Source organism: Nocardioides alcanivorans (assembly GCF_021555175.1).
GTDB classification, from domain to species: domain Bacteria; phylum Actinomycetota; class Actinomycetes; order Propionibacteriales; family Nocardioidaceae; genus Nocardioides; species Nocardioides alcanivorans.
Genome location: NZ_JAKGRW010000013.1, coordinates 56346 through 110386 on the forward strand (window position 1 = coordinate 56346; position 54041 = coordinate 110386).

The 54041-nt window shown below is 68.3% G+C and carries 56 protein-coding genes, 1 tRNA gene and 10 pseudogenes (1 of these 67 only partly in view); 18 read left to right on the top strand and 49 right to left on the bottom strand.

The window, feature by feature from the left end:
- Together nucS and L1066_RS07935 are read left to right on the top strand one after the other, a co-directional pair.
- On the top strand, positions 1-547 hold the 3' portion of the coding sequence (gene nucS / locus L1066_RS07930; protein WP_235735837.1) for an endonuclease NucS. The gene continues 143 nt to the left of window position 1, outside the view; 547 of the gene's 690 nt are visible here — the last part of the coding sequence; the start codon falls outside the window, past its left edge; it ends in the stop codon at positions 545-547.
- Positions 547-1122, top strand: a complete 576-nt coding sequence (locus L1066_RS07935; RefSeq protein ID WP_235735838.1) for a DUF952 domain-containing protein — start codon at positions 547-549, stop codon at positions 1120-1122. Before nucS ends, L1066_RS07935 begins: the two co-directional genes overlap by 1 nt.
- Here the strand turns inward: L1066_RS07935 and L1066_RS07940 are convergent.
- The 7 genes and pseudogenes from L1066_RS07940 to L1066_RS07970 all read right to left on the bottom strand — a co-directional run bounded on the left by L1066_RS07940 (position 1106) and on the right by L1066_RS07970 (position 5555).
- On the bottom strand, positions 1106-2008 hold the full coding sequence (locus tag L1066_RS07940) for an FAD-dependent oxidoreductase (RefSeq protein WP_235735839.1): 903 nt from the start codon (positions 2006-2008) through the stop codon (positions 1106-1108). The two genes, L1066_RS07935 and L1066_RS07940, sit on opposite strands and share 17 nt — an antisense overlap.
- Positions 2009-2021: 13 nt before the next feature.
- On the bottom strand, positions 2022-2552 hold the full coding sequence (locus L1066_RS07945) for a ferritin (protein ID WP_235735840.1): 531 nt from the start codon (positions 2550-2552) through the stop codon (positions 2022-2024).
- Between the two features lie 38 nt (positions 2553-2590).
- On the bottom strand, positions 2591-2818 hold the full coding sequence (locus L1066_RS07950; protein ID WP_235735841.1) for a hypothetical protein: 228 nt from the start codon (positions 2816-2818) through the stop codon (positions 2591-2593).
- 52 nt (positions 2819-2870) lie between these two features.
- Positions 2871-3182 (bottom strand): hypothetical protein, encoded by a 312-nt coding sequence (locus L1066_RS07955; protein WP_235735842.1) that lies wholly within the window; start codon positions 3180-3182, stop codon positions 2871-2873.
- On the bottom strand, positions 3182-3703 hold the full coding sequence (locus L1066_RS07960; protein WP_376707661.1) for a cobalamin B12-binding domain-containing protein: 522 nt from the start codon (positions 3701-3703) through the stop codon (positions 3182-3184). The genes L1066_RS07955 and L1066_RS07960 overlap by 1 nt, the downstream gene beginning before the upstream one ends.
- Before the next feature lie 48 nt (positions 3704-3751).
- Positions 3752-5178 (bottom strand): annotated as a pseudogene (locus tag L1066_RS07965) (methylmalonyl-CoA mutase family protein); the annotation flags it as partial.
- Positions 5179-5255: 77 nt separating this feature from the next.
- Positions 5256-5555, bottom strand: coding sequence for an STAS domain-containing protein (locus L1066_RS07970; RefSeq protein WP_235735843.1), 300 nt, complete (start codon positions 5553-5555; stop codon positions 5256-5258).
- A gap of 197 nt (positions 5556-5752) precedes the next feature.
- Between L1066_RS07970 and L1066_RS07975 the strand changes: the two genes are divergently transcribed.
- Both L1066_RS07975 and L1066_RS07980 read left to right on the top strand, forming a co-directional pair.
- Complete coding sequence (locus L1066_RS07975) at positions 5753-6325, top strand: cob(I)yrinic acid a,c-diamide adenosyltransferase (RefSeq protein WP_235735844.1); 573 nt, start codon at positions 5753-5755, stop codon at positions 6323-6325.
- A gap of 19 nt (positions 6326-6344) precedes the next feature.
- Positions 6345-9536 (top strand): DEAD/DEAH box helicase, encoded by a 3192-nt coding sequence (locus L1066_RS07980; RefSeq protein ID WP_235735845.1) that lies wholly within the window; start codon positions 6345-6347, stop codon positions 9534-9536.
- Between the two features lie 21 nt (positions 9537-9557).
- Here the strand turns inward: L1066_RS07980 and L1066_RS07985 are convergent.
- Positions 9558-9832, bottom strand: a pseudogene (locus tag L1066_RS07985) (Rdx family protein).
- Between the two features lie 68 nt (positions 9833-9900).
- Between L1066_RS07985 and L1066_RS07990 the strand changes: the two are divergent.
- Entirely contained in the window at positions 9901-10767 is an 867-nt protein-coding gene (locus L1066_RS07990; protein WP_235735847.1) for a GTP-binding protein LepA, read from the top strand.
- An 18-nt stretch (positions 10768-10785) separates the two neighbouring features.
- Here the strand turns inward: L1066_RS07990 and L1066_RS07995 are convergent, their stop codons facing one another.
- From L1066_RS07995 to L1066_RS26535, 26 genes and pseudogenes are all read right to left on the bottom strand, one after another.
- A complete protein-coding gene (locus L1066_RS07995; RefSeq protein WP_235735848.1) occupies positions 10786-11289 on the bottom strand; it encodes a nuclear transport factor 2 family protein in 504 nt (167 codons plus the stop codon).
- 74 nt (positions 11290-11363) lie between these two features.
- A complete protein-coding gene (locus L1066_RS08000) occupies positions 11364-11816 on the bottom strand; it encodes a DUF2550 domain-containing protein (protein ID WP_235735849.1) in 453 nt (150 codons plus the stop codon).
- A gap of 74 nt (positions 11817-11890) precedes the next feature.
- The gene (locus L1066_RS08005) at positions 11891-12280 is read right to left on the bottom strand and encodes a F0F1 ATP synthase subunit epsilon (RefSeq protein ID WP_235735850.1); all 390 of its coding nucleotides are present in this window, start codon (positions 12278-12280) and stop codon (positions 11891-11893) included.
- Entirely contained in the window at positions 12280-13740 is a 1461-nt protein-coding gene (gene atpD, locus L1066_RS08010; protein WP_235735851.1) for a F0F1 ATP synthase subunit beta, read from the bottom strand. Before atpD ends, L1066_RS08005 begins: the two co-directional genes overlap by 1 nt.
- Positions 13741-13745: 5 nt before the next feature.
- Positions 13746-14678: a F0F1 ATP synthase subunit gamma gene (locus L1066_RS08015; RefSeq protein WP_235735852.1), complete on the bottom strand. Its 933-nt coding sequence runs from the start codon at positions 14676-14678 to the stop codon at positions 13746-13748.
- Positions 14679-14681: 3 nt separating this feature from the next.
- On the bottom strand, positions 14682-16322 hold the full coding sequence (gene atpA / locus L1066_RS08020) for a F0F1 ATP synthase subunit alpha (RefSeq protein WP_235735853.1): 1641 nt from the start codon (positions 16320-16322) through the stop codon (positions 14682-14684).
- Positions 16323-16371: 49 nt separating this feature from the next.
- The gene (locus L1066_RS08025) at positions 16372-17184 is read right to left on the bottom strand and encodes a F0F1 ATP synthase subunit delta (protein WP_235735854.1); all 813 of its coding nucleotides are present in this window, start codon (positions 17182-17184) and stop codon (positions 16372-16374) included.
- Positions 17184-17726, bottom strand: coding sequence for a F0F1 ATP synthase subunit B (locus L1066_RS08030; RefSeq protein WP_235735855.1), 543 nt, complete (start codon positions 17724-17726; stop codon positions 17184-17186). The genes L1066_RS08025 and L1066_RS08030 overlap by 1 nt, the downstream gene beginning before the upstream one ends.
- A 37-nt stretch (positions 17727-17763) precedes the next feature.
- Entirely contained in the window at positions 17764-17967 is a 204-nt protein-coding gene (gene atpE, locus L1066_RS08035; protein WP_139106449.1) for an ATP synthase F0 subunit C, read from the bottom strand.
- 86 nt (positions 17968-18053) lie between these two features.
- Positions 18054-18878, bottom strand: a complete 825-nt coding sequence (atpB, locus tag L1066_RS08040) for a F0F1 ATP synthase subunit A (RefSeq protein ID WP_235735856.1) — start codon at positions 18876-18878, stop codon at positions 18054-18056.
- Positions 18879-18924: 46 nt separating this feature from the next.
- Positions 18925-19143 carry a hypothetical protein gene (locus L1066_RS08045; RefSeq protein WP_235735857.1) on the bottom strand — a complete coding sequence of 73 codons (219 nt, stop codon included), beginning with the start codon at positions 19141-19143 and terminating at the stop codon, positions 18925-18927.
- Between the two features lie 30 nt (positions 19144-19173).
- A complete protein-coding gene (locus L1066_RS08050) occupies positions 19174-19392 on the bottom strand; it encodes a hypothetical protein (protein WP_235735858.1) in 219 nt (72 codons plus the stop codon).
- Between the two features lie 26 nt (positions 19393-19418).
- Positions 19419-19568, bottom strand: coding sequence for a hypothetical protein (locus tag L1066_RS08055; RefSeq protein ID WP_235735859.1), 150 nt, complete (start codon positions 19566-19568; stop codon positions 19419-19421).
- A 138-nt stretch (positions 19569-19706) separates the two neighbouring features.
- Positions 19707-20834 (bottom strand): MraY family glycosyltransferase, encoded by a 1128-nt coding sequence (locus L1066_RS08060; RefSeq protein ID WP_235735860.1) that lies wholly within the window; start codon positions 20832-20834, stop codon positions 19707-19709.
- Positions 20834-21496 carry an L-threonylcarbamoyladenylate synthase gene (locus tag L1066_RS08065; protein WP_235735861.1) on the bottom strand — a complete coding sequence of 221 codons (663 nt, stop codon included), beginning with the start codon at positions 21494-21496 and terminating at the stop codon, positions 20834-20836. Before L1066_RS08065 ends, L1066_RS08060 begins: the two co-directional genes overlap by 1 nt.
- Positions 21497-21503: 7 nt before the next feature.
- Positions 21504-22358 (bottom strand): peptide chain release factor N(5)-glutamine methyltransferase, encoded by an 855-nt coding sequence (prmC, locus tag L1066_RS08070; protein WP_235735862.1) that lies wholly within the window; start codon positions 22356-22358, stop codon positions 21504-21506.
- On the bottom strand, positions 22351-23424 hold the full coding sequence (prfA, locus tag L1066_RS08075) for a peptide chain release factor 1 (RefSeq protein ID WP_235735863.1): 1074 nt from the start codon (positions 23422-23424) through the stop codon (positions 22351-22353). Before prfA ends, prmC begins: the two co-directional genes overlap by 8 nt.
- 93 nt (positions 23425-23517) lie before the next feature.
- Positions 23518-23733, bottom strand: coding sequence for a 50S ribosomal protein L31 (gene rpmE, locus L1066_RS08080; protein WP_235735864.1), 216 nt, complete (start codon positions 23731-23733; stop codon positions 23518-23520).
- Between the two features lie 109 nt (positions 23734-23842).
- Positions 23843-25813 carry a transcription termination factor Rho gene (gene rho, locus L1066_RS08085; RefSeq protein ID WP_235735865.1) on the bottom strand — a complete coding sequence of 657 codons (1971 nt, stop codon included), beginning with the start codon at positions 25811-25813 and terminating at the stop codon, positions 23843-23845.
- Positions 25814-25922: 109 nt separating this feature from the next.
- Entirely contained in the window at positions 25923-26552 is a 630-nt protein-coding gene (locus tag L1066_RS08090; RefSeq protein ID WP_235735866.1) for a homoserine kinase, read from the bottom strand.
- 20 nt (positions 26553-26572) lie between these two features.
- Complete coding sequence (locus tag L1066_RS08095) at positions 26573-26824, bottom strand: homoserine kinase (RefSeq protein ID WP_235735867.1); 252 nt, start codon at positions 26822-26824, stop codon at positions 26573-26575.
- Between the two features lies 1 nt (position 26825).
- The gene (gene thrC, locus L1066_RS08100) at positions 26826-27890 is read right to left on the bottom strand and encodes a threonine synthase (RefSeq protein ID WP_235735868.1); all 1065 of its coding nucleotides are present in this window, start codon (positions 27888-27890) and stop codon (positions 26826-26828) included.
- Positions 27890-29208: pseudogene (locus tag L1066_RS08105) on the bottom strand (homoserine dehydrogenase). Before L1066_RS08105 ends, thrC begins: the two are co-directional and overlap by 1 nt.
- Positions 29205-30622 (bottom strand): annotated as a pseudogene (gene lysA, locus L1066_RS08110) (diaminopimelate decarboxylase). Before lysA ends, L1066_RS08105 begins: the two co-directional pseudogenes overlap by 4 nt.
- 9 nt (positions 30623-30631) lie before the next feature.
- Complete coding sequence (gene argS / locus L1066_RS26530; RefSeq protein WP_312007311.1) at positions 30632-31633, bottom strand: arginine--tRNA ligase domain-containing protein; 1002 nt, start codon at positions 31631-31633, stop codon at positions 30632-30634.
- 197 nt (positions 31634-31830) lie between these two features.
- Positions 31831-32310: pseudogene (locus L1066_RS26535) on the bottom strand (arginine--tRNA ligase); the annotation flags it as partial.
- A gap of 81 nt (positions 32311-32391) precedes the next feature.
- On the opposite strand from L1066_RS26535, the gene L1066_RS08120 reads away from it, so the two are divergent.
- The 4 genes and pseudogenes from L1066_RS08120 to L1066_RS08145 all read left to right on the top strand — a co-directional run bounded on the left by L1066_RS08120 (position 32392) and on the right by L1066_RS08145 (position 38243).
- Positions 32392-32464 (top strand) — tRNA-Arg (locus L1066_RS08120).
- A 218-nt stretch (positions 32465-32682) separates the two neighbouring features.
- Complete coding sequence (locus L1066_RS08125) at positions 32683-34137, top strand: hypothetical protein (RefSeq protein WP_235735869.1); 1455 nt, start codon at positions 32683-32685, stop codon at positions 34135-34137.
- Positions 34138-34361: 224 nt separating this feature from the next.
- Positions 34362-38063 (top strand): annotated as a pseudogene (locus L1066_RS29125) (multifunctional oxoglutarate decarboxylase/oxoglutarate dehydrogenase thiamine pyrophosphate-binding subunit/dihydrolipoyllysine-residue succinyltransferase subunit).
- 3 nt (positions 38064-38066) lie between these two features.
- Entirely contained in the window at positions 38067-38243 is a 177-nt protein-coding gene (locus tag L1066_RS08145; RefSeq protein ID WP_192143457.1) for a DUF6104 family protein, read from the top strand.
- Positions 38244-38338: 95 nt separating this feature from the next.
- Here the strand turns inward: L1066_RS08145 and L1066_RS08150 are convergent, their stop codons facing one another.
- From L1066_RS08150 to L1066_RS08165, 4 genes are all read right to left on the bottom strand, one after another.
- The gene (locus tag L1066_RS08150; RefSeq protein WP_235735872.1) at positions 38339-39028 is read right to left on the bottom strand and encodes an SDR family oxidoreductase; all 690 of its coding nucleotides are present in this window, start codon (positions 39026-39028) and stop codon (positions 38339-38341) included.
- Entirely contained in the window at positions 39025-39993 is a 969-nt protein-coding gene (locus L1066_RS08155; protein WP_235735873.1) for a zinc-binding dehydrogenase, read from the bottom strand. The genes L1066_RS08150 and L1066_RS08155 overlap by 4 nt, the downstream gene beginning before the upstream one ends.
- Positions 39994-40024: 31 nt before the next feature.
- A complete protein-coding gene (locus tag L1066_RS08160; RefSeq protein WP_235735874.1) occupies positions 40025-41218 on the bottom strand; it encodes an NAD(P)-dependent malic enzyme in 1194 nt (397 codons plus the stop codon).
- 112 nt (positions 41219-41330) lie between these two features.
- Positions 41331-41699 carry a S24/S26 family peptidase gene (locus L1066_RS08165; protein WP_235735875.1) on the bottom strand — a complete coding sequence of 123 codons (369 nt, stop codon included), beginning with the start codon at positions 41697-41699 and terminating at the stop codon, positions 41331-41333.
- 54 nt (positions 41700-41753) lie between these two features.
- Here L1066_RS08165 and sodN point away from each other — a divergent pair, with 54 nt between their 5' ends.
- The 3 genes from sodN to L1066_RS08180 all read left to right on the top strand — a co-directional run bounded on the left by sodN (position 41754) and on the right by L1066_RS08180 (position 43511).
- Positions 41754-42155, top strand: a complete 402-nt coding sequence (sodN, locus tag L1066_RS08170; protein ID WP_235735876.1) for a superoxide dismutase, Ni — start codon at positions 41754-41756, stop codon at positions 42153-42155.
- Between the two features lie 181 nt (positions 42156-42336).
- The gene (locus L1066_RS08175; protein WP_235735877.1) at positions 42337-42711 is read left to right on the top strand and encodes an ATP-binding protein; all 375 of its coding nucleotides are present in this window, start codon (positions 42337-42339) and stop codon (positions 42709-42711) included.
- A gap of 44 nt (positions 42712-42755) precedes the next feature.
- Positions 42756-43511, top strand: a complete 756-nt coding sequence (locus L1066_RS08180; RefSeq protein ID WP_235735878.1) for an RNA polymerase sigma factor SigF — start codon at positions 42756-42758, stop codon at positions 43509-43511.
- 24 nt (positions 43512-43535) lie between these two features.
- Here L1066_RS08180 and L1066_RS08185 read toward each other — a convergent pair whose 3' ends face one another.
- The gene (locus tag L1066_RS08185) at positions 43536-43922 is read right to left on the bottom strand and encodes a hypothetical protein (RefSeq protein ID WP_235735879.1); all 387 of its coding nucleotides are present in this window, start codon (positions 43920-43922) and stop codon (positions 43536-43538) included.
- Positions 43923-44099: 177 nt separating this feature from the next.
- On the opposite strand from L1066_RS08185, the gene L1066_RS08190 reads away from it, so the two are divergent.
- Positions 44100-44351, top strand: coding sequence for a WhiB family transcriptional regulator (locus L1066_RS08190; RefSeq protein WP_110208737.1), 252 nt, complete (start codon positions 44100-44102; stop codon positions 44349-44351).
- A 27-nt stretch (positions 44352-44378) separates the two neighbouring features.
- On the opposite strand, the gene L1066_RS08195 is transcribed toward L1066_RS08190, so the two are convergent.
- A complete protein-coding gene (locus L1066_RS08195) occupies positions 44379-45851 on the bottom strand; it encodes a sensor histidine kinase (protein WP_235735880.1) in 1473 nt (490 codons plus the stop codon).
- A gap of 85 nt (positions 45852-45936) precedes the next feature.
- On the opposite strand from L1066_RS08195, the gene L1066_RS08200 reads away from it, so the two are divergent.
- From L1066_RS08200 to L1066_RS08210, 3 genes and pseudogenes are all read left to right on the top strand, one after another.
- Entirely contained in the window at positions 45937-46821 is an 885-nt protein-coding gene (locus L1066_RS08200; RefSeq protein WP_235735881.1) for a DUF2785 domain-containing protein, read from the top strand.
- Between the two features lie 100 nt (positions 46822-46921).
- Positions 46922-47155, top strand: a pseudogene (locus tag L1066_RS08205) (thiamine pyrophosphate-binding protein); the annotation flags it as partial.
- A gap of 68 nt (positions 47156-47223) precedes the next feature.
- Entirely contained in the window at positions 47224-48501 is a 1278-nt protein-coding gene (locus tag L1066_RS08210) for an acetolactate synthase (RefSeq protein ID WP_235735889.1), read from the top strand.
- On the opposite strand, the gene L1066_RS08215 is transcribed toward L1066_RS08210, so the two are convergent.
- The 5 genes and pseudogenes from L1066_RS08215 to L1066_RS08225 form a co-directional block, all read right to left on the bottom strand.
- Complete coding sequence (locus L1066_RS08215) at positions 48502-49296, bottom strand: amidohydrolase family protein (RefSeq protein ID WP_312007328.1); 795 nt, start codon at positions 49294-49296, stop codon at positions 48502-48504.
- 70 nt (positions 49297-49366) lie between these two features.
- Positions 49367-49636, bottom strand: a complete 270-nt coding sequence (locus tag L1066_RS26540) for an SDR family NAD(P)-dependent oxidoreductase (protein ID WP_283095333.1) — start codon at positions 49634-49636, stop codon at positions 49367-49369.
- Positions 49636-50004: pseudogene (locus L1066_RS26545) on the bottom strand (SDR family NAD(P)-dependent oxidoreductase); the annotation flags it as partial. The pseudogene L1066_RS26545 and the gene L1066_RS26540, both read right to left, overlap by 1 nt.
- Positions 49989-50108: pseudogene (locus tag L1066_RS28510) on the bottom strand (NAD-dependent epimerase/dehydratase family protein); the annotation flags it as partial. The pseudogenes L1066_RS26545 and L1066_RS28510, both read right to left, overlap by 16 nt.
- A complete protein-coding gene (locus L1066_RS08225) occupies positions 50102-51112 on the bottom strand; it encodes an LLM class flavin-dependent oxidoreductase (RefSeq protein WP_235735882.1) in 1011 nt (336 codons plus the stop codon). The gene L1066_RS08225 and the pseudogene L1066_RS28510, both read right to left, overlap by 7 nt.
- Positions 51113-51203: 91 nt before the next feature.
- Between L1066_RS08225 and L1066_RS08230 the strand changes: the two are divergent.
- Positions 51204-51383 (top strand): annotated as a pseudogene (locus L1066_RS08230) (helix-turn-helix domain-containing protein); the annotation flags it as partial.
- A 263-nt stretch (positions 51384-51646) separates the two neighbouring features.
- The gene (locus tag L1066_RS08235) at positions 51647-52111 is read left to right on the top strand and encodes a LysR substrate-binding domain-containing protein (RefSeq protein WP_235735891.1); all 465 of its coding nucleotides are present in this window, start codon (positions 51647-51649) and stop codon (positions 52109-52111) included.
- A 24-nt stretch (positions 52112-52135) separates the two neighbouring features.
- On the opposite strand, the gene L1066_RS08240 is transcribed toward L1066_RS08235, so the two are convergent.
- The 4 genes from L1066_RS08240 to L1066_RS08250 form a co-directional block, all read right to left on the bottom strand.
- Positions 52136-52507, bottom strand: coding sequence for a thioesterase family protein (locus tag L1066_RS08240; protein WP_235735883.1), 372 nt, complete (start codon positions 52505-52507; stop codon positions 52136-52138).
- Between the two features lie 70 nt (positions 52508-52577).
- Complete coding sequence (locus L1066_RS28515; RefSeq protein ID WP_369759046.1) at positions 52578-52652, bottom strand: 50S ribosomal protein bL37; 75 nt, start codon at positions 52650-52652, stop codon at positions 52578-52580.
- Between the two features lie 83 nt (positions 52653-52735).
- Positions 52736-52993 carry a mycothiol system anti-sigma-R factor gene (gene rsrA / locus L1066_RS08245; RefSeq protein ID WP_235735884.1) on the bottom strand — a complete coding sequence of 86 codons (258 nt, stop codon included), beginning with the start codon at positions 52991-52993 and terminating at the stop codon, positions 52736-52738.
- Positions 52990-53640 (bottom strand): sigma-70 family RNA polymerase sigma factor, encoded by a 651-nt coding sequence (locus L1066_RS08250; protein ID WP_312007325.1) that lies wholly within the window; start codon positions 53638-53640, stop codon positions 52990-52992. Before L1066_RS08250 ends, rsrA begins: the two co-directional genes overlap by 4 nt.
- Between the last annotated feature and the right edge of the window lie 401 nt (positions 53641-54041).

Here is a 54041-nt window from a genome sequence, read left to right on the forward strand (position 1 = left end):
CTGGATGTCGCCACCGTGCGCCCTTGCCGAAGGCACCACCGAGGACGGTCATGTCGAGTGGACGGTGACCGCCAAGGCACCGAAGGGCAAGACCCCCGACACGCTGCGGATCCTCATCGAACAGATCCAACACGACTCCCAGCACGACCTCGGGATCGACCCGGGCCTGCAGAAGGACGGCGTCGAGAAGCACCTGCAGGAGCTGCTGGCCGAGCACCCGACGACCCTCTCCCCCGGTCTGTCGCTCGTACGCCGCGAGTTCCCGACAGCCATCGGACCCGTCGACCTGATGTGCCGTGACGGCAACGGCCAGTCCGTGGCGATCGAGGTGAAACGGCGCGGCGAGATCGACGGCGTCGAGCAACTCACCCGCTACCTCGAGCTCCTCAACCGCGACCCGCTGCTCCGCCCGGTCCGCGGGATCTTCACTGCCCAGGAGATCAAGCCGCAGGCCCGCGTGCTCGCCGAGGACCGCGGCATCCAGTGCGTGGTCGTCGACTACGACGCACTACGCGGCCTCGACAACGCCGAGGACCGGCTCTTCTGATGAAGATCTATCACGTCGCCGAGAAGACCGCCTGGGAGGCCGCGACGACCGCTGGCGCCTATGCCCGCTCCACCCGCGGCCGCAGCCTCGAGGACGAGGGCTTCATCCACGCAGCAGCGCAGGCACAGGTGTCCGGTGTCATCGAGCGCTTCTGGGCCGACCACCCCGGTCCCCTGGTGCTGCTGGAGATCGACACCGACAAGCTCACCTCCCCGTGGAGGATGGAGCAGGTCGGCGACGAGTCGTTCCCGCACATCCACGGGGCGCTCAACCCCGGCGCCGTGGTCTCCGTCGAGGCACTGCCCACCGAGGCACTGCCCAGCGGCGCCACCACACCGCCTCGCACCTTCATGCAGGAGTACCTTGCAGAGTTCAGCTTCCGTCTCGGCACCGGCATCTTCGTGATGGTCATGGCCGCGATCTTCGGCTTCGGCTTCGAGCTGCTGGTCGCCGAGGACAGCGGCCTGTGGGGCCTGCTCCTCGGTTTCGCTCTGGCTGTCGCAGTCGTCGTCCCGATCACGCGGCGACGCCGAAGGAACGCCGCTCAGCAGCAGAAGGTCAACCCACGAGGCTGACGACCTCCTCGGCGCTGCCCCACGCGAGAGTCACCCCCGCACCACCATGCCCGTAGCAGTGCACGACGTCGCCCTCCCGCTCCACGCGGACGGACGGGCGCAACGGCCGCAGCCCGACCTTGTGCCGGATCACCCTCGCCCCGGCCAGCTCCGGCACCAGTCGAGTGGCGCGGGCCAGGATGTCAGCCGCGGTCGCGGGATCCGGCGTACGGCTCCACTCGCCTGACTCCTCGGTGCCTCCGACCGTGATGTCGCGCGAGCGCGGGACGACGTAGGTCGGGCCATCGGCGTCGAGCCACCAACGGTCGAGACCCACCTGCTCGACGAGCACCACCTGGCCCCGCACCGGTGCGACCGTCCGGTCCGCACCGAGCAGACGCGCCCCCAGTCCCGCGCAGTTGACGACGACGTCGGCACCGGTCGGCAGCGCCGAGAGGTTCATCCGCGTGATGGTGCCACCGAGCTCGTCGACGCGTCGCACCAACCAGCGCAGGAAGAGCGGCATCTCGATCACGGGCGCATGGAAGGTCCACCCGTCGCGGTACCCCTCAGGCAGGGCCGTCTCACGGTCCAACGAGGGCACCGCCTCGCGCCACCACGGATCGGGCACGCGACGTCTGTGCACCTCGGTGCCGGTCACCATCCGCACCCCGGACTCGGGGTCGCCGGCGAGGGCGACGAACTCCGCAAAGCTCGCCGATCCCCACGCCAGGACCCGCTCCCGGGGCAACGAGAGGTAGGGGTACCACAGCGCGGCCGCGACGGCGCTGGTCGTCTCCAACGGCAGGTCACGTGCCAGTACGTCGACGCGATGGCCCTCTTCCAGCAGCCTGACGGCGCAGGTCAGGCCGACGACACCAGCGCCGACCACGACCACGCGTGCCACGGGTCAGCCTCGATCAGGCGTCCGCGCCGGCTTCGGCAGGTGCCGTGGGGTCGTCGCCCGCGTCGCCGAGCTCACGGGCGACGAAGTCCTCGATGTCGTCGATGTCGTCGACGTTGCGCTTCACGACGGCGAGCAGGTCACCCATGGTGGCGACCTCCTCGACCTGCTCCTTGATGAACCACTGCATGAACTGCTCGGAGGCGTAGTCGTGCTCCTCGCGAGCGGTCCGCAGCAGGGCGTTGATCTGGTCGGTGACGCGCTTCTCCTGCGCGAGGGCGAGCTCGACCGGCGCCACGACGCCGTCGAAGTCGCCCTGCGGAGCCTCGACGCCCGGGATCGACACCGGCATGTCGGTATCGAGAAGGTACTTGACCATCATCATGGCGTGGCCGCGCTCCTCCAGTGCCTGGCGATAGAAGAGCGCCGCCATCTGCGGCATCGTCAGCGTCTCGTAGTGGACGGCACAGGCCAAGTACTGATTGTGGGCGGCCAACTCGTTGCCGATCTGTTCATTGAGCTGGTCGGCAAAGCGTGCGGCGGTCACGGGGTCTCCTCCGGTTCGAGAGGCGTGACCTTCACGCCTCAGGCGGCCTTGGCAAGCTTCTTCTTGGTCAGCTTCTCGATCTTGACCAGCTTGCGCTTCTTGACCGTATACCCGGCAGGAAGGGTGCCTTCCTTCAACATGCGGATGGGGCAGCGCTTGCACCGGTCCTTGGACACGCAGCACTTGGACTTCGGCATCTTCTTCTTGAGAGCCTTCTTGTCCTTCGCCTTGGCCTTCAGCTTGGCCTTGTCCTTCTTCTTCCCCACACTGCCGAGGATACGGCCCTGCTGAAGGATTGCCTAACCTGTGTGCTCCGCATCACCCGACGCGTTGCCAGCCGGCACCGTCTCGTTCGAGGAGCACCGGCCCGGGTTCGGGCCAGGCACGCACCACCAGGACCGCCTCCCCGGGGTGCAGGTCCGCAATCTCGTCGAGGTCCTCGCCCTCGCCCACCGGGAGGTCCAGGGCAAGGGCCGCCTGGTGCGCGTACGCCGCCAGGTGCGTCGCGGCGTACACGCGCGTGAGCCGGGAGCCCGTCACCGAGCCTGCAGTGATCCTGAGCGCCTCAGGGTCCCCGACGCGATCAGGCGCGAGGACGACGATGCGCGCGGAGCACTGGAGGTCCGACATCAGTCCAGCTCGTTCGCCTTGCGGATCACGTCGACGATGCCACCCATGATCTCGGTCAGGCCGAAGTCCTTCGGCGTGTAGACCGCAGCAACCCCCTGCTCGACCAACGCCTTGGCGTCAGAGGTCGGGATGATGCCGCCGACGATCACCGGCACGTCACCCATGCCGGCCGCTTCGAGCCCTTGGAGCACTTCGGGCACGAGCTCCATGTGCGAGCCGGACAGGATCGACAGGCCGACGCAGTGGACGTCTTCGGCCGCAGCAGCAGCAACGATCTGGTCAGGAGTCAGGCGGATGCCCTGGTAGACGACCTCGAAGCCGGCGTCCCGAGCGCGCACCGCAACCTGCTCGGCACCGTTGGAGTGGCCGTCGAGGCCGGGCTTGCCGACCAGCAGTCGCAGTCGGCCGCCCAGCTCCTCGCCGGTCGCCCTGACACGCTCGCGCACCGCGCTGAGTTCAGCACCAGCCTCCGCGACGACAGCCCCGGAGACGCCAGTGGGCGCACGGAACTCCCCGAACACCTCGCGCAGCGTGCCTGCCCACTCACCCGTGGTGGCCCCCGCGCGGGCGGCGACGAGGGTCGCCGGGACGAGGTTGTCGGTGGTCTTGGCTGCAGCAGCCAAGGCGGCGAGCGCCTCGGTGACCGCCTGCTCGTCGCGTTGGGCCTTCCACTCCTCGACACTGGTGAGCGCAGCCTGCTCGGCAGCCGGGTCAGCGGTCTGGATGGCGCCGTCGAGGTCCGCCGTGAGCGGGGACTCCTCGGTGGTCTCGAACTTGTTGACGCCGACGATGATCTCCTCCCCGACTCGATGCGGGCGCGGCGACGTGCGTGGCTGGAGACGAGCTCGGACTTCATGTAACCGGACTCGACGGCGGCGATGGCACCGCCGAGTGCCTGCACCCGGTCCATCTCCTCCTGGGCACTCGCGATGAGCTCGGCGACCTTGGCCTCGATCACGGTCGAGCCCTCGAAGATGTCGTCGTACTCGAGCAGGTCCGACTCGAAGGCGAGCACTTGCTGCAGGCGCAGCGACCACTGCTGGTCCCACGGCCGCGGAAGGCCGAGCGCCTCGTTCCACGCCGGCAGCTGGACCGCACGCGCGCGGGCGTTCTTGGAAAGGGTCACGCCGAGCATCTCGAGCACGATGCGCTGCACGTTGTTCTCCGGCTGCGCCTCGGTGAGTCCGAGGGAGTTGACCTGCACGCCGTAGCGGAACCGACGCATCTTCGGGTCCTGGACGCCGTAGCGCTCGCTGGTGATCTGGTCCCACATCCGCGTGAAGGCCCGCATCTTGCAGGTCTCCTCGACGAAACGGACACCGGCGTTGACGAAGAAGGAGATGCGCCCGACGACCTTCTCGAAGTCGTCGTCCGAGACCTGGCCGGACGCCTTCACCTGGTCGAGCACGGCGATGGCGGTGCACAGCGCGTAGGCGAGTTCCTGCGTCGGCGTGGCACCGGCCTCCTGCAGGTGATAGCTGCAGATGTTGATCGGGTTCCACTTCGGGATGTTGTTGACCGTGTAGGCGATCGTGTCCGCGGTCAGCCGCAAGGAGTGCTGCGGCGGGAAGACGTAGGTTCCGCGCGAGAGGTATTCCTTGATGATGTCGTTCTGCGTGGTGCCGGCAAGGAGCTGCGCGACCTCGCTCGGGTCCACGCCGGGGTTCTGCTCCTCGGCGGCCACCTGGTAGAGCGCCAGCAGCCACATCGCGGTGGCGTTGATCGTCATCGACGTGTTCATCTCGACGAGCGGGATCTGGTCGAAGAGCTTGCGCATCTCTCCCAGGTGCGGCACCGGTACGCCGACCTTGCCCACCTCACCGCGTGACAGCGGCGAGTCCGGGTCGTAGCCGGTCTGTGTCGGGAGGTCGAAGGCGACCGAGAGACCGGTCTGCCCCTTGGCCAGGTTCTTGCGGTACAACTCGTTGGACGCGGCGGCGGTCGAGTGGCCGGCGTACGTCCGCATCACCCAGGGACGGTCCTTCTCAGCGCTCATGAGCGTGAGCGTAGGCGATGTGGTGAGTGTTCAGTAACCTGTTGGTGATGTGGTTCACGCCACGAACCTCCCAGAGGTCAGGCGATCCGTTCGAGATCGACGACCCGGATCAGGTGCGAGAGGTGCAGCATCCGGCGGACGGCGGGACCTGCGCCGCGCAGGGTCAGGTGCCGTCCGCGCTGCTCAGCGTTGCGCGTCGCGGCAGCCAGCACCCGGAGCGCGGTCAGGTCGATCACCGGCACCGCGGTGAGATCGACGACGAGGTCGTGGTCGCAGCCGTCGATGTGTTCATAGATGGCGGTCCGGACCCTCATCGTGTTCCGGACGTCGAAGTCGCCGGTGAGCACCAGCGTCGAACCGTTGTGGGTGATGTCCATGTCATCCTCCCCTTCTCGGAAACTCCCGATAGCTTCCGTTGGCTCTGTCAACTCTTGTGACGGGGCTTGTCATTCACTATGACGCAAACCTCGGCTGTTTGGTTGCGTCCAGCACCCCGATTTCTTTCAGGGATCTCCCGGAGACAGCCTGTGGATGGCCGGAACGCACCGTCGGGTGCGACGACTAGGGTCGAGGCATGGTGAATCTGACCCGCATCTACACCCGCACCGGCGACGCCGGCACGACCCGTCTCGGCGACATGAGCGAGACGACCAAGAACGACCTCAGGCTGGAGGCCTACGCCACCGTCGACGAGGCCAACGCCGTCATCGGGGTCGCGTTGGCCACGGACGGCCTCGACGATCCGGTCGTCAAGGTGCTCACCGTCGTGCAGAACGACCTCTTCGACGTCGGCGCCGACTTCTGCACCCCGGTGGTGCCCGACCCCGAGTACCCGCCACTGCGGATCGAGCAGGCCTACGTCGACCGGCTCGAGGGCTGGTGCGACGAATACAACGAGGAGCTGCCCAAGCTCCGCTCGTTCATCCTCAACGGCGGCACCCCGGCGGCCGCGCAGCTCCACGTCGCGCGCACCGTCGTACGTCGTGCCGAGCGGGCCGGGTGGGCCGCGTGGAGCGAGCACGAGGCGACGATGAACGTCCTGGCGATCAAGTACCTCAACCGCCTCTCCGACCTGCTCTTCATCCTCGCCCGACACGCCAACCGGGAGCAGGGCGACGTGCTATGGGTGCCCGGCGGCGAACGCTGACCCCGCACCACCCCTAGCCATGCAGCTGCCCTTCACCATCTCGGAGACCGACCTCGTCCGGGCCTTCGACCCGATGACGCTCACCCGGGGCACCCGATATGCCGGGGAGCGACGGGTGCGCAACCTGCGCGTCGACTCCTCGGGGACCGAGATCGTCCTCACCGCCGAGGTGCAGGGCAACAGCCGACGTGCCTACGTCACCCATGTCTTCATCGGCGACAAGTCGTTGGAGTCCGACTGCACCTGCCCGGTGGGATGGCGGTGCAAGCACGCGGTGGCGATCGTGCAGTCGGTCAGGCGCCTGGCGTCCGTGCGCCCCGTGCAGGTCACCCCACCGTGGCAGCGCACGCTCGACCAGGTCCTCGGTGGATTCGAGACGGTCGGGCCGAGCAGTGGCAAGCGGCGCAAGCTGGCACTCGAGATCGACCTGGCGCCTCAGTTCCGCACCCGCTGGGCGCCTGCCTCCGCGCCCCGGCACCTGCTGGAGATGCGCCCGCTGCGGGAGGGCGCTCGGGGCAACTGGATCAAGACCGGGATCTCCTGGACCCAGGCCGCAGCAGCCCACCACGACACCGAGCACGACACCGAGCAGATGCAGGTGCTGGCATCGTTCAGCCGGGCGCTGCGCGGTACGACGGCCGGCGACGTCGTGGCGCTGCACGCCTTCGGCCCACAACTCCACCACCTGCTGCTCGACGCCGACGCAGCGGGCATCCCCCTCGTGTGCGGCCCATCGGTCTCCACCGTCGAGGTGTTGTCGGAGGCACTCGACCTCGCGGTCGACGCGACCCGCGGTGACACGAGCGGGCTTCTTCGCCTCGGGGTCTGGCACGAGGAGCAGTTCCACACCGGCGACCGGATGCACCTGCTGGGCCGCCCACCCCACTCGGTGGCCCTCCTCCGGGCCGACGAGACGACAACGCGACCGTTTGGCGGCGCGAAGACCGCGGTGCGGCTGGCACCGTTGCGCCGTCGGGCGCCGGAGTCCCTGCTCAGCCTCCACGAGCAGGGTGGCGAGATCGAAGTGCCGGCTGGCGACAGCAGCCGGCTCGTGGACGACTACCTCCCTCGGTTGCGCCAAGGCATCGAGGTCACCTCGTCCGACGGGTCGATCACCCTTCCCGAGGAGGTGCCGCCACGGCTGCAGATGCTGCTCGCTTGGCAGGGGGTCCGGGCCACCACCACATGGCAGTGGCGCTACGGCGAGCACACCCACCTGCTCGACGATCCCGATCCCGCGCCCGCGGTGCGTCGTTCGGTCCTCGAGCAGGAGCTGTTGACGGCCACGGAGCGCTACGCGCACCTGCAGCCGAGGGCGGAGTTGACGCCGATGGAGAGCCTCCGCTTCGCCGAGGACGAGCTGCCGCGGCTGTGGGCCGACGACGACGTCGAGGTGGTGGAGACCGGGACGCGCCCCGACTTCCGTGCGGCCGAGGGCGATCCGCAGATCGAGTTCGTCGCCGGGGAGGGCACCACAGACTGGCTCGACCTGTCGGTGGTGATCACCGTCGACGGTGAGCAGGTTCCCCTGCCCCAGGCACTTGCTGCGCTGACCGCCGGCGACCCCCTGCTGCTCCTGCCCAGCGGGCTGCACGTGCCCACCGACCGACCCGAGTTCGCAGGGCTGGCCGAGCTCGTGGCTGCGGCCGCAGAGCTGCACGAGGGCGAGCGTGACGAACTGCGCGTGGCCCACGTCGACCTGGGGCTGTGGGAGCAGCTTGCCGAGCTCGGCGTCGTCGATGTCCAGGCAGCACGGTGGGTCGAGGCCGCCCAAGCCCTCGCGCACCACCAGGGCCTTCCCGACGTCGTGCCGACCGGGTTGGTCAGCAGTCCACGTGACTACCAGCTCAAGGGCATCCGCTGGCTGGTGCACCTGTGGCAACTCGGGCTCGGCGGGATCCTCGCCGACGACATGGGACTCGGCAAGACCCTGCAGACCCTCGGTCTCATCAGCCACGCCCGGGCAGCCGGTGCAGCACCCTTCCTCGTCGTCGCGCCGACCAGTGTGGTGACTGCTTGGGCAGGCGAGGCGCAACGCCACACCCCGGGCCTCGTCATACGCACCATCGACGCGTCAAGGGCGCGACGGGGCACGCCGCTCAGCGACGAGGTCGTCGGCGCCGACGTCGTGGTCACCTCCTACACGCTGTTGCGGCTGGAGGCCGATGCCTATGCCGCCCTCGAGTGGGGCGGCCTGGTGCTCGATGAGGCGCAGACCATCAAGAACCACCAGAGCAAGACCTACCAAGCGGTGCGGCTGCTCGACGTGCCCTTCCGGCTCGCCGTGACGGGCACCCCGTTCGAGAACCGGCTGATGGAACTGTGGGCGCTGCTGTCCGTCGTGGCTCCCGGGCTCTATCCATGGCCGAAGCGCTTCAAGGAGATCGTCGTCAAGCCCGTGGAGAAAGCCGGCGACCCGGTGGCACTGGAACGGTTCCGCTCCCGGGTGCGCCCATTCGTGCTGCGTCGCACCAAGGACCTCGTCGCCACCGAACTACCTCCCAAGCAGGAGCAGGTGCTCGAGGTGACCCTCACCCCCGCCCACCGACGCATCTACGACACCTGGCTCCAGAAGGAGCGGCAGGCCATCCTCGGACTGGTCGACGACTTCGATCGCAACCGGGTGGCAATCTTCAGCGCGCTGACGCGCCTGCGACAGCTGAGCCTGGATCCGGCACTTGTCGACGACGACCACGAGGGGGTCGGCTCGGCAAAGATCGACACCCTCGTCGACCACCTCCAGGAGATCGTTGCCGAAGGCCACCGCGCACTCGTGTTCAGCACGTTCACCGGGTTCCTCAAGCGGGTCCGCGACGCCCTCGAGCGCGACGGCGTCACGACCCGTTACCTCGACGGTTCCACCCGCGCCCGGGGTGCGGAGATCGCCGCGTTCAAGGACGGCGACGCCGACGCGTTCCTGATCAGTCTCAAGGCCGGCGGTGTCGGGCTGACCCTCACCGAGGCCGACTACGTCTTCGTGCTCGACCCGTGGTGGAACCCGGCTGCCGAGGCGCAGGCGGTCGACCGCGCCCATCGCCTCGGGCAGGAGCGTCCGGTCCTGGTCTACCGGCTCGTCGCCACCGACACGATCGAGGAGAAGGTGATGGCGCTCAAGGAACGCAAGGCGGCCCTCTTCGCCTCCGTCTTCAGCGGAGAGGGCGCCGTCGGCTCGGGCATCGATGCGGACGACGTGCTGGCGCTCTTCGACTGACGATGGGCCCGCCCCGCCACCTCATCCGTCGGCGTGTCCGAGTGACTTCTCTGGGGCGATCAGGTCCCGTACCCGACGCTTGAGGTCGGTGATCTCGGGGAAGCCTCCGTCACGCTTCCGGTTCCACACTGCGGTGTGGTCGATGTCGATCCGGAACACTCCCCGGTCGCCGGGACCAACGCCACCTCGCCCACCTCGTCGGCGAAGGTCTGCAACAGTTCACCGGCGTACCACTGGGCACGCAACAACCACTTGCACTGCGTGCAGTAGGTGATCTCGATCCTCGGCGCGGCCATGGCCTCACACTAGCGATCCTCGGTCACCAAGGCGTCCGCTCCTCCGGTGGAGCCCCTACTGTGGATGAATGACCGCCCCCACGACAGAGGCCCGTCTGAAGGCACATGTCGACCGCATCGAGGAGGAGCATCCGCCCGTCCCTCTCGCCTCGGTGGACTACACCGTGCATGACCCCGCGCTGCTCAGGCAACGCTTCGGGCCGGTCCTCGACTACTTGGCCCGGGTCGAGCTCGAGGTCGACCGCAACGTCCTGGAGCTGACCACGATGCTCCCTGACGCGAGCGAGATCGACCGGCGCTTCTATGCCGAGGTGTGGCAGCCGCAAGAGATCCACCACGGCCTGATCCTCGATGAGTTGCAGACCCGGATCGGCCGACCGCCGGCAAGCACCGACACCACCACCATCTCCCCCAAGATCCGGATCCTCGGTGCATTGGCCCACCTCACACCGGTCCACGACATCGTGCGCATGCTCTACTACCTGACCGGCATGGCGACCGAGCGCTCGGCAGTGCTGGCCTACAACCGGCTGCACGACGGCGTCATCGACCTGGGCGAGAACGCGGTCGCTGCGACCGTCGTCGCGCCGATCCGTCGACAGGAGCCGGGACACTATGCGTTCTACCGGCTCTCGGCCACTGCCCTGGACAAGCAACTGAGGCCGTGGCAACGGTGGCTCACCGGACGGCTGCGGCGGATCTCGTTCTCTCCCGTCGGGGCCAACGACGACGCCCAGCTGGCCGACTTCGGGGGCGTGCTGACCAGCCTGGGAGTCATCGACGAGCTCGAGCAGTTCGTCACCGAGATCAGCCGAGTGGAGAACGACCTGCTCTGGGCGGGCCGCCAAGGACTCGACGTGCCTCGCTACGTGATGGACGCGATGCGCGAGGCCGTGCAACTGCACCGGGCCCGAGCATCGATCCCGCCCCGCTGAGGTCGTGACCGATCGAACTCAACCGAGCTCGACGCCGAACTTCTCCGCCCAGGCCCGCGCATCGTCGGACAACGTGCCGAGCTCGTGGCAACGGCGTACGTAGCCACCAGTCGCCTTCATGAACTCCATCGGGTTGTAGACGTCCTCCTGCTCCTGCCACAGGCCGTTGCCACCGTAGCGGAGGATGCTGACGTTGCCCTGACCGTGGACCGAGCCGTCGCCCGGGTCACGGAACGGGTTGTCGATCTCGGTGATGACCCAGCCCACCTGCTCGTCGATCACGACCCACTTGGGAGGGAAGGCGATCATCTCGTTGCCGGGGAAGCTGCCCATGGTCCTCTTGATCCAGGGCCGGATCTCGTCCTTCCCGTGGAAGGTGCCGTAGGCGTGCTCGATGTAGAGCGCGTCCTCGGTGAAGAGCTGCACGAAGTGCTCCCAGTCACCGGTGTCGACACACCTCTGCACACCAGTGGTGTAGCCGGCGAATGCTTCCTCGAGTTCTGCGCGGGTCCAAGTCGTCATGCCAGCAGCGTGGCAGGAACCCCGCGAATTGACCATGGGCGGTCTCAGGCAGGCTTCACCCTCGACCTTCATCCTCAACGGAGCCGGTGCTTGTCCCAGTCCGCGCCGGGAGGCTTGGCCTCCACCCACGCCTGGAACCCCATGAGGGACGCAGGACTCATGGCCAGCTCGATCTCGCCCTTGGCGCTGTCGAGGGTGATGATCACGTGGTCGGTGTAGAGCGCGAGATGCTCGGACCCACGTGACTCGCGTCGACCCGCATAGTCGACGCGGTTGCGGTCCCAGACCCGACGCGGCCGCGGCGAGAGCGAGAAGATCCGGTACCACTCCAGGCGATCGCCGTCGTAGCGGCCGATTCCGAGAACCCAACCGCGCCCGGTCCTGTCGGACCGGGCGCGGTGACTGAGTTCAAATGTGCCCCCGCTGCGCGCCAGCATTCGCCGGCGGACTACCAGGGCGACTCCGTACAGGAAGAGGAACACCAGCGCGAGCAGGACTCCGTCGAGAATCCATTGCCACAGTGGCATCCAACCTCCCCGCCAAGAACGCCCCAATCCATGGGGATGTGAGCGTCACTCTAAGGCATGGAGTGTTCAGTTGTTCAGGAGGCCATCTCCACGGCGCGGATGCGGGCCTCGGCGTGACGCACGGCCGCGAGAGCCGCGTCGTCGTTCTCCCCGGCAGCGTGCAGCCGCTCGAGGTCGTGACGGGCGTTCTCGAGATCGATCTCGTGCGACATCTCGGCACGCTCGGCGAGCACCGACACCCGATCGCCGGCGACCGAGATGAAGCCGGAGTCGACAGCAGCCACCCAGGTCTCCCCCTCCGTGGTGGTGACGTCGACGACGCCCTCCACCAGGAGCGAGAGCAGCGGAGCGTGACCCGGCAGGATGCCCACGTCACCTTCGGTGGTGCGGGCACCCACCATCGTGGCCTGCCCCGACCACACGAGGCGATCGGCGGCGACCAGCTCGACCTGAAGCGCAGCCATCAGAGGCTCTTCTGGATCTCGGCCCACTTCTGCTCGACGTCGTCCAGACCGCCGCACATGAAGAACGCCTGCTCGGCCACGTGGTCGTATTCACCATCAGCGATCTTGTTGAACGCCTCGATGGTGTCCGCGATCGGGACCGTCGAACCCTCGATGCCGGTGAACTGCTTGGCAACGTAGGTGTTCTGCGAGAGGAACCGCTGGATCCGGCGTGCACGCGACACGATGATCTTGTCCTCTTCGGAGAGCTCGTCGACACCGAGGATCGCGATGATGTCCTGGAGCTCCTTGTTGCGCTGGAGGATCTGCTTGATCCGAACGGCGCAACGGTAGTGCTCGTCACCGATGTACTGCGGGTCGAGGATCCGCGAGGTCGAGGTCAGCGGGTCCACGGCCGGGTAGATACCCAGCGACGCGATCTCGCGAGAGAGCTCGGTGGTGGCGTCGAGGTGGGCGAAGGTGGTCGCCGGCGCCGGGTCGGTGTAGTCGTCAGCCGGCACGTAGATCGCCTGCATCGAGGTGATCGAGTGACCACGCGTCGAGGTGATGCGCTCCTGGAGCACACCCATCTCGTCGGCGAGGTTGGGCTGGTAACCCACCGCGGACGGCATCCGGCCGAGCAGCGTCGACACCTCGGAACCCGCCTGGGTGAACCGGAAGATGTTGTCGATGAAGAGCAGCACGTCCTGACCCTGGACGTCGCGGAAGTACTCCGCCATCGTCAGGGCGCTCAGGGCAACACGGAGTCGCGTGCCCGGCGGCTCGTCCATCTGGCCGAAGACCAGGGCGACCTTGTCGAAGACGCCGGCCTCCTGCATCTCGACGATGAGGTCGTTGCCCTCACGGGTGCGCTCGCCGACACCGGCGAACACGGACACACCGTCGTGGTTCTTCGCCACGCGGGCGATCATCTCCTGGATCAGCACGGTCTTGCCGACACCGGCACCACCGAACAGACCGATCTTTCCACCCTGCACGTACGGGGTGAGCAGGTCGATGACCTTGATGCCCGTCTCGAACATCTGGGTCTTGGACTCCAGCTGGTCGAACTGCGGGGCCTTGCGGTGGATGCCCCAGCGCTCGGTCGCACCGAGGGTCTCGCCCTCTTCGAGGTTCAGGCACTCACCGGTGGTGTTGAACACGCGACCGAGGGTCGCGTCACCCACAGGAACGCTGATCGGCTCGCCGGTGTCGCGCACCTGGGCGCCGCGCACCAGACCGTCGGTGGGGCGCATCGAGATGGCACGAACCATGCCGTCACCGATGTGCTGGGCCACCTCGAGGGTGATCGTGTTGGTCTCGCCGCCGAGGTCGATGTCGACCTTGAGGGCGTTGTAGATCGCAGGCATCTCGTCCGAGGAGAACTCGATGTCAACGACGGGCCCGATGACGCGGGCGATCCGACCGACGCCGCCAGCAGCACCGCCAGCGGCGTTCGTCTCTTCAACAGTGGCAGTCATGTCTCTCACTCATTCCCGGAGGTTGCATCGGCCAGTGCGTTGACACCACCGACGATCTCGCTGATTTCCTGGGTAATGCCGGCCTGGCGGGCCTGGTTGGCAATTCGGGTGTACTTCTTGATCAGCTCGTCGGCATTGTCCGTGGCGGACTTCATCGCCTTCTGACGGGCGGCCAGCTCGGAAGCGGCCGCCTGCAGCAGGGCGAAGAAGACGCGGCTCTGGACGTAGCGCGGGAGCAGCGAGTCCAAGACGTCGGCGGGCGACGGCTCGAACTCATAGAGCGGGAGGAGGTCCTCGGCCTCAGGAGCCTCGGTACCCTCCACCACCTCGAGCGGCAGCAGCCGGATCGCGGTCGGCTCCTGGGTCAGCATCGACCGGAACCGGGTGTAGACCACGTGCACCTCGTCGACGCCCTGCGGCGCGCCCGGACCAGGAGCCGCGTCGTCGTCGCCGGTGAAGGCGTCGATGAGCGTGGCACCGATGTCGGCTGCGACGTCGTAGGTCGGCTGGTCGGAGAAGCCGGTCCACGCCTGCACCACGGGGCGCTGGCGGAACTTGTAGTAGGCCTCACCCTTGCGACCGCTGATGTAGAGGTCGACGGCCTTGCCCTCGCCCTTCAACTTCTCGACGAGGCGCTCGGCCTCCTTGAGCACGTTGGAGGAGTAGGCACCGGCCAGACCGCGGTCGCTGGTCACGATCAGGATCGCGGCCCGGGTCGGGTTCTCCGGCTCGGTGGTCAGCGGGTGGTCGACGTTGGAGAACGTCGCCACCGCCGACACCGCACGGGTCAGCTCACGGGCATACGGCGCTGCCGCCTGGGCCCGCTGCTGCGCCTTGATGATCCGGGACGCAGCAATGAGCTCCATGGCGCGCGTGATCTTCTTCATCGACTCCGTCGACTTGATCCGCGCGCGGTACTCACGCAGCGAGACTGCCATGGGTCAGCCCCGCTTCTGCTTGACGATCTGCTCCTGCTCGACGTCCTCGTCCTCCAGAGCAACGTGCTCTTCGCGGCCGGCCTTGACCGACTGGCCGTCGGAGGTCTGGAACTGGTCCAGGAAGGAGTCGTAGGCAGCGGTCATCTCGGCTTCGGCGGCGTCGTCGAACTTATGGGTCTCGCGAATGCCGGCAAGGATGCCGGGGTGCGAGCGACGCAGGAAGTCGATGAACTCCTCCTCGAAGCGCAGCACGTCGTCGACCGGGACGATGTCCAGGCGACCCGTGGTGCCGATCCACAAGGAGGCGGTCATCTCCTCGACCGGGTACGGCGAGTACTGCGGCTGCTTGAGCAGTGCCATCAGGCGCTGACCACGAGCGAGCTGCTGACGCGACGCGGCATCGAGGTCGGAGGCGAACATGGCGAACGCCTCCATGGCGCGGAACTGCGCCAGGTCGACCTTGAGCGAACCGGTGACGGCCTTCATTGCCTTCGTCATCGCCGAGCCACCCACGCGGGAGACCGACACACCGACGTCGATGGCCGGGCGCTGGTTGGCAGCGAACAGGTCGGACTGCAAGAAGATCTGACCGTCGGTGATCGAGATGACGTTGGTCGGGATGAACGCCGAGACGTCGTTGGCCTTGGTCTCGATGATCGGCAGACCGGTCATCGAACCGGCACCCAGCTCGTCGGAGAGCTTCGCGCAACGCTCGAGCAGGCGGCTGTGCAGGTAGAAGACGTCACCCGGGTAGGCCTCGCGGCCCGGCGGACGGCGCAGCAGCAGCGACACGGAGCGGTAGGCCTCGGCCTGCTTGGTCAGGTCGTCGAACACGATGAGGACGTGCTTGCCCTGGTACATCCAGTGCTGGCCGATGGCCGAGCCGGTGTAGGGGGCGAGGTACTTGAAGCCGGCGGAGTCGGACGCCGGGGAAGCCACGATGGTCGTGTACTCCAGGGCGCCGGCCTCTTCGAGGGCACCGCGCACGGAGGCGATGGTGGAGCCCTTCTGACCGATGGCGACGTAGATGCAGCGGACCTGCTTGCTAGGGTCGCCCGACTCCCAGTTCTGCTTCTGGTTGATGATCGTGTCGATCGCGATCGTGGTCTTGCCGGTCGCGCGGTCACCGATGATCAGCTGCCGCTGCCCACGGCCGACCGGGGTCAACGAGTCGATGGCCTTGATGCCGGTGGCAAGCGGCTCGTGGACCGACTTGCGGTGCATCACGCTGGGCGCCTGCAGCTCGAGCGCGCGGCGACCGTCGGAAGCGATCTCCCCGAGGCCGTCGATCGGCGTACCGAGCGGGTCGACCACGCGGCCGAGGTAGCCCTCGCCGACGGGAACAGACAGGATCTCGCCGGTACGGCGGACCGCCTGGCCCTCTTCGATCTTGTCGAAGTCGCCGAGGACGACGACACCGATCTCGCGGGTGTCGAGGTTCTGGGCCAGGCCCAGCGTGCCGTCCTCGAACTCGAGCAGCTCGTTGGCCATGACCGACGGAAGACCGGAGACGCGGGCGATGCCGTCGCCGGCTTCGGCGACCTTGCCGACCTCTTCACGGCTGGCGGACTCAGGCTTGTAGTCGGACACGAAGCGCTGGAGGGCGTCCCGGATCTCATCCGGACGGATGGAAAGCTCCGTCATCACTCTTCTCTCATTCTCAGTTGCTCGAAGTTGTCGGAGGGTGCGCCGGTCAGACAGCCAACGCGCGGCGCGCGGAGTCCAGTCGGTTGGACACCGTGCCATCGATGACGTCGTCACCGATCTCGACGCGGATTCCACCGATCACATCGGCGTCCACCACGACATTGACATGCACCGGCTTGCCGTACTGCCGGGAGAGCACGTCGACCAAGCGCTGTCGGTCGGCGTCGGCGAGCGGCTTGGCCACACGGACCTCCGCCACTGCCTGCTTGGCCGCGGCGGCGGCGGTCTGCTGGAAAGCACCCAGCGCGACACCCACCGTGCGGTAGCTACCGGTCACCGACTGTTCTGCAAGGGTGACAGTGCCGGGCAAGGCCTTGCCTGCGAGCAGGCCGCTGACCAGCTGCTGCTTGTCCTCAGTGCTGCGGGCGGGGTCGGAGAGCGCATCGCGCAGCTCAGGGTTGTTGCCCACGAGCTGGGCGACCTCGAAGAGCTCGTCCTCGAGGCGCGAGGCCTCCGCGCCGGCCGAACGCACCGTGGCGAGCACGCCGAGGTGCTCCAGTGCGTCAGCCAAGTCCCGGGTTGCGGTCCACCGCTGACCAGTGGCCCGGCCGGCGAGGTCGACGACGGGTGCGCCGACCTTGCCGGTGAGCAGCTGGCTGAGCAGCGCCTGCTTCGCTTCGGTCGCCACCGACTGGTCCGTGGCAACCCGGCGCAGGGCCGGCTCGCCACGCAGCAGAGCGGCGACCCGGAACAGGTCCTGCCCGACGGCGGTGAGGTCACCGGAGACCTGGTCCAGCGCCGAAGTGAGCGTGCGCAACGCTTCGGCAGAGGCGCCCCGGAAGGAGCCGCTGGTGGTCATCAGTTGACCCCGCTCCCGGACTCGAGCTCGCTGAGGAAGCGGTCGACGACCCGGCTCTGGCGAGCCTCGTCGTCCAAGCTCTCCCCGACGATCCGACCGGCGAGGCCGGTGGCCAGGTTGCCGACCTCGGCACGCAACGAGGTGACCGCCTGCTGGCGCTCCGCCTCGATCTGCGCCTTGCCGTGCGCAACGATCCGCTCGGATTCGGCCTGCCCCTGAGCACGCATCTCCGCAACGATCGCGGCGCCTTGCTCGCGTGCTTCCTCACGGATGCGCGCGGCCTCGTGACGGGCCTCGGACAACTGCTGCTCGAGATCGGCAAGCTTGGCGTCCGCCTCGGCCTGCTTGGTCTCGGCAGCAGCGAGTCCGCCTTCGATCGCCGAGGTGCGCTCGGCGAAGGTGGCCTCGAAGTTCGGTACGACGAACTTCTTGACCGCGAAGAACAAGATCGCGAACACGACGAGCGAGAGAACGATCTCGATCGGGTGCGGGATGAGCGGGTTGAGCTCACCACCGGCTGCGCGAATGGTCAGAGTCTGCATGGGCAGGTCCTTCTTCCGGGTCCTACGTCAGGCTGGGTCAGAGAACGAACGCGAGGGCGATACCGATGATCGCGAGCGCCTCGGCGAGCGCGAAGCCCAGGATGGCGATCGTCTGCAGGCGGCTCTGGGCCTCCGGCTGACGGGCGACACCGTTGATGTAGGCGGCGAAGATCAGGCCGATACCAACACCGGGGCCAATCGCAGCGAGGCCGTAGCCAATCATGTTGAGGTTGCCGTCCACGGCGGTTTCCTTTCGGTTATTTCCTGTTTTGGAAATCTTGGGTGTGAGTTGTGATGACCGGTCCCGGCATGGCGGCACCGGATGAATCAGTGCTCGTCAGCGAGCGAGCCCTGGATGTACATCGCGTTCAGCAACACGAAGACATAGGCCTGGAGGAACTGGATCAGCAGTTCGAGGAACGAAACCAGGATGAACAGGACCCAGGCGATGACACCGACCGGCGCGTAGGCCGCGGACATCTCCGTGATCAGGTATTCGCCACCGAGGGCGAAGAGGATGAGCAGCATGTGCCCGGCGAACATGTTGCAGAACAGTCGCAGCGCCAGGGTGACCGGGCGGACCAGGATGTTCGACATGAACTCGAGCGGGATCAGCAGCGGCCACATGGCCTTGCTGACGCCCTGCGGGACGCAGGTGAGCTTGAGGAAGCCGCCGAAGCCGTGCTTCTTGATGCCGACGCCGAGGTAGACGAACCAGCTGATGGCCGCGAGCGCGTAGACCAGTCCGGCCCTGGAGAAGGTCGGGAACTGGAAGAACGGGACGCTCGCCAGCATGTTGTTGATCAGGATGAAGAAGAAGAGCGCAAACAGGTAGGGCACGTAGGGCAAGAAGTCCTTGGTGCCGATGATGTCGCGGCCCATGGAGTTGCGCACGAAGCCGTAGCCGGCCTCACCGACGTACTGGAGCTTGCTCGGGACCATGGCGCGCTTGCGCGAGGCCGCCCAGAAGAAGAGGAAGACGACGCCGGCGACGAGCACCATCTGGATCATCGGCTTGGTGACGCCGAGGTACATCGTCTGCCCGAGGAACTCGAACGTCTTGTCCGGCCCGATAGGCGGCAGGTTGAAGTCCTGCGGCCCGGGAGCGTGGAAGCCCTCGGCACGCACGACGGACATCGCGATTGAACTCACCGTGTCTCCTGTGTCTGCTGCACTACAAGTCTTTGTTTGCGGATTGCTACTGCGGTTCCGGCGGCACCCGGTTGAACCGGGCGAAGGTCATGAACAAGCCGAACCCCGCACCGATCAGGATCCCGATCGCGACCAAGAACGTGGTTCCGAGCCAGCGGTCCAGCCCCCAGCCGATCAGCCCGTAGACGAATACGCCCGAGACGATGTATCCGAACGCGTGCCAAGGGTCGCCCTTCGGCTCCGACGGGGTTTTCGGCTGAGTCATCGCGCACCGGACAATAGCAGTCGCGTGGGGTCATTGCGCACCCGGCTCCTCAAGGTCGTAGACCGGCATCCGCACCCGGGTGGCGACGACGACCTGGCACGCCAGCCAGGCAATCGTGCCGGCGATCACCGTGCCGCCCAGCCACCCGCGATCCAGGGTGCCGTCGAGCAGCTCGGAGCGCGAGATCACGATCAGGACGACTGCCATCACGACGAGTTGCAGGGTGTAGGTCAACAGCGCGATCAGCATCGAGGCGGAGGGAAGGACACCGGCGATCAGGTGGACGAGCGCCGCTCCCCACCGAACACCACCAGCACGAGCGCGGTCGCCACGAGTGCGCCTGCCGCTGCGGCACTGCCCGAGAGCACGCCACCGGCCACACTCGCGGCCACACCGACGACGAGGCAGAAAATGCCCGCTTTCACCAAGATTCCAGCACCGGGAGATCTGGTGCGGCTGGTGTCTGCGGTCGTCATGCGGGCGGCCGTTTCTCTTGGACGTTCAGGGTGCCGGAGTGACGCTTCCGGCGCTTGTGAAAATTAGCACAAGCGCCAGCGCGGCTCCTATTCGGGGTCGATCCCACTGAGCTTGGGAACCACGAATGTGAGCACGACGGTGAGTGCGAACCAGACGCCGAGCGACACCCAGGTGATCGGGCCGGCGTAGAGGGCGGCGAGGACCGCTCCGAAGCCGATGAGGCCGGCCCACAGCCAGATGATGAGAACCGCACGGCGATGGCTGTGGCCGATCTGGAGCATCCGGTGGTGCAGGTGCTGCTTGTCAGGGTGGTAGAACATCTGCCCGCGCCGGGTGCGTCGTACGACGGCCAGCACCAGGTCGGCGAACGGGACGATCAGGATCGACAGGGGAACGATGATCGGCAGCAAGGTGGGCAGCAGGCTCGCCTCCTGCCCACTGCCGCCACGGCTCACCTCGGTGGCGGTGAACTGGCCGGTGAGGGTCAGCGCCGACGCGGACAGGAAGAGCCCCAGCAGCATCGATCCTGAGTCGCCCATGAACAACCGTGCCGGGAAGAAGTTGTGCGGGATGAAGCCCGCACAGGCACCCGCGAGCGCCGCGCACAGGAGTGCGCCGGTGACGGCCAGGGTGCGGTCGTTGAGATTGGCGATCTGGTAGCAGAAGAGGAAGAACGCAAGCGCTCCGACGCCCACGACGCCAGCTGCCAGGCCATCGAGCCCGTCGACGAAGTTCACGGCGTTGATCGTCGCCACGACGGTCAACACGGTCAGCAGCGCGGCCTGCGTCTGGTCGGGAGCGAACTGTCCCCCGCCGGGTGCCGGGAAATAGAGGTACTGCACGCCGAACAGCACCAGGATGCCGGCTGCGAGGACCTGGCCACCCAGCTTCGTCAGCGCGTCGAGCTCGAAGAGATCGTCGAAGACCCCGATGACACAGATGAACGCGCCCGCGAGCAGCACCACTCCGGCGTCCCGAAAGACGTTCTCCTGGCTCTGCGTCGAGAGGAAGGGCAACTGTCTGGCGACGAAGTAGGCAGCGGTCAGCCCGCCGAGCAGTGCGATGCCCCCGAAGTAGGGGATCGGCACCACGTGGACGTCACGATCACGCACCTGGGCGACCGCGTGGAGACGCAACGCGATCTCCCGGGCGATGACCGTGAGCAGGTAGGTGACCGAGGCAGCCACCAGGAAGACGACGAGGTATTCGCGCATCAGTCCGTCTCGTCCGGCACCAGCACGGCCTTGCCGGTCGGTTCCAGCACCTCGTCGATGCGCTCGATCGACAGCGTGCCGAGCCGGAGCAGCCGGGGCACGTCACCGGTGACGTCGAGGATCGTGGAGGGCTGGCTGCTGGCGGTGGGACCCGCATCGACGTAGACCACCACCTGCTCCCCCAGCATCGCCTCGGCCGCGTCGACGTCGGTCGCCGCGGGCGCGCCGCTGGTGTTGGCGGACGACACCGCCATCGGACCGGTCCGTTCGAGCACCGCCAGGGCCACCGGGTGGTCGGGCATCCGCACCGCGACGGTTCCTCGGGTGTCACCGAGATCCCACTGCAGCGACGACTGGTCACGGCACACGAGAGTGAGCGGTCCGGGCCAGAAGGCGTCGACCAGGGGCGTCACCCACGGAGGGAGTGACGACGTCAAGGCATGCAGCGTGGCCTTGCTCGCCACCAGGACCGGCGGCGGCATCTCGCGGCCCCGGCCCTTGGCTGCGAGCAGCCCGGCCACCGCAACGGGGTCGAACGCGTCTGCGCCGATGCCGTAGACGGTGTCGGTGGGCAGCACCACGAGGTCGCCGCGACGCACGGCACGGGTCGCTGCTTCGACGGCTTGCTCCAACGCTTCCGCGTCGCCTGTCGCGAGTCTCACCGGGACATCATCCCAGCCGCGCGGTCAGATACCGCGCACGCCCGGTCAGGTCGGGGTGGTCGCGTACGTCGCGCCACCGTCCGGTGGCCCGGAACACCGCGGGCGCCACGTCGTGCTGGACCTCGGCGTGCTCGGCACCGACGACCCCGCCGGCACGCAGCAGTCCGGCCGCGGTGCGCTCCAGCACCCGCATCGCGTCGAGCCCGTCGTTGCCGGAGAAGAGCGCCAGCTCAGGGTCGTGGTCGCGCGCCTCCACGGCGACGCTCTCCCACGCCTCGAGCGGGATGTAGGGCGGGTTGCACACGACCACGTCGACCTCGCCGGCAAGGTCGCCGGCCGCCGTGGCCATGTCGCCCTCCCGGAAGTCGACCCCGGTGCCACTCAGGTTGCGCACGGCCCAGGCGGCGGCAGCCGGGTCGAGCTCGACCGCCACGACCCGGGCCTGCGGCACCTCGTGGGCCACGGCCTTGGCGATGGCACCGGACCCGGTGCACAGGTCGACCACGACCGGCTGACGCCCGTTCACCTCACCCGCCCGCTCGACGGCCCAGCCGGCCAGCAACTCGGTCTCGGGACGGGGCACGAACACCCCGGGGCCCACCGACAGCTCGACGCCACGGAAGTGCGCGACCCCGGTCAGGTGCTGCAACGGCTCCCGAGCCGCACGGCGAGCGACCAGGGCGGCGTACCGCTGCGAGACCGTGGCGGGCACCGCGTCGACCAGCAGCAATCGGCCGCGCGACGTGCCCAAGGCGTGGGCGAGCAGCAGCTCGGCGTCGACCCGCGGGGAGGCCACGCCGCCTGCAGTGAGAGCGTCGACCGCCTCACTGATCACCCGACGCAGGGGTACGACGTCACTCACCGAGCGCCTCCAGCCGGGCGGCGAGGTCGGCCCCCACCAGGGAGTCGATGACCGGCTGGAGGTCACCGTCGAGCACCACGTCGAGGTTGTAGGCCTTGTAGCCGGTGCGGTGGTCGGAGATGCGGTTCTCCGGGTAGTTGTAGGTGCGCACGCGCTCGGAGCGGTCGACGGTGCGGATCTGCGAACGCCTGGCCTCGGCAGCCTCTGCGTCGGCGGCCTCCTCGGCCGCAGCAAGCAGCCGGGCGCGCAGGATGCGCAGCGCCTGTTCACGGTTCTGCAGCTGTGACTTCTCGTTCTGACAACTGGCCACGATGCCGGTGGGCACGTGGGTGATCCGCACCGCGGAGTCGGTGGTGTTGACGCTCTGGCCGCCCGGGCCACTGGAGCGGTAGACGTCGATGCGCAGGTCGTTGTCGTTGATCTCGACGTCGACCTGCTCGGCCTCCGGCATCACCAGCACACCGGCGGCGGAGGTGTGCACCCGGCCCTGCGACTCGGTCACCGGCACCCGTTGCACGCGATGGACCCCGCCCTCGAACTTGAGCTGTGCATAGGGGGCCTCACCCGGCTCCGGGGTGCCCTTGGCCTGGACCGCGAGCGTGATCGACTTGTAGCCGCCCAGATCCGAGGGAGCGGCGTCCAGCACCTCGGTGCGCCAGCCACGGCCCTCGGCATAGCGGGTGTACATGCGCACCAGGTCGCCTGCGAAGAGTGCTGACTCCTCGCCTCCCTCGCCGGACTTCACCTCGAGGATGAGGTCCTTGGCGTCGTTGGGGTCACGTGGCACGAGGAGCCGACGCAGTCGTTCTGCCGTCTCTGCGCGCCGCGCCTCGAGCTCGTCGGCCTCGGCGGCGAAGTCGGGGTCGTCGGCCGCGAGCTCACGAGCGGCGGCGACGTCGTCGCCCAGACGTTCGTGCTCCTGCCACGCGCGCACGACAGCGCCCAGCTCGGCGTAGCGCTGGTTGAGCTTCTTGGCCAACCGCTGGTCGGCGTGTGTCTCCGGAGCACCCAGCCGACCCTCCAGCTCCGCGTGCTCCTCGACCAGGGCCTGGACCGCCTCGAACATCGCTCTCCTCCGTGTGGCTGCGCCGTGTGGGTGCGTGGAAACGACTGACGCCGGCCACCGCTCGTCAGGAGCGGGGCCGGCGTCAGGGAAGTGCTACTTGGCAGCCTTCTTGGCGTAACGGGCCTCGAAGCGGGCCACACGACCACCGGTGTCGAGGATGCGCTGCTTGCCCGTGTAGAACGGGTGGCAGGCCGAGCAGGTGTCCGCGTGGATCGAGCCCGCCTTGGCCGTGCTGCGGGTCGTGAACGAGTTGCCGCAGGTGCAGGTCACCTGGGTCTCGATGTAGTCCGGGTGGATGTCCTTCTTCATTCTTCTCTCCTCAACATGACCGCCGGGTCGCACCCCACCGTGGGTGCGTGAGCCGGTGCCAACCAGTCAATTCTGCCACTGGCGCCAAAGTGACGCCAATCGGCGTCCGTCAGCGTCCGGCCCGGGCAAGCAGATCGGCGTTGGACGCAGTGCTGCGCACCAGCTCCAGGAGACGCACGAGGGCCTCCTCGGGGTCCGCACCGAGGGTACGACGGAGCGTCTGCACCGCTGCCGACTCCGCTTCGGTGAGGAGCAGGTCGTCGCGCCGGGTGGCGGTGTGGATGACATCGACGGCCGGGAAGAGCCGCTTGTCGACGTACTCCCTCCGGAGCCGGAGCTCGGAGTTGGCCGTGCCCTGGAACTCGTCGTGGATCGCCTCGTCGATCGAGGAGCTGCTGTCGACCTGGAGCGTCGCGATGATGGTGAGCGAGCCGGCGTCCTCCAGCTTGCGGGCCGCGCCGAAGAGGCTCTTCGGCGGGTGCAGCGCGGAGACGTCGATGCCACTCGGCAAGGTGCGGCCGTTGGCGGGGGCGCTGAGGTTGTAGGCGCGACCGAGCCGGGTCATGCCGTCCATGAGAACGACGACGTCGTGGCCGAGCTCGACGAGGCGCCTGGCCCGATCGACGGCCAACTCGGCGACGCTGGTGTGGTCACTGGCGGGCCGGTCGAAGGTGGAGGCGATGACCTCGCCCTTGACGGAGCGCTGGAAGTCGGTGACCTCTTCGGGGCGCTCGTCGAGCAGCACCACCATGAGGTGGCACTCGGGGTTGTTCCTCGTGATCGCGGCAGCCATCGACTTGAGCACGCTGGTGCGTCCCGATGCCGACGGGGCGACGATCAGGGCACGCTGTCCCTTGCCGAGGGGAGCGAGCAGGTCGGTGACCCGGCCGATCTCCTCGTGGGCAGTGGTCTCGAGCCGGAGCCGCTGCGTCGGGTGCACCGGTGTCATGGTGGTGAAGTCGGGACGCTCGGCGGCGGTCTCGGGGTCGGCCCCGTTGACCATGTCCACCCGCACCATGGGGTTGAACTTCTCCTTGCGTTCACCCTCACGCGGCTGGCGAACCTGCCCGACGACGGCATCACCGCGCCGCAGACCGTACTTCCGCACCAGCGACAGCGAGAGATAGACGTCATCGGGGCCGGCGGCGTAGCCCGTGGTGCGCACGAAGGCGTAGTTGTCGAGCACGTCGAGGATGCCTGCCGCAGGCACCAGCACGTCGTCCTCGAGGATCGTGGTGTCGGGCTCGTTGCGACGGTTGCGATCGCGGTCGCGGCCACGACGCCGACGGTTGCGGCCGCTGCCGTCGTCGCCGTCGTCGTGCTGGCCCTGCTGGGTCTCGCTCTGTCCCTGGTTCTGGCTCTGCTGCTGTCCGTGCTGGCGCTGGTCCTGCTGGTGGCTCTGACGCTGCGGCTTCTGCTGGCGCTCGCCTCCCTTGTCGGGCGTCCGGTCGGACTTGTCGCCACTCTTGTCGGGCTTGTCACCGCCCTTCTCGGACTGACCGCCCTTCTCGGACTGACCGCCCTGCTGACCCTGCTGGTTGCCGTCACCGCGGTTGCTGCGGTTGCGTTCACGGCGACGCTGCTGGCCGGACTGGCCCTCGGCGGAGTCGTCTGCCTGCTGCCTGTCAGGAGAGTCCGATCGAGGGGCCTGCTGGGCCTTCTCGGCCTGAGGCTTCTCGGCTCGGGCCCTCTCTGCCCGGGGCTCACCGCCGCGACCGTCGTCCGACTGCTGCGCCTGTTGCTGCGGGCGCCGCGACCGGCCGGACGCGCTCTCGGGCTGGGTTGCCTTCTCCGGCTGGGCCGCCTTCTCGGACTCGGCTACCTTCTCGGGCTGGGCCTTCTTCTCGGGCTGGGCCGCCTTGGGCGCGCGCGCCTGCTTCTCAGCGGGCGGCTTGCTCACGCCGTCCTGGAGCTCCCGGATCGCCGCGACCAGTTGGGCCTTCTTCATGCTGCCGGAGCCCTTGATCCCCAGGGCGCCTGCCATCGCCTTGAGGTCGGCAAGGAGCATGCCGTTGAGCCCGCCCGCTCGCTTCTTGGCAGGGGCAGGGGTCTCGACGGCGTTGTCAGGCGTCTCGGTCACGAAGGTTCCTCGGTGTCGATGATGGCGACCAGTGAACCGACTCCCCGCGAGCCCAGACGGGCCACTGCTCCAGAGCCGGCAATGTGCGGGTCAGGCTAGCACCCGACCCTCAGGCGACGATCTGGACGCCCCGTCGGTTGATGGCGAGTTCCCGGGCCTCCCACCCCACGGGGCAGAAGCCGAGCAACGACGACGCATCACGGTCGGTCGTCAGCGTCAGCACGGTGGGCCCGGCGCCGGAGATGATCGCGGCGTGGCCCGCCGATCGCAACGCGTGCATCAGGGCGAGCGAGTCGGGCATGCCCGGTTCCCGGTAGTCCTGGTGGAGCAGGTCGGTGGTTGCCGTGAGCAGGTGCTCGGGATGACTGCCGATGGCCGTCACCAGCAGGGCGGCGCGACCGGCGTTGGCAGCGGCGTCCGCGTGCGGCACGACCTCCGGGAGCAGGCTCCTGGCGACCTCGGTCGCGAGCGGCTGCGTCGGCACCATCGCGACGGCACGCAGGTCGGCATGCACGGGAGCATCGACGGAGAAGAAACGCTCCCCCGTCCGCCCGGCCACCACGAAGCCACCGAAGATCGCCGGCGCCACGTTGTCGGGGTGCCCCTCCTCGGTGGCGGCCAGTTGCAGGATCGTCTGGTCGTCGAGCCGCTCGGTGCCGTCGACCACGAGCGCCCGTGCCAGGGCAAGGCCGCCGACGATCGCCGCCGACGAGGAGCCGAGACCGCGCGCATGCGGCACCCGGTTGGTGCAGGACAGCTTCAGCCCCGGGGCTGCACCCCCATCGCCTCGAACGCGACGCGCATCATGCGCACGACGAGGTGCCGTTCGTCGAGCGGCACCTCACCCTCGCCCGCACCGGAGACCTCCACGACGAGACCCGAGTCGGTGACCTCACCGGCCAGGTCGTCGTGCAGGTCCAGCGCCAGGCCGAGGGTGTCGAATCCGGGACCGAGGTTGGCGGACGTCGCGGGCACCCGTACCTGCACCGGTCCGGTCGCGAAGACCGTCATCTCAGCGCAGGCCGGCCGCGGCCGCGGCCTCTTCCACGTCGGCGTCGATGACCGTCTCCTGGAGCGGTCCGAAGCCCTCGAGGGCAGTGACGGTGTCCTTGAGGCCGTGACCGGTCACCGTGATCACCACGGTCTTGCCGGCGTAGGAATCGCCGCGCTCCAGCTCCTGCAGCATGCCGGCGACACCGACCGCCGAGGCAGGCTCGACGAAGACGCCGTCGTTGGCTGCGAGCTGACCCTGCGCAGCGAGGATCTGGTCATCGCTCAGGGACGCGAAACGACCACCGGACTCGTCGGCCGCGTTGACGGCCAACTGCCACGAGGCAGGGTTGCCGATGCGGATGGCGGTGGCCTTTGTCTCCGGGTCGGGGAACGGCTCACCGGTCACCAGCGGAGCGGCGCCCTCGGCCTGGAAGGCCCGCATGACCGGGAGCTTCGTCGAGCGCCCCGCCTCGGCGTACTCCTTGTAGCCCTTCCAGTACGCCGAGATGTTGCCGGCATTGCCGACAGGCAGCAGGTGGAAGTCGGGAGCGTCACCGAGGGCGTCCACGATCTCGAAGCTGGCGGTCTTCTGCCCCTCGAGCCGCACCGGGTTGACCGAGTTGACCAACGCCACCGGGTACTTCTCGGCGAGCTCGCGCGACATCCGCAGGCAGTCGTCGAAGTTGCCGCGCACCATGGTGATCTGAGCACCGTGCATGATCGCCTGGGCCATCTTGCCAGCCGAGATCTTGCCTTCGGGAACGAGCACGAGCGCCTTGATGCCCGCCTTCGCGGCATAGGCCGCCATCGAGGCGGAGGTGTTGCCCGTGGAAGCACACACGACAGCCTTTGCACCCTCGTGCACGGCCACCGACAGCGCCGCGGTCATGCCGCGGTCCTTGAAGGAGCCGGTCGGGTTGTTGCCCTCGACCTTCAGCCACACCCGGCCACCGGTCAGCCCGGAGAGCCAACGCGACTCGATGAGCGGCGTACCGCCCTCCCCCAGGGTGACCGCGGGCGTGCCCTCAGGAATCTCCAGGAGCTCCCGGTACTCCTCGATCACGCCTCTCCATTGGTGCGCCATCAGTCGTTCTCTCCTTCTACGCGCATCACCGACGTGACGTCGCGAACGATGTCCATCCCGCGCAGGTGTTCCACCGTTGCGGACAGCTGGGCGTCCGTCGCCCGGTGCGAGACGACGACCAACTGCGCGTCCTCACCCCGGCCCTCCTGACGGACGGTCTGGATCGAGACCCCGTGCTCGGCGAAGGCCGCAGCCACGGCGGCGAGCACGCCGGCACGGTCCTCCACGTCGATCGCCACGTGGTAGCGGGTGACGGTCTCACCCATCGGCAGCACTGGGAGGCCTGCATAGCTGGAGTCGGGCACACCACGGGTCTCGGAGATCCGGTTGCGGGCGGCTGCGACGAGGTCACCCAACACCGCGGAGGCGGTCGGGGCACCGCCGGCGCCGGGGCCGTAGAACATGAGCTGGCCGGCGGCCTCCGACTCCACGAAGACCGCGTTGTAGGCCTCGCGCACCGAGGCCAGTGGGTGGGTGTCGGGGATCATGGCGGGGTGCACCCGGGCCGCGACGGCCGGCCCTTCGGGACCTTCGCGCACCTCGCAGATCGCCAGCAGCTTGACGACACAGTTCATGTCACGTGCGGAGGCGACGTCAGCGGCGGTCACGTCCGAGATGCCTTCGCGGTGCACGTCGTTGGCGGTGACCCGGCTGTGGAAGGCCAGACTCGCCAGGATGGCTGCCTTCGCGGCGGCGTCGAAGCCCTCGACGTCGGCAGTCGGATCGGCCTCCGCGTAGCCCAGCTGCTGGGCCTCCTCCAGGGCATCGGCGAAGCCGGCGCCTGTCGTGTGCATCTTGTCGAGGATGAAGTTGGTGGTGCCGTTCACGATGCCGAGCACCCGGGTGACCTTGTCACCTGCGAGCGACTCACGCAGTGGACGCAGGATCGGGATGGCACCGGCGACGGCCGCCTCGTAGTAGAGGTCACGTCCGGCTCCCCACCGGCCTTGGCGGCCGCGTCGAAGAGGGTCGCCCCGTCCTCGGCCAGCAGGGCCTTGTTGGCACTCACCACGGAGGCGCCGCCCTCGAGGGCGGCCAGGATCAACTCGCGAGCAGGTTCGATGCCGCCGATCACCTCGACGACGAGATCGATGTCGTCACGCGTCACCAGGCCGAGCGCGTCGGTCGTCAGCAGGTCGGCAGGGACCTCGACCTCACGCGGCGCGTCGAGGCGACGAACCGCCACTCCCGCCAGCTCCAGCGGCGCGCCGGCCCGAGCGGCCAGGTCGTCCGCCTGCTCGGTGAGCAGCCGGACCACCTGCGATCCGACCGATCCACATCCGAGCACTGCGACCCGCAGCGCCAACTTGTCACTCATCGACTCTCTCCCTCGTGTGCTCCCACGTCGGTGGCCAGCAGATCATCTTCGGTCTCGCGACGAACGATCACCGTGGCGACGCCGTCTCGGACCGCGACCACCGGGGGACGCAGTGCGTGGTTGTAGTTGGAGGCCAGGGACCGGCAGTAGGCGCCGGTGGCCGGAACGGCGACCAGGTCGCCGGCAGTGATGTCGGCGGGCAGGAACTCGTCCTTGACGACGATGTCGCCCGCCTCGCAGTGCTTGCCCACGATCCGGGCAAGCACGGGCGGCGCCGTGGACGCACGGGAGGCGAGCGTGCAGGAGTAGTCGGCGTCGTACAACGCCGTACGCACGTTGTCGCTCATGCCACCGTCGACGGAGACATAGGTACGCCGCGCGCCACCGTCGAGCGCGACCTCCTTGACCGTGCCGACCGTGTAGACCGTGCACATCGACGGTCCGACGATCGCACGACCCGGCTCGATGGAGAGCCTCGGGCGGCTCACGCCGAGGGCGCGGCACTCGTGCTCGATGATCTCGCCGAGCTGCGCAGCCAGGGCGCTGGGCTCGGCGGGGTCGTCCTGCGTCGTGTAGGCGATGCCGAAACCGCCGCCGAGGTCCATCTCGGGCATCTCGGTGCCGAGCTCTTCGCGCACCTTCGCGTGCAGGGCCAACACTCGGCGGGCGGCGACCTCGAACCCGGAGGTGTCGAAGATCTGGCTGCCGATGTGGGAGTGCAGTCCGAGCAGGTGCAGGCCCGGGAGCTCCAGCACCCGCCGGGCCGCCTCCAGCGCGTCGCCCGACGAGATGGAGAAGCCGAACTTCTGGTCCTCATGGGCGGTGGCGATGAACTCGTGGGTGTGCGCCTCGACGCCGGCAGTCACCCGGATCATCACACCGACGGGGTCGCCGGAGCGCCCGGTCGTCAGCGTGGCCAGCCGCTCGATCTCGTCGAAGGAGTCGAGCACGACCCGGCCGACGCCCACCTCGATCGCACGGGCGAGCTCGGGAGTCGACTTGTTGTTGCCGTGGTAGCCGAGCTTCGCCGGATCGACGCCGGCGCGCAGTGCGACGGTCAACTCGCCGTTGGAGCAGACGTCGAGGCACAGCCCCTCCTCCGCCACCCACCGCGCGACGGTGGTGCACAGGAACGACTTGCCCGCGTAGTAGACGTCGAAGTCGACGAAGGCGTCTCGGAAGCCCGCGGCCCGGGCACGGAAGTCGGCCTCGTCGAGCACATAGGCCGCGCTGCCGTGCTCAGCGACGAGATCGGCCAGGGAGACTCCCCGACCTCGAGCACGCCGTCGACCTTGCGCGCAGTTGACGACCACAGAGCCGGCACCAGGGCGTTGACGTCGTCAGGAACCTGCAGCCACGCCGGGCCGCGCAGGGCACCGGGGGCATGGGCCCACCCGGCCTCGTGTGCACGCATCGTCCTACCTCACATGCGCTCGGGCGCGGAGACGCCGAGCAGGTCGAGTCCGTTGGCCAGCACCGTGCGTACGGCCGCCACCAGCACGAGGCGCGCCTCGTTGACCGGAGTCACCGGCTCGTCGCCCTGCGGCAGCATGCGGCACTCCTTGGCGTCGTACCACTTGTTGAAGGAGGACGTGGTGTCCTCGAGGTAGCGAGCGATCCGGTGCGGTTCACGCAGCTCCGCTGCACTCGCGACCACCCGGGGGTATTCGGCGAGGGCACGCAGCAACGTCCCTTCGAGCTCGTGCGCGAGCAGGGCCGGGTCGAAGTCGGCAAGCGCCTCGGCGGCAGTACGCATGCCCAGGTCCTTGGCGTTCTCCATCATCCGGCAGGTCCGGGCGTGGCCGTACTGCACGTAGTAGACCGGGTTGTCGTTGGACGCCTTGGTGATCTCGGCGACGTCGAGCACGAGCGGCGAGTCCGCGGGATAGCGGCCGAGCGAGTAGCGCAGTGCGTCGACGCCGATCTCCTCGGCGAGCTCCTCCAGGGTCACGAGCGTGCCTGCCCGCTTGGAGAGCTTCAGCTCCTGACCGTCGCGCAGGATCTTGACCAGCTGGCCGATCATCACGTCGAGGGTCTGGTCCGGGTCATCACCCACGCAGGCAGCCATCGCCTTGAGACGGCCCACGTAGCCGTGGTGGTCGGCGCCGAGGAGATAGATGCAGTGCTCGAAGCCGCGCTCCCTCTTGTTGAGGTAGTAGGCGGTGTCGGAGGCGAAGTAGGTCAGCTCGCCGTCGGACTTGATGAGCACCCGGTCCTTGTCGTCGCCGAAGTCGGTCGTGCGCATCCACAGCGCGCCGCCCTCCTCGAAGACGTGGCCGAGCTCCTTGAGCCGGGCCAGGGTCTGGGGCACCTCGCCGCCCTCGTGCAGGGAGACCTCGGAGAACCAGACGTCGAAGTGGGTGTTGAAGTCGGCCAGGGACTTCTGCTGGAGCTTGAGCTGGATGTCGTAGCCGACCCGCCGCACTGCCTGCAGGCGTTCGGGCTCGGGCAGGTCGAAGATCCCCGGCTCGGCCTCCCCACCAGGGTGGCGAGGTCGTTGATGTAACCGCCGGCGTAGCCGTCCTCCGGCGTGGGCTGGCCGAGCGCAGCGGCGATGATCGAGGCGGCGAACTTGTTCATCTGCACGCCGCGGTCGTTGATGTAGAACTCGCGGGTGACCTCAGCCCCCGCGGCCGACAGCACCCGGCCGATCGCGTCGCCCAGCACGGCCCAACGGGTGTGGCCCAGGTGCAGCGGGCCGGTCGGGTTGGCGGAGATGAACTCGAGGTTGATCTTCTGCCCGTCCAACACGTTGCCGTGGCCGTACGTCGCCCCGGCCTCGACGATCCGCGCAGCGACGACCCCTTGGGCGCCGGCGGCGACGGAGATGTTGAGGAAGCCGGGGCCGGCGACCTCGACACCCGAGATGCCCGAGACCTCGGCAAGACGCGCTGCGACGAGGTCGGCGAGCGTGCGCGGGTTGGTGCCCGCCTTCTTGGCCAGCTGCAGCGCCACGTTGGTGGCGTAGTCGCCGTGACCCTTCTGTCGGGGTCGCTCGATCGTGACTTCCGTGGGCACACCGTCGGGCAGGGACAGGGCGCCGTCGTCGACCAGGGAGGTCAAGACGTCGACGACTGCGGCGGAGAGTTGATCTGGAGTCACCCCCGTAGCCTAATGGCGACCCTCGGTTTCCCTTGCGGGAGTATCACCCGGTAGGGTTTTGCAACGCGCCGGTTGGTGCATGCCTCCGTAGCTCAGGGGATAGAGCACTGGTTTCCGGTACCAGGTGCCGCAGGTTCGAATCCTGCCGGAGGCACCCCAGTTCGGGCCCACATCACGTGTGGGCCCGTTCGTCATTTCGGACACTTCCCACGATGTGGCGAAAGCGGCAACAAAGAGCATCAAACTCCGCGACAATCACCCGTAGCGTCCCCGCCTCCTCGTCGTTGAGCCCTGCGGACCGGTGACAAGGAGCAAGCCTCGGGACCTGGTCAACAACGTATGACCGACTTGAATCATGGGGAGACGAACAGAATGAAGCTTTCAGTGCGGCGCCTACTCGCCGCCACCACGGCCGTCGCGGTCGCATCGACCGGAACGCTGGCGATGGCCTCCACGGTCAACGCCGCGCCTGACGACTCGGCGAAGGTCGTCGCCGCCAAGAAGAAGGCCAACAAGGCCAAGTACGGCATGTCCGGCAACGCCTACGGCACGCTCATCACGGCCGGTCTGCTCGGGGTCCGCTCCGACAAGACCTCGCACAGCTGGGTCGGCTGCACCGCCAGGAACAAGGCCATGAACTCGTCGCTCGTGGGCGCCGACGTCCTCCCGGGCAGCACCTTCCTCGATGTGGGCGTGGTCCGCACCCAGACCCTGGCCCGCAAGGGCAAGAAGGCCGTCCAGGCCGGCTTCCCGAAGGGCACCAAGGCGGGCACCATCGCCACCTCCAAGGTTGCCGACGTCAAGCTGGCCGGCCTCGGGCCGCTCAACCTGAAGCTCACCGGCCTCTCCAGCGAGGCCCGGGCATGGGTCAACAAGAACGGTCAGTTCCAGACCAAGCACGGCTACAACATCCTCGACCTCCAGGCCAACACCGGGATCCCGGCGTTGGACGACCTGCTCAACAACACCAACAGCCCGCTGAAGACGCTGATCGACCTGCTGCTGGACGGCGTGGTCAAGGGTGTCGTGATCGACCAGGTCGTCAACGGCGTCCTCAAGATCGCCGGCCTGGGCGAGATCCGCCTCGGCAAGTCCTACGGCATCAAGAAGAAGAAGCAGGCCTGGTCGAACGCAGTGGTGCTCGAGGTGCGGCTCTACGGCGCCGACGGCAAGAAGAGCAACGACGACATCACCGTCAAGCTCGGCCACTCCCGCGCACGTGTGGTCAAGGGTCTGGAGAAGGGCAAGTTCAACGGCTACGCCAGCGGCCTCAACGGCAAGCTGCTCGACGGTGTGCTCCAGACGGCGCGCCTCGCCCACCAGCCGCTGCCCTGCACCGGAACCGCTGGCAAGTGGACCAAGGAGGCCGTGGCCGGCGTCGACCTGCTGGGACTGGGCTTCGTCAAGGTTGACGGCGTCAGCACCGGCGTGCTCGGCAAGCCCGGCAAGAAGAAGGCCGGCAAGGCCGGATCCCGCTCCACCACGGCCCGCGTCGAACTCGGCGGCCCGAACGGACTCGTGGTCAGCGCAATCACCAGCAAGGCCATCGCCAAGCGCAACAAGGCTGGCAAGCTGAAGCGCAACACGAAGGTGAACCTCGGTGACATCTACCTCGGTGGCAACCGGATCAGCCTCCACCAGCTGCTGAACCCGGTGATCAACGGGCTCGACGGGCTGCTCTCCCAGCTCGGTATCGCGAGCGTGAAGACCGGTGTCGTCCGCAAGTCCAAGAACGGTGTCGGCGTGATCGCGGTGCAGATCAAGCTGCTCGACGGCAAGGGCGCCGACATCAAGATCGGCGACGTCGAGGCCAGGGTCGTGAAGTGACGACCACCGGCTGACAACGCATGGTGACAAGGGCGGTCCGAGGCACACTCGGGCCGCCCTTGCCGTGCGTCGGAGGTCCATTCCTCAGGACCCCGGCACGTGGCGCTCAACACACCGTGCCCACAATGGTGACCGGCTTCGGCATTTCCCCCGTGAGGGGACTAGCCTTGACGCTTGTAACCACGCACCCATACACGCTGCACCCGGAAGAGGCGAACCAAGCAGTGGCTGAGTCTTCTCAGAACAACTCCCAGACTGATTTCGGAGCCAACGAATGGCTCGTCGATGAGATGTTCGAGCAATACCGAAGTGACCCCTCGAAGCTCAGCCCTGAGTGGCGCGCCTACTTCGCGGACAACAAGGGCGGTGTGGGGCAGAACAGCACTGCAGACGCTCCTGCTGCTCCCAAGAAGGCCGCTCCCGAGCCGGCTGTGAAGGCTGCCCCCGCAGCGCCGGCCACGTCCTCCGGGACTCCCGCGCCCGTGGCTCGGCCCCGGCCCGCGAGCAAGGCCGCCGAGCCGGCGAAGGGGACCTCCTCCCCGAGCCCCGGGACCCGAAGAAGCCCGAGCCGTCCGCCGCTGCCGACGAGCCCACCTTCACCGTGCTGCGCGGCGCCCCGGCCCGTACGGCGACCAACATGGAGGCATCGCTGACGGTCCCCACCGCCACTTCGGTGCGTTCCGTGCCGGTGAAGCTGCTGTGGGACAACCGCACCGTCATCAACAACCACCTCGCCCGCGCCCGCGGCGGCAAGGTGAGCTTCACCCACCTCATCGGCTATGCGATGGTCCGGGCGCTCAAGGCCATGCCGGAGATGAACGTCGGTTTCGACACCGTCGACGGCAAGCCCAACCTGATCACCCCTGCGCACATCAACCTCGGCCTGGCCATCGACGTGCCCAAGCCCGACGGCAGCCGCCAGCTCCTGGTGCCCTCGATCAAGGCCGCCGACAACATGGACTTCGCGCAGTTCTGGACCGCCTACGAAGAGATCGTCGTCAAGGCCCGCAACAACAAGCTCACGGTCGCCGACTTCCAGGGCACCTCCATCTCCCTGACCAACCCGGGCGGCATCGGCACCGTGCACTCGGTGCCGCGCCTGATGAAGGGCCAGGGAGCCATCCTCGGCGTCGGCGCCATGGAGTACCCCGCCGAATGGCAGGGCGCCTCGGCGGAGGCGATCGCGCGCAACGGCATCAGCAAGGTCATGACCTTGACCTCCACCTACGACCACCGCGTGATCCAGGGCGCTCAGTCGGGTGAGTTCCTCAAGCGCATCCACGAGCTGCTGCTCGGCAAGGACGGCTTCTTCGACGACATCTTCCGGTCGTTGCGGATCCCCTACGAGCCGATCCGGTGGAGCAATGACATCGCCACCAACCACGACGACGAGATCAGCAAGCAGGCTCGCATCCTCGAGCTGATCCACGCCTACCGGGTCCGCGGCCACGTCATGGCCGACACCGACCCGCTGGAGTACCGCCAGCGCAGCCACCCCGACCTCGAGATCGAGTCGCACGCCCTCACCCTGTGGGATCTCGACCGTGAGTTCGCGACCGGCTCCTTCGGTGGCGAGGGGCGCCGCTTCATGAAGCTGCGCGACATCCTCGGCATCCTGCGCGACTCCTACTGCCGCACCATCGGCATCGAGTACATGCACATCCAGGATCCCGAACAGCGTCGGTGGATCCAGGAGCGCGTCGAGCAGCCGCACGTGAAGCCTCCTCGCGAGGAGCAGCTGCGGATCCTGCTGAAGCTCAACCAGGCCGAGGCCTTCGAGACCTTCCTGCAGACGAAGTTCGTCGGCCAGAAGCGGTTCAGCCTCGAAGGCGGCGAGACCACCATCCCGGTGATCGACGAGATCTGTGAGGCAGCCGCCGAGTCCTCGCTCGACGAGGTCACCATCGGCATGGCCCACCGCGGTCGCCTCAACGTCCTGGCCAACATCGTCGGCAAGAAGTACTCCCAGATCTTCCGGGAGTTCGAGGGCAACATCGACCCGCGCACCGTCCAGGGCTCGGGCGACGTGAAGTACCACCTCGGTGCCGAAGGCGAGTTCGTGGCAGGCTCCGGCGACAAGATCAAGGTGTCCGTCGCGGCCAACCCGTCGCACCTCGAAGCCGTCGACCCGGTTCTCGAGGGCATCGCCCGCGCCAAGCAGGACGTGCTCGACCGGGGCGCCGAGTTCCCCGTGCTCCCGCTGCTGGTGCACGGTGACGCGGCATTCGCGGGCCAGGGCGTGGTGGCAGAGACGCTCAACCTCTCCCAGCTGCGGGGCTACCGCACCGGCGGCACCATCCACCTGGTCGTCAACAACCAGGTCGGCTTCACCACCTCGCCCGGTTCGTCGCGCTCCTCCCTCTACGCCACCGACGTGGCACGCATGGTGCAGGCGCCGATCTTCCACGTCAACGGCGACGACCCTGAGGCATGCATCCGGGTCGCGCGCCTTGCCTACGAATACCGCCAGGCCTTCAACAAGGACGTCGTCATCGACCTCGTCTGCTACCGCCGCCGCGGGCACAACGAGGGTGACGACCCGTCGTACACCCAGCCGTTGATGTATGACCTCATCGAGCAGAAGCGGTCGGTGCGCAAGCTCTACACCGAGTCGCTCATCGGTCGTGGCGACATCACGATCGAAGAAGCCGAGCAGGTGCTGCGCGACTACCAGCAGCAGTTGGAGCGGGTCTTCACCGAGGTCCGCGAAGCCACCTCGCAGCCCGAGGAGTGGACCACGGTCCCGGACTACCCGGAGAAGCCCGCTGGCGAGGCCGTCACCGCGGTCTCCCCGAGGTCATGAAGCGCATCTCCGACGCCTACGTGACCCCGCCCGAGGGCTTCACCGTGCACCCGAAGGTGATGCCGCAGCTGCAGCGCCGTGCCAACGCGATCACCGGCGGCCCGATCGACTGGGGCACCGGCGAGATCCTCGCGTTCGGTTCGCTCCTCATGGAGGGTCGCCCGGTCCGCCTGGCCGGTCAGGACTCGCGTCGCGGCACCTTCGTGCAGCGCTTCGCGACCATCATCGACCGCCACAACGCCGATGAGTGGACGCCGCTGACCAGCCTCACCGAGGACCAGGCCCGCTTCTACATCTATGACTCGCTGCTGTCCGAGTACGCCGCGCTCGGCTTCGAGTACGGCTACTCGGTGGCCCGTCCCGATGCGCTCGTGCTCTGGGAGGCGCAGTTCGGCGACTTCGTCAACGGCGCACAGACGGTGATCGACGAGTTCATCTCGTCAGGTGAGGCCAAGTGGCGCCAGCAGTCGGGGGTCGTGCTCCTGCTGCCCCACGGCTACGAGGGCCAGGGCCCCGACCACTCGTCGGCCCGTATCGAGCGCTTCTTGGCCATGTGTGCCGAGAATGCCTTCGTCGTGGCCCAGCCGTCCACGCCCGCGTCGTACTTCCACCTGCTGCGACGCCACTCGCTCGGCGAGGAGCACCGCCCACTGGTGGTCTTCACGCCGAAGTCGATGCTGAAGCGCAAGGAAGCCGCCTCGCAGCCCGACGACTTCACCAGCGGATCGTTCCAGGGCCTGATCGGTGACACGGTCGAGGACCCGGCCGCGGTCGACACCCTGCTGCTCTGCTCGGGTCGCATCACCTGGGACCTGGTGAAGGCCCGCGGCGGCCGGGACAACAGCGAGCGCTTCGCCGTCGCCCGGATCGAGCGTCTCTATCCGTCGCCTGACGACCAGCTGCGTGAGGAGATCGCGAAGTACCCCAACCTCAAGCACATCCGTTGGGTCCAGGACGAGCCGGCCAACATGGGCCCGTGGCCCTACTACGCGCTCAACGTGTGGCCGGAGCTCGACATCACCGTCGAGCGGGTCAGCCGTCCGGCGTCCTCCTCCCCGCGGTCGGCACTGCGAAGCGCCACCAGGAGGAGCAGCAGGGCCTGATCGACGCCGCCTTCGCCTGAGTCATGTACTTCACTGACCGAGGCATCGAGGAGCTCGAGAAGCGCCGGGGTGACGAAGAGGTCACCCTGGCGTGGGTCGCCGACCGGCTGCAGGAGTTCACCGACACCCACCCGGAGTTCGAGACCGCCGTCGAGCGGTTGGCGACGTGGCTGGCCCGGCTGGACGACCCCGACGACTGATCACCCTGCGATCCCGACTGACCTACTCGTTGGTCGAGCCGCGTACTCGTTGGTCGAGCCGCGTACTCGTTGGTCGAGCCTGTCGAGACCCCGGCCTAGCGGGATCGGAGGGTGACCTCGGGGATGGTGACGTCCTCGGGCAGGTCCAGCACGTGCAGGATCGTGGCCGCGACCGACTCCGCCGACATGAATCGGTCGGGGTCGTAGTCGCGTCCCTCCTGCTCGTGCACTCGGGCTTGCATACGGGTCGCCGTACGGCTGGGGAAGACCGTGGTTACCCTGATTCCCCCTTCGGCCTCCTCGGCGCGCAAGGAGTCGGCCAGGGCTCGCAGGCCGGCCTTGGAGGCGGCGTACGCCGACCACGCGGCGTTGGCCACCGACCCGGCGGTGGAGTTGACGAAGACGACGCTTCCCCGGGTACGCCGCAGCGCCGGTAGGCAGTGCCTCGTCAGCAGCGCAGGGGCGACGAGGTTGACGTCGACCTGGCTCCTGATCGCCTCGGGCGCCGAGTCGCCCAACCTCGCCAGCTCGACGACCCCGGCCGCGTGGACGAGGGTGTCGATGCGGCCGGGGAGGTGGGCCTGTCGCATGGCTTCGGGCAGCGAGTCCGTGCGTGCCAGGTCGAGCACCACGAGCCCCGGCTCTGCGAACTCTCCACGCAGCTCCTCCACGCGCTCCTGCGAGCGCACCGGAAGCACGAGTGTGTCACCACGCTCGCGTAGCGCCCGGGCCAGCGCGAGGCCGATCCCGGAACCCGCCCCGGTGATGAGGTGCGTACGGCTCACCGCGTGAAGACGACCTTGCCGAAGAGGTCACCGTGCGCCATCGCCTCGAAGCCGGAACGCGCCTCCGTCATCGGCAGCACCCGGTCGATGAGCGGGCGGGTCCCGGTGGCGTCCAGCATCTGGGTGAGAGCCGCCAGGTCGGCGCGGGTGCCCATCGTGGACCCGATGACCCGCAGTTGCAGGAAGAAGATCCGGGTCAGCTCGGCGTCGGCGAGGTTCGGGCCCGACGTGGTGCCGGAGATGACGATGGCACCACCGGGGCGCAGCGACCGGATCGAGTGCGACCATGTGGCGCGCCCCACCGTCTCCATGACGGCGTCGACCTTGATCGGAAGGCGGGCACCGGACTCGAAGACCTCATGGGCGCCGATCTCCAACGCCCGAGCTCGCTTCGCCTCGTCACGACTCGTGGCGAAGACCTTGAGCCCGGCCGCACGAGCGAGCGTGATCAGAGCGGTGGCCACCCCGCCACCCGCACCCTGCACGAGCACGGAGTCGCCGGCCTTGAGGCCGCCCTGGGTGAAGAGCATCCGATAGGCAGTCAGCCACGCCGTCGGCAGGCAGGCGGCCTCCTCGAAGGAGAGGCTCGCGGGCTTGGCGATCACGTTGCGCAGCGGCACGGTCACCTGGTCGGCGAACGTGCCCTGGTGCCGCTCGGAGAGCAGTGACCGCGTGGGATCGAGGGTCTCGTCACCCGACCAGTTGGGATCGCTGATGACCGCATGCACGATCACTTCGTTGCCGTCGGCGTCGATCCCGGCTGCATCGCAGCCCAGAATCATCGGCAACGACTCCTGCTTCAGACCGACACCGCGCAGCGACCAGAGGTCGTGGTGGTTGAGAGAGGCGGCCTTGACGGTGACGGTGGTCCAACCCTGGGGCGCCACCGGGTCGGGGCGCTCGCCCACGACCAGGCCGCTCAGCGGGTCTTCGGTGGAGAACTTATCGGCGTAGACAGCGAACATACGCCGAGGTTAGCGGGTGGACGTCGACTGGTCAGCGACGTGCGACACCATCTCGACGTGCAGCCTCGGCAACAGCCGTGGCCACCGCGACGCCGACCCGCGGGTCGAACGGGGACGGGATGACCAGCTCCTCGCACAGGGCCTCGCCGACCAGGTCGGCCAGCGCGTCGGCCGCAGCCAGCTTCATGCCCTCGGTGATCGCCGTGGCGTGCACGTCGAAGGCTCCGCGGAAGATCCCCGGGAAGGCGAGCACGTTGTTGATCTGGTTGGGGAAGTCCGAACGGCCCGTGGCGACCACGCGGGCGTGACGGTGGGCCACGTCGGGGTGCACTTCGGGCATCGGGTTGGCGAGGCCGAAGATGATCGCGTCGTCGGCCATGGTCGCCACGACCTCCTCCGGAACGGTGCCACCGGAGACTCCGATGTAGACGTCGGCGCCCACCATCACGTCGGCCAGCGTCCCCTTGCGGCCGAAGTTGTCCGCGGTGTCGCGCGCCAGGTCGGCCTTGACAGGGGTGAGGTCGGAGCGCTCGGAGTTGAGCACACCCTGCCGGTCGGTGACCGCGATGTCCTTGATGCCGGCCTCGAGGAGGATCCGGGTGACGGCCACGCCCGCCGCGCCGGCACCGGAGATGACGACGCGCGTCAGGGCCGGGTCACGCTCGGTGAGCTTGAGCGCGTTCTTCAACGCAGCCAGCGCCACCACTGCGGTGCCGTGCTGGTCGTCGTGGAAGACGGGGATGTCGAGACGTTCCTTGAGGCGCTCCTCGATCTCGAAGCAGCGCGGGGCGGAGATGTCCTCGAGGTTGATGCCACCGAACGACGGCGCCAGCCGGACCACGGTCTCGATGATCTCGTCGGTGTCGGTGGTGTCGAGGCAGATCGGAACGGCGTCGACGTTGCCGAACTGCTTGAAGAGGACTGCCTTGCCCTCCATCACCGGCATCGCGGCCGGCGCACCGATGTCACCCAGGCCGAGCACCGCCGTACCGTCGGTGACCACGGCGACCGTGTTGGGCACCCAGGTGTAGTGACGGGTGTTCTCCGGGTCCTCCGCGATCGCCTCACACACACGGGCGACACCAGGGGTGTAGGCGAGGCTGAGTACCTCTGCGCTGTCGAGCTCCACGGTCGAACGGATCCGCATCTTGCCACCGAGGTGGAGGTCGAAGACCGGGTCTCCGGCGAAGGGATGAGTCGTGGCTTGCTCGGACGTGGAGGTCATCAGGCGCTTTCAGTTCACGGGGCGGGTGGACGTGGGGCCCGTCGCGAGAACACGCATGTCTGGCGTGGGTGAACGAGCGGAACCAAGGGGGTCTTCCCGAGCCTCCATTGTTTCACATCGAGCCACGTCGAGGTCGCCTGGGCCACACCGCGGGTGGCCAGATCCGTCCCCGGACCACGGCCAGTACGTCGGCGCTCGCCACCACGCCCCGGTGCCGGGAGTCGACACCCTCGGCCGGGTTGTCGCTGAGCAGCCACCACCCAGGCTCGCCGGTACGCGTGCGCCGCGCCTCGCTGGCCCGCTTCACGACCACTGTCCCGTCGATGAACCGTGCCACGACGAGTTCACCGGCGTGGACCTCGGCGCCGTGCTGCACCAGGAGACGCTCGCCGGCGCGCAGGGTCGGCTCCATCGAGCGGCCCCGCACCACCGCGAATCCCCAACGCTGACGCGGCCGGGCGCCCTGCACGCGTTCTCCCATACGGAGTAGTGTCGCACCGAGAACACCGATCCCATCCTCAGGAGGAAGCCAAGCATGCTTGCGCGTCTGTTCGCCCCCACGCTCGAGGTCCAGGCCCACTGCGACCTTCCCTGCGGTGTCTACGACCCCGCTCAGGCCCGCATCGAGGCCGAATCCATCAAGGCCCTCATCGGCAAGGTCGCCGACAACGACGACCCGGACTTCCGCACCCGCGCCGTCCTGATCAAGGAAGAGCGCTCCGAGCTGGTCAAGCACCACCTCTGGGTGCTGTGGACCGACTACTTCAAGCCCCCGCACTTCGAGGCCTACCCGCAGCTCCACACGCTGATCAACGAGGCCACGAAGCTCGCCGGTGCCGGCGGCACCAAGGGCACCCTCGACGCAGAGGTGGCCGACCAGCTGCTCGCCAAGATCGACGAGATCGCCGAGATCTTCTGGGCGACCAAGAAGGGCTGACGAAGTCAGCCCAGCTTGGGAGTGGGTGGTGCGGCGCGCCAGCGACGAACCACCGGGGAAACCCGGCTGACGAAGTCAGGCACTCTCGTTAGAGCTTCTCGCCAGCGGCGGTGGACGTCCAACCGGACATCCACCGCCGCTGGTGCATTTCCCGACGGCGTGAGTCGCTATGTTGGTGCGCATGTCTCCCGATGCCGAGCTGCGCCTGCCTGCCGAGGCCGCCTACGTCTCCGTCCTCCGCGCCACGGCGGTGAGCCTGGCCGCCCGGCTCGACTTCACCGTCGATGACCTCGAGGACCTGAAGATGGCGGTCAGCGAGGCTGCGAGCCTGGTGCTCGACCAGGCCGAGGCCGACGGGAGCCTCGACGCCGCCTTCTTCTTCGGGGCCGGCCGGCTCACGGTGACGGTCGGTGCGCGGACAGCCCACCCCGCCCCGGTGCCGCGGGACGACTTCGCCTGGCAGTTGTTGTCCGCACTCACGGTGGATGCCGGCGGCGAGACGACGGAGGACGCCGTCTCGGTGACCTTCACCATCGTCTCCCTGGCCTCGGCCTGAGGCGGCCTGATGACTGAGGAGACCGGAAGCCCCCGGAGAGCCCGTTGGCAGCGGTCAAGGCCGCCAGCGCAGCTCTCTTCGCCCAACTCGGCGATGCCGAGCAGGAGCACCGACATGAGGTGGTACGCCACGAGCTCATCCAGCTCCACCTGCCGCTGGTGGACCACTGCGCCCGACGCTTCCGCAACCGCGGAGAGCCCTATGAAGACCTCGTCCAGGTCGGCACCATCGGCCTGATCAAGGCGGTCGATCGCTTCGACACCGAGCGGGGTGTGGAGTTCTCCACCTACGCGACGCCGACGATCATCGGTGAGATCAAGCGCTACTTCCGTGACAAGGGGTGGGCGATCCGGGTGCCCCGCCGCCTGCAGGAACTCCGGATGCGGATCAGCGGCACCACGGCCGAACTGACCCAGAGCCTGGGCCGTTCCCCCACGGCGAGCGAGCTCGCCGAGGCGATCGGCTGCTCCGTGGAGGACGTGGTCGACGGCCTCGAGTCGGGCAACGCCTATTCGACGCTCTCCCTGGACGCTGGCGACAGCTCCGACGACGGCACCCTCACCATGCTCGACACGTTGGGCGTGCAGGACGACGGGTTGGAGAACGTAGAGCTGAGGGAGTCACTCAAACCGCTCCTGGCCGCGCTGCCTCCGCGGGAGAAGAACATCCTCATGCTGCGGTTCTTCAAGAACATGACGCAGTCCCAGATCGCCACCGAGGTGGGCATCAGCCAGATGCACGTCTCGCGACTGCTGACCCGCACGATCGCGCACCTGCGCGAGGCGATGGAACAGGGCTGAGACCAGGGACCACGCGCCCCCGGTTCAAGCCTCTTCGTCGGAGAGGTAGTCGATGCTCTGCGGATGCAGCAACCCGATCAGGACGATCACTCCGACGGTGACGAGCGCCGCGGAGACCGCCGTGGTGTTGCCGCCCCGGAAGCTCCAGGCCACGCCGAAGCCGATCAGCTGGGTGAGCACCACGGGGCTGCGCGCCCAGGACGACCCGTTGCGCAGCGCCACGGCGCAGACGATGAGCCCGACCCCGCAGAGGAGGAACCAGGCCGCCGTGGTCAGCCCCATCACCCATCGGCCGCTCGCGGTGTTGACCAGCTCGAGAACGGCGTAGCCGACCAGCAGGAGGCCCTCGATCGCGGCGAGGGAGAGGGCGACAACCAGTGGCGCGGGCGGGGCGACTGCGGGACGATTCACGGGTCAGAGGCTATCTGTGACGAAAGTGACCATCGGAAGGGGTTGTCTCCCGGCCGTTATCTTGCGAGATTAGTCCGTGCGCCTGCGACGGTGATTCTGTCTGCCCGCGCCACCCCGTTCTTGATCGTGTCCACTTCCGTGGACCACCACACCCGCTACAGAGGGAGTTCCCCGGCCATGGATTGGCGCCATCGTTCCGCATGCCTCGACGAGGACCCGGAGCTGTTCTTCCCGATCGGCAACACCGGTCCGGCCATCCTCCAGATCGAGGAGGCCAAGCAGGTGTGTCGTCGCTGCGACGTACGCGAGCAGTGCCTCGCCTGGGCGCTCGAGGCGGGGCAGGACCACGGTGTCTGGGGCGGTCTCGGCGAGGACGAGCGCCGCGCATTGAAGCGCCGCAACGCCCGCGCCCGCGTGCGGACCGCCTGAGTCCCACCCACCGGGATCCCCAGGTCCCTAGTTCACCGGAAGATCGAGCGAGACCCGCGTGCCGTGCTCAAGCGGCGGGTGGGCAGGCTCGATCGTCAGGAGGCCGCCGAGTTCCGACTCGACGAGCGTCCTGACGATCGAAAGCCCGAGACTGGTGCTGCTGTCGAGGTCGAACCCGTCCGGCAGTCCGCAGCCGTCGTCCTCGAGCACCAGGTGCAACCGACCGACGAGTCGGTCCGCGACCAAGCGGATGCGTCCACTGTCGCCGTCGACATAACCGTGCTCGACGGCGTTCTGCAGCACCTCGGTGATCACCATGGCGAGCGCGGTGGCGGTCTCCGACGGGAGTACGCCGACGTTGCCGACCCGCTCAACGCGCACCTGCTCGCCCACGGTGCTCACATCGGTCACCATGTGGCCGAGCCGTTCGACGATCTCGTCGAAGTCGACGTTCTCCTCGACGGCCTGGCTCAGGGTCTCGTGCACGATCGCGATGGAACCGACGCGGCGTACGGCCTCTTCGAGCGCGCTCCGCGCATCGGGGTTGTTCATCCGCCGCGCCTGCAGGCGCAGCAGCGCGGCGACCGTCTGCAGGTTGTTCTTCACCCGGTGGTGGATCTCGCGGATGGTGGCGTCCTTGGTGACCAGCTCACGATCGCGACGACGGAGATCGGTGACGTCGCGCAGCAGCACGAGGGCGCCGGAGTAGTCGCCGGTCGGCCGCAGCGGAATCGAGCGGGCGATGAGGCTGACCCCGTCGGCGTCGATCTCGGTGTCGAGGTGCGCACGTCCCCCCAGCACCGCGCTGAGGGTCTCCTCGTCGGGACGCAGCTTCGGGGGCACCAGCTGACGGGTGAGATCGGCCAGCACGTGGCCACTGAGGTCCCCCGTGTGCCCGAGCTTGCGATAGACGCTCTGCGCGTTGGGCGAGGCATAGCTGACCTGCCCCGCCGCATCGATGCGGACGAAGCCGTCACCCACCCGCGGGGTGTCGGCGTGGGCACTGCGTGCCGCCGTGCTCGGGAAACCGCCCCGTTCGATCATGCGGTTGAGCTCGGAGGCGGCCTCGAGGTAGGCCAGCTCCAGCTGGCTGGGCGTGCGTACGCCGAGCAGGTTGGTGTTGCGGGCCACCACAGCGATCACGCGCTCGCCCCGGCGCACCGGGATCGTCTCGACGCGCACCGGGATGTCGGAGCGCCACTCCGGGTCACCTTCACGCACGGAACGGCCGTGCTCGTAGGCGCGGCGGAGCATGTGGTCCTCGTTCCAGGCGACGAACGTGCCCACCACGTCGTCGTGCAGCGCCGTGGGCCCCGTGGTCGGACGCATCTGGCCGGCGGCCCAGAAGCCGGACCGATCTCGATCGGGCAGCCAGAGCACGAGGTCGGCGAAGGCGAGGTCGGCGATGATCTGCCAGTCGGCGGTGAGCCGGTGCAGCCAGTCGACGTCGTCGGCATCCAGATCCGTGCGGGACTCCACGATGTCGTCCAGGTTCGCCATGGAGTCAGCATAGGAGTGGAGGGCCGCGGCCGCGCTGGCGCATCGGGCTTTCGCTTCCGACCCCGGATGCTGGCAAACTGGGGGTATGGCATCGGGCTACTGGGACCAGGTGAGAGCCAGCGGGCTCGAGGTTCCTCCCGACCGTCCCCTCGACGACCTCACCGCGGAACTCACCGCGATGCTGGGCAGCACCGACCCGCTGCGCCGTGACCGCACCGCCTATGAGGTCCTGGCCGGCTGGATCAGCCGCGGCGTCTACGACGACCTCCTCCCGGGGTTGGGCGACGGCATGGTGGCCGGCCTGCGCGCCGGTGTCGGCGAGGCGGGCACCGACAGTGTCTTCCGCCGCAGTTTCTCCGCGTTGGTGCTCACCGAGTGCCTCGAACGCGACAACCGCGCCAACATCCTCACCCCGGACCGGGTGCTCACCTGGGGCGACCGGATCGCGGCATGGCTCCTCGACGAGCGCGACACCCGTGGCTTCGTGAAGGGCAAGGGCTGGGCCCACGCGCTGGCTCACGGCGCCGACGCCATCTCGGCGCTCGCCGACTCGACCCATGTCGAGCTCACCGAGCTCACCGTGCTGCTGGACGTGCTCGGCGAGCGGGTACTGATCCCCCGGGCCTCTCGCTGGAGGCGGGCGAGGCCGACCGCTTGGCTGCCGCAGCGCTGCGCATCCTGCAGCGCGACGTCGTCCCGATGGAGCTGTTCGAGCCTTGGGCCCAGCGCATCGCCGATGCCGCGAGGCCCGCGCTGGAGGACGACAACCCCTATCCCCTCACCCTGCTCCCCCAGGCCTTCCTGCGCTCGCTCCACCTGCAGCTGTCGGTGGGCAACAAACGGCCGCGCGACCGCGCCGACCAACTGCTCGTGCTGGTCGATGCCCTGCGCTTCAGCAACCCGACGCACCTGGCTGCCCGCAGGCACTGACGCGCCAGCGTTGTCCCTGAGGGGTTGCGACTCCCCGTAGTGTGAGTCGTATGATCGACATCACATCGTCCGAGTCCACGCTGACGGGGCACGCCGGCGAGCACGCCGTCGCCGTGGCCCGCGCGCACGGCGTGGAGCACATGTTCACCCTCTCCGGGGCCCACGTCTTCCCGATGTACGACGGAGCGGTGAAGGCCGATCCGCCGATGCGCCTGGTCGACGTCCGCCACGAGCAGACCGCCGCCTTCGCAGCCGAGGCCACCGGCAAGTTGACCCGCACCCCCGGACTGGCGGTGCTGACCGCAGGTCCCGGTGTCACCAACGGCGTGAGCGCGATCGCACAGGCGCAGTTCGCCGGGTCGCCGATGGTCGTCGTGGGCGGCCGCGCACCTGCGAACCGCTGGGGCACGGGCTCCTTGCAGGAGCTCGACCAGCCCCGATCCTGGCCCCGGTCTCGAAACTCGCCCGGACGCTGCCGACCGCGGCGGACGTCGCCGCCGGCATGGACGAGGCCTTCACCGTCGCAGGCTCCTCCCACCGGGGACCGGTCTTCGTCGACGTGCCGATGGATGAGCTCTTCAACACGGCGGAGACGCGCCTCGCCACTGCCCCGACCCGGGTGCGGGAGACACCCGACGCCGACGCCATCGATGCGATCGCCCGCCTGGTCGCCTCTGCCGAGCGACCGGTGCTGGTCCTGGGCACCGACGTATGGGCCGACGGCGCCGACGAAGCTGCCCTGGCGCTCGTCGAGTCGATCGGCATCCCGGCGATCACCAACGGCATGGGCCGTGGCGTGATCCCCGGCGGCCACCCGCTGTTGGTCACCAAGGCGCGCGGTCAGGCACTGGGCACCAGCGACCTCGTCGTCGTGGTCGGCACTCCGCTCGACTTCCGCCTCTCCTACGGGTCCTTCGGGGGCAAGGACGGAGCCCCGCTCACCCGCGTGGTGCACCTGGCCGACTCCGCCGGTCAGGTGAGCCACCATGCCCACCTCGCGGGCTGGGCGCACGGCGATCTCGCCCTCGTCCTGACCGACCTGGGACACGCCGTCGACCGGATCGGGCCGCGTGACTGGACACCGTGGCGCACCGCGCTGCAGGAGACGGTCGCGGCGACGGCGGCTCGAGACGCGGAACTGCTCGGCGCCACGGCCGACCCCGTGCACCCGGCCCGCATCTACGGCGAACTGGTGCCTCGGCTCGAGGACGACGCCGTGGTTATCGGCGACGGCGGCGACTTCGTCAGCTTCGCCGGCAAGTTCATCGAGCCCAAGCGCCCCGGTGGCTGGCTCGACCCCGGACCCTACGGCTGCCTCGGGGCGGGGCTCGGTGCGGCCATGGCCGCGCGCCTGGTGCGTCCGTCCTCGCAGGTGGTGCTGCTGCTGGGCGACGGCGCAGCCGGGTTCTCACTCATGGACGTCGACTCCCTGGTGCGCCAGAACCTTCCCGTCGTGATGATCTGCGGCAACAACTCCGCCTGGGGGCTGGAGAAGGGCCCCATGCAGATGCTCTACGGCTACGACGTCGCAGCCGACCTGGCACCCCAGACGTCGTACGACGGGGTGGTGCGTTCGTTGGGCGGCGCGGGTGAGACGGTGACCGACCCCAAGCAGATCGGTCCGGCCATCGACCGCGCCTTTGCCTCGGGGGTGCCCTACCTGGTCAACGTGATCACCGACGTCAACGCCGCCTACCCGCGGAGCACGTTCGGGATCTGATCAGGCCCAGTAGGTCCGGGCCGCGTTCTGACCCCAGAACCTGGCCCGGTCCTCCTTCGCGGCCGAGCCCACCACCTCGTCGAGCGTCGCGAGCAGCTGGCCGTGGGTGCCTGCCATGGTCTCGATCGGGAGGTTGGAGCCGAAGGCGACCCGGTCCCAGCCGAGGTGCTCGATCGCGAACTCCAGCCACGGCCGCAGCGTCGGTACCGAGAGGTCCATCGTGGTCATCCCCAACCCGGACAGCTTGCACAGGTGCGGGGTGGATGAGGCGAAGTCCCTCATCGCTCCCTCCCAGCCGGTGCGCGCGTCGTCGTCGGTGCCGACCGGCCAGCCGGTGTGCTCCAGCACCACCCGCAGCTCGGGGTACCGCTCCAACTCGCTCAACCAGGAACGCATCGCAGGCGGGCTGGTCACGAGGTCGAAGACCAGACCGCGCTCCTGCAGCCAACCGAGCACGAGATCGGCAGCTGGGCTGCCGGGCTCGAGACCGTCGAGGACACGTAGTCCCCGCAGCCGGACCGTGGCGGCCTGGGTCTCCAGGTCGGCGAGCAGCTCGGTGCGCTCCAGCGTGGGGTCGACGGTGGCAACGATCGCGAGGTCGAGGTCGTGTTCCTCCGCGAACCGGTCCACCCAGGCCGTCTCCTCCACGTAGGCCCGGGGCTTGGTGGTTGCCGAGACATGGACGAAGGCATCAACCGGGCGATCGGTGCCCTGCCGGTAGTCCTCGAGCGAGAAGTCGGCGTAGAGGCCCGGGACGCCGATGGCTTCCCCCAGACCTTGAGGCCCGGGTACCAGTCACGGTCGGTGACATTGATCAGGTGCATGTGCGCGTCGACGGTCTTCATGGTTCTCCTCGTGCTGGTCGCTAGTTCATGGTGATGCCACCGGAGACGCTGAGCGTCTGCCCGGTGACATAGCTGGATTCCGGCCCGAGCAGCCAGGCGATGTTGGCGGCCACGTCGTCCGGGGACGCCAACCTGCGCAGCGGGATCGCCCTGGTCAGCCGGGCCAGGTAGTCCGGGTCCTCCCGGGTGAGCTGTTCGGACATCTCGCCGGCGATCGGCCCGGGGCTCACCACGTTGACCCGGGTGCCGTGCCGGGCCAGCTCACGGGCCAACGACTTGGCGGCACCCATCAGCGCCGCCTTCGTGGCGGCGTACACGACCTCGCCACCGGCGCCGGCGCGCGCGAGTCGGAGCCGACGAAGACGACACTGGCGCCCGCCTCCCGCAACGCTGGGAGCAATGCCCGAGTCAGCAGCAACGGGCCCCGCTGGTTGACGCGGTAGAGCAGGTCCCAGGTCGCCGGGTCGGAGTCGGCCAGTGGCGTGATCTGGGCAAGGCCGGCACAGTGCACCAATCCGAACGTGGCCGGCTCCAGCTCCGCCCGGAGCCCCAGCACCGCCTCGGCCAGGGACTCGACGCTTGCGTCGTCCGCCAGGTCGACGTGGGCGCCACTCGCCCCGGGCAGGTGGTGCGAGGCGAGCTCCCCGGCCGGTTGTCGGCCGCGATCACCCGATCTCCTCGGGCGACGAGCTGGCGGACCACGGCCCTGCCGACGTCGCCGGCCGCCCCGGTCACGAGGACCAGGCCCGCGCCGGTCACCACGACTTGAGGGTGGGCAGGACCTCGGCCGCGAACTTGCGCAGGCTCTCGATGCCCTCGGTACGCAGGTCCACACCCGGGTGCGGGCCGAAGAGCACCAGGTCGGTGAGGCCCAGGTCCTTGACGAAGGGCTCGAGCACCGCGAGAACCGTGTCGGCATCACCGATCAGCTCGTTGGCCCGATAGGTGTCCGCCGAGGGCTCGAGTCCGTAGTCGAGGTCCGGGTCGCCGAACTCCGACCGGATCCGCCGGTAGTAGTCCCAACGCTCGAAGTAGAGGTGCTGGTTGCGCTCCCACACCGCTTCGGGATCCTCGTCGGTGACGGTGATGCTCCACGGGTTGGAGACCCGGGTGGAGCCCGGCTCGTGGCCGGCCTCGGCCAGTGCCGCGTGATAGGCCTCGTGGACCTCCGGGTCCACGGAAGCTCCCGCCAGGTTGGCGCCGTGTCGACCGGCACGGGCAGCCGCAGCCGGAGTCGTGGCCGCCACCCACAACGGCGGGTGGGGCTCCTGGAGCGGGGTGGGCTGCACCTGGAGCCCGGGGATCTGGAAGTACTTGCCGTCGTGGTCGACCGGTTGACCGGACCAGCCACGCTTCAGCAACTCGATGGTCTCCTCCATCCGGGAGGGACGGGTACGCGGGTTGAGGCCGAAGGCGACGTACTCCGCCACCCGGTGGCCGCTGCCGATGCCCACGTCGAGGCGGCCGCCCGAGAGCCGGTCGAGCACCGCCGTCTCCTGCGCCAGTGCCAGCGGGTGGTGCAGCGGGGCGACGTAGATGTAGGAGCCGATCCGGGCCGTGCTGGTGCGGCTGACCAGCTGGGAGAGGAAGATGGGGATCGACGGCGCATAGCCGTCCTCGCTGAAGAAGTGCTCCTGGACCAGCAGCGAGTCGAAGCCGAGCTCCTCTGCTTGTTCGAAGGTCCACAGGCAGTCCTCCCACAGGTCCGTCCACGACTGGTCGCGGTGGGGTGACGCCTTCATCTCCAGCGTGAGGCCGACGCGCATGCTCGCTCCTTCGTTCGGGACCTCCATCGTGGGGTCGAACGGGGGCATGACACCAACACCAAAGCAGGCACTGATCTAGTATCTCGACATGATGGATCTCTCGCTGCGCGACCTCGAGTACGTCGCGACCATCGCCCGCGAGCGCAACATCACCCGGGCCGCGGCCGCCCTCACCATGGCCCAACCGGCACTGAGCCAGTCACTGCAACGGATCGAACGCCGCTTGGGGGTTCGGCTCTTCGACCGCACCAGCCGCCAGGTCACGCCCACAGCCGCCGGCGAGGTGCTCGCCGACCGCGCAGCCGAGATCCTCGACCAGGTGCGCAGCGCCGTCCGGGACACCCGGCGTGCCGGTGGCTTGCCCGAGGTGCTGCGGATCCACGTGAGCGAGCCGTCGTTGCTCACGCCACGGAGGATCCTGGCTGCCGCTCGCGCCCACGTGCCGGCGGCGGCGATCCACCAGACGACCCTCCCCGCGAGGACGTCGCCGCCCAGCTGCTGGACGGCACCCTTGCCCTTGCCATCGCCGGGCGGATCCGCGGACAGGGCCTGCGGAGCACCCGGGTGCGCGAGGAACGGCTCGGCGCTCTCGTCGGTGCCGCACACCCCCTTGCCGCACAGGACCGCCTCACGCCTGCAGACCTCCGGCCCTACCCACTGCTCTCGATCGACCAGACGATGAGCTCGTGGAACACCTGGGTGACCAGCTACCTGGCCGATGCCGGCCTGGAACCCACGTGGACGCGAGAGGTGACCTTCGGACTCAGCACGGGCAGCGACGTCCTCTCGGACCAGCGGACCGTGCTGCTCACCTTGGAGTCGGTGAGCCGCGACTACCTCGACGGCCTGGTGTGGCGGCCGATGACGCCGGTCCGGATGGTTCCGTGGTACCTGACCTACCGCGTCGACGACGCAGCCGACAACCCGGTGGTCGCCACCGTGCTGCGAGTCGTGGAACGGCTCGCGATCGACCAAGGCTGGCGCCCCGCGATCGACTGACCGATCGAGTGACCCCGTCCCCGATCAGCCTGCGAGGCGAGCCAGGAACCGCTCGGCGTCGACCACGACGCGCGTGACCTCACCGGAACCGACAAGCTTGCTCCCCATCCGCGCGGAGACCGTGAACCGCACCAGCTTGGGCTCGGTGTAGACCGCGGTCACCTCGACACTCACCTCGGCCCCGATCCTGCTGGCGGCCAGGTGCTCCAGCGACACCCGGGTACCGACGCTCGTGCGACCGTCGGCCAGGAGCGGTTCGATGGCGGTGCAGGTGACGGCCTCACACCAGGCGAGGAGTCGCGGGGTGGCGAGCACTGGGAGGCTCCCCGAGCCCACTGCCTCGGCGGTGTCGGCGTCGGTCACGGTGAAGGTCCGGGTCGCGGTCAGGTCAGCCATGGTCATGAAAATGCCAGAACCCCCGAGCCCGTGGGGCTGGGGGTCCTGAAATTCTTGCGCAACCTGAAGATCAGGCGTTGGGGCGCTTACCGTGGTTTGCGCCCTTCTTCTTGCGTGCGCGGCGCTTGCGGCCGGTCTTGCCCATGATTCCTCCTGGATCGAACTGCGGCGGTCATTGTCGCAGGAAAACGGCTCTCGCCGCGAATCGGGCCGCCGGACGGACCCCGGTCAGGCCTCGTTGATGCGGACCTGGACCTGACGCAGCTGCACGAGCACCCGCTGGCGGAGACCGTCGGGCGCCTGCTCGGAACACGACCGCGCAACCACCTGCTTGACCGTGAGCTCAAGGTCGTACTTGTGCAGGCACGGGCCGCACTCATCGAGGTGACGGCGTACGTCGGAGCAGTCGGCCTCGTCGAGTTCGTTGTCGATCAGGAAGACGATGCGTTCCAAGTAGTCGGCGCAGTCCTGCGGCTCGGTGCTCATGCCTTGCCCTCCTCGTCGAGGCGGAGCAGGTCGTTGTCGCGCACGTAGTCACTGAGCATGTCGCGCAACTGGCGCCGCCCGCGGTGCAGGCGGGACATGACGGTGCCGATCGGGGTGTCCATGATCTCGGCGATCTCCTTGTAGGGAAAACCCTCAACGTCGGCGAGGTAGACCGCCAGGCGGAACTCCTCCGGAAGTCGCTGCAGCGCGTCCTTGACCTGCGAGTCAGGCAGGTGCTCCAGCGCCTCGGTCTCGGCCGACTTGAGGCCGCTCGAGGTGTGGGACTCCGCGCGGTGCAGTTGCCAGTCCTCGACGTCCTCGGCCATCGACTGCTGCGGTTGCCGCTGCTTCTTGCGGTAGGTGTTGATGAAGGTGTTGGTGAGAATCCTGTAGAGCCAAGCCTTGAGGTTGGTGCCCGGCCGGTATTGATGGAACGCCGAGAACGCCTTGGCGAAGGTCTCCTGCACCAGGTCTTCGGCATCGGCCGGGTTGCGGGTCATCCGCATGGCCGCCGAGTAGAGCTGGTCGAGGTAGGGCATCGCATCGCGCTCGAACCGCGCCGATCGCTGGAGGTCGGTCTCGTTGGCGAGATCGACCTCGCTGAGCTCGACGTCCGTCGTGAGCGGGGTGGTCATGGAATCAGTCATCACCTCCCAGCCTACGGGAGTCCGTGATTCCGGGCGATCCAGAAGTGTGAGCACGTCGGGTGAACAGCCTCGTTCCGGAGTTTGTTCCCCGAGACGACACCTCGTCCCGGCTGGTCCGAGGCTCAGAGGATCTCGCGCTCGAGCCACTCCACCGTCGCCGCGACGATCAGTCCGGCCACCTCGTCGGGCGTGATCGGCGCGCTCTTGGCCACCTTGAACGAGTGGTCGCCGTGCGGCACGGGACACAACTCGGTGTTCTCGAGAACTCCTCAGGTCGACCGAACGGGTTCCTTCTCCCCTGCACCAACAGGGTCCCAACCCTGCCTCAGGCAGCTCACTCCAACCGCGACTTCCTCGATGACGGCACCTGGCGGCAACGTAACGGTTTAACCACGAAGTCC

Bases quoted from the DNA above. Each gene is read 5' to 3' on its own strand.
- L1066_RS08225 (WP_235735882.1), bottom strand. From the start codon at position 51,112: ATGCGCGTCGGCCTCACGCTGGAGATGAAGGCGTCACCCCACCGCGAC.
- thrC (WP_235735868.1), bottom strand. From the start codon at position 27,890: ATGGCGCACCAATGGAGAGGCGTGATCGAGGAGTACCGGGAGCTCCTG.
- L1066_RS08165 (WP_235735875.1), bottom strand. From the start codon at position 41,699: ATGGGAGAACGCGTGCAGGGCGCCCGGCCGCGTCAGCGTTGGGGATTC.
- L1066_RS08005 (WP_235735850.1), bottom strand. From the start codon at position 12,280: ATGGCTGCGCTTCAGGTCGAGCTGGTCGCCGCCGATCGCCTCGTGTGG.
- L1066_RS08025 (WP_235735854.1), bottom strand. From the start codon at position 17,184: ATGACCACCAGCGGCTCCTTCCGGGGCGCCTCTGCCGAAGCGTTGCGC.
- L1066_RS08155 (WP_235735873.1), bottom strand. From the start codon at position 39,993: ATGTTCGCTGTCTACGCCGATAAGTTCTCCACCGAAGACCCGCTGAGC.
- rsrA (WP_235735884.1), bottom strand. From the start codon at position 52,993: ATGAGCACCGAGCCGCAGGACTGCGCCGACTACTTGGAACGCATCGTC.
- L1066_RS07990 (WP_235735847.1), top strand. From the start codon at position 9,901: ATGACCGCCCCCACGACAGAGGCCCGTCTGAAGGCACATGTCGACCGC.
- L1066_RS08240 (WP_235735883.1), bottom strand. From the start codon at position 52,507: ATGGCTGACCTGACCGCGACCCGGACCTTCACCGTGACCGACGCCGAC.
- L1066_RS08050 (WP_235735858.1), bottom strand. From the start codon at position 19,392: ATGCTGATCGCGCTGTTGACCTACACCCTGCAACTCGTCGTGATGGCA.
- L1066_RS08095 (WP_235735867.1), bottom strand. From the start codon at position 26,824: ATGACGGTCTTCGCGACCGGACCGGTGCAGGTACGGGTGCCCGCGACG.
- prfA (WP_235735863.1), bottom strand. From the start codon at position 23,424: ATGTTCGAGGCGGTCCAGGCCCTGGTCGAGGAGCACGCGGAGCTGGAG.
- L1066_RS08200 (WP_235735881.1), top strand. From the start codon at position 45,937: ATGGCATCGGGCTACTGGGACCAGGTGAGAGCCAGCGGGCTCGAGGTT.
- L1066_RS08250 (WP_312007325.1), bottom strand. From the start codon at position 53,640: ATGACTGATTCCATGACCACCCCGCTCACGACGGACGTCGAGCTCAGC.
- atpA (WP_235735853.1), bottom strand. From the start codon at position 16,322: ATGACGGAGCTTTCCATCCGTCCGGATGAGATCCGGGACGCCCTCCAG.
- L1066_RS07970 (WP_235735843.1), bottom strand. From the start codon at position 5,555: ATGGACATCACCCACAACGGTTCGACGCTGGTGCTCACCGGCGACTTC.
- L1066_RS08000 (WP_235735849.1), bottom strand. From the start codon at position 11,816: ATGCCACTGTGGCAATGGATTCTCGACGGAGTCCTGCTCGCGCTGGTG.
- L1066_RS07955 (WP_235735842.1), bottom strand. From the start codon at position 3,182: ATGTCGGACCTCCAGTGCTCCGCGCGCATCGTCGTCCTCGCGCCTGAT.
- L1066_RS26540 (WP_283095333.1), bottom strand. From the start codon at position 49,636: ATGGGTGCCGCCAAGTCGTTGGCCCGTGAGCTGGCCCGGCACGGCACC.
- L1066_RS07980 (WP_235735845.1), top strand. From the start codon at position 6,345: ATGCAGCTGCCCTTCACCATCTCGGAGACCGACCTCGTCCGGGCCTTC.
- L1066_RS07975 (WP_235735844.1), top strand. From the start codon at position 5,753: ATGGTGAATCTGACCCGCATCTACACCCGCACCGGCGACGCCGGCACG.
- L1066_RS07935 (WP_235735838.1), top strand. From the start codon at position 547: ATGAAGATCTATCACGTCGCCGAGAAGACCGCCTGGGAGGCCGCGACG.
- L1066_RS08045 (WP_235735857.1), bottom strand. From the start codon at position 19,143: ATGACTCAGCCGAAAACCCCGTCGGAGCCGAAGGGCGACCCTTGGCAC.
- L1066_RS08060 (WP_235735860.1), bottom strand. From the start codon at position 20,834: ATGCGCGAATACCTCGTCGTCTTCCTGGTGGCTGCCTCGGTCACCTAC.
- L1066_RS08175 (WP_235735877.1), top strand. From the start codon at position 42,337: ATGTCTCCCGATGCCGAGCTGCGCCTGCCTGCCGAGGCCGCCTACGTC.
- L1066_RS08195 (WP_235735880.1), bottom strand. From the start codon at position 45,851: ATGGCGAACCTGGACGACATCGTGGAGTCCCGCACGGATCTGGATGCC.
- L1066_RS08145 (WP_192143457.1), top strand. From the start codon at position 38,067: ATGTACTTCACTGACCGAGGCATCGAGGAGCTCGAGAAGCGCCGGGGT.
- atpD (WP_235735851.1), bottom strand. From the start codon at position 13,740: ATGACTGCCACTGTTGAAGAGACGAACGCCGCTGGCGGTGCTGCTGGC.
- L1066_RS08190 (WP_110208737.1), top strand. From the start codon at position 44,100: ATGGATTGGCGCCATCGTTCCGCATGCCTCGACGAGGACCCGGAGCTG.
- L1066_RS07995 (WP_235735848.1), bottom strand. From the start codon at position 11,289: ATGACGACTTGGACCCGCGCAGAACTCGAGGAAGCATTCGCCGGCTAC.
- L1066_RS08030 (WP_235735855.1), bottom strand. From the start codon at position 17,726: ATGCAGACTCTGACCATTCGCGCAGCCGGTGGTGAGCTCAACCCGCTC.
- L1066_RS08125 (WP_235735869.1), top strand. From the start codon at position 32,683: ATGAAGCTTTCAGTGCGGCGCCTACTCGCCGCCACCACGGCCGTCGCG.
- rpmE (WP_235735864.1), bottom strand. From the start codon at position 23,733: ATGAAGAAGGACATCCACCCGGACTACATCGAGACCCAGGTGACCTGC.
- L1066_RS08015 (WP_235735852.1), bottom strand. From the start codon at position 14,678: ATGGCAGTCTCGCTGCGTGAGTACCGCGCGCGGATCAAGTCGACGGAG.
- L1066_RS08160 (WP_235735874.1), bottom strand. From the start codon at position 41,218: ATGACCTCCACGTCCGAGCAAGCCACGACTCATCCCTTCGCCGGAGAC.
- sodN (WP_235735876.1), top strand. From the start codon at position 41,754: ATGCTTGCGCGTCTGTTCGCCCCCACGCTCGAGGTCCAGGCCCACTGC.